The sequence below is a fragment of the Micrococcus sp. KRD128 genome (genome assembly GCF_017168395.1).
Classification (GTDB): Bacteria; Actinomycetota; Actinomycetes; order Actinomycetales; family Micrococcaceae; genus Micrococcus; species Micrococcus luteus.
The window spans coordinates 53,255-104,288 of sequence record NZ_JABFAX010000012.1; the positions used below are offsets into that span (position 1 = coordinate 53,255).

Annotated in this window: 54 protein-coding genes and 1 pseudogene; 38 read left to right on the forward strand and 17 right to left on the reverse strand. The window is 71.9% G+C overall.

Translation table 11 applies throughout. The features are described from left to right. The 5 genes and pseudogenes from J1M44_RS05185 to rplI form a co-directional block, all read left to right on the forward strand. Positions 1 to 127: pseudogene (locus tag J1M44_RS05185) on the forward strand (IS5/IS1182 family transposase); the annotation flags it as partial. Positions 128 to 280: 153 nt separating this feature from the next. Continuing rightward, complete coding sequence (gene rpsF / locus J1M44_RS05190; protein WP_002857790.1) at positions 281 to 586, forward strand: 30S ribosomal protein S6; 306 nt, start codon at positions 281 to 283, stop codon at positions 584 to 586. A gap of 132 nt (positions 587 to 718) precedes the next feature. Further along, positions 719 to 1,312, forward strand: coding sequence for a single-stranded DNA-binding protein (locus tag J1M44_RS05195; RefSeq protein ID WP_144824441.1), 594 nt, complete (start codon positions 719 to 721; stop codon positions 1,310 to 1,312). A 230-nt stretch (positions 1,313 to 1,542) separates the two neighbouring features. Next, positions 1,543 to 1,782 carry a 30S ribosomal protein S18 gene (rpsR, locus tag J1M44_RS05200; RefSeq protein ID WP_002857788.1) on the forward strand — a complete coding sequence of 80 codons (240 nt, stop codon included), beginning with the start codon at positions 1,543 to 1,545 and terminating at the stop codon, positions 1,780 to 1,782. A 28-nt stretch (positions 1,783 to 1,810) separates the two neighbouring features. Beyond that, on the forward strand, positions 1,811 to 2,272 hold the full coding sequence (rplI, locus tag J1M44_RS05205; protein WP_002857787.1) for a 50S ribosomal protein L9: 462 nt from the start codon (positions 1,811 to 1,813) through the stop codon (positions 2,270 to 2,272). Between the two features lie 208 nt (positions 2,273 to 2,480). Here the strand turns inward: rplI and J1M44_RS05210 are convergent, their stop codons facing one another. Continuing rightward, positions 2,481 to 3,356 carry a DUF3800 domain-containing protein gene (locus tag J1M44_RS05210; protein ID WP_144824442.1) on the reverse strand — a complete coding sequence of 292 codons (876 nt, stop codon included), beginning with the start codon at positions 3,354 to 3,356 and terminating at the stop codon, positions 2,481 to 2,483. Between the two features lie 135 nt (positions 3,357 to 3,491). Between J1M44_RS05210 and J1M44_RS05215 the strand changes: the two genes are divergently transcribed. Then, on the forward strand, positions 3,492 to 4,715 hold the full coding sequence (locus tag J1M44_RS05215) for an MFS transporter (protein ID WP_241252822.1): 1,224 nt from the start codon (positions 3,492 to 3,494) through the stop codon (positions 4,713 to 4,715). Between the two features lie 14 nt (positions 4,716 to 4,729). Here J1M44_RS05215 and J1M44_RS05220 read toward each other — a convergent pair whose 3' ends face one another. The 4 genes from J1M44_RS05220 to J1M44_RS05235 form a co-directional block, all read right to left on the reverse strand. Continuing rightward, positions 4,730 to 5,473: an MBL fold metallo-hydrolase gene (locus J1M44_RS05220; RefSeq protein ID WP_144824444.1), complete on the reverse strand. Its 744-nt coding sequence runs from the start codon at positions 5,471 to 5,473 to the stop codon at positions 4,730 to 4,732. Between the two features lie 175 nt (positions 5,474 to 5,648). Beyond that, a complete protein-coding gene (locus J1M44_RS05225) occupies positions 5,649 to 6,914 on the reverse strand; it encodes a DUF418 domain-containing protein (RefSeq protein ID WP_144824445.1) in 1,266 nt (421 codons plus the stop codon). Further along, entirely contained in the window at positions 6,911 to 8,026 is a 1,116-nt protein-coding gene (locus J1M44_RS05230) for a succinylglutamate desuccinylase/aspartoacylase domain-containing protein (RefSeq protein ID WP_144824446.1), read from the reverse strand. The genes J1M44_RS05225 and J1M44_RS05230 overlap by 4 nt, the downstream gene beginning before the upstream one ends. Beyond that, positions 8,023 to 8,553, reverse strand: a complete 531-nt coding sequence (locus tag J1M44_RS05235) for a putative ATP-dependent zinc protease (RefSeq protein ID WP_144824447.1) — start codon at positions 8,551 to 8,553, stop codon at positions 8,023 to 8,025. The genes J1M44_RS05230 and J1M44_RS05235 overlap by 4 nt, the downstream gene beginning before the upstream one ends. Positions 8,554 to 8,580: 27 nt before the next feature. Here J1M44_RS05235 and rimK point away from each other — a divergent pair, with 27 nt between their 5' ends. Continuing rightward, positions 8,581 to 9,816, forward strand: a complete 1,236-nt coding sequence (gene rimK, locus J1M44_RS05240) for a 30S ribosomal protein S6--L-glutamate ligase (RefSeq protein WP_206480716.1) — start codon at positions 8,581 to 8,583, stop codon at positions 9,814 to 9,816. Positions 9,817 to 9,831: 15 nt separating this feature from the next. Here rimK and J1M44_RS05245 read toward each other — a convergent pair whose 3' ends face one another. Together J1M44_RS05245 and J1M44_RS05250 are read right to left on the reverse strand one after the other, a co-directional pair. Next, positions 9,832 to 11,058 carry an acyl-CoA dehydrogenase family protein gene (locus J1M44_RS05245; RefSeq protein ID WP_144824449.1) on the reverse strand — a complete coding sequence of 409 codons (1,227 nt, stop codon included), beginning with the start codon at positions 11,056 to 11,058 and terminating at the stop codon, positions 9,832 to 9,834. A gap of 25 nt (positions 11,059 to 11,083) precedes the next feature. Continuing rightward, positions 11,084 to 12,160, reverse strand: a complete 1,077-nt coding sequence (locus J1M44_RS05250) for a CoA transferase (RefSeq protein WP_241252823.1) — start codon at positions 12,158 to 12,160, stop codon at positions 11,084 to 11,086. Positions 12,161 to 12,405: 245 nt separating this feature from the next. Here J1M44_RS05250 and J1M44_RS05255 point away from each other — a divergent pair, with 245 nt between their 5' ends. The 4 genes from J1M44_RS05255 (at position 12,406) to J1M44_RS05270 (ending at position 18,250) form a co-directional block, all read left to right on the forward strand. Continuing rightward, positions 12,406 to 13,332: a LysR substrate-binding domain-containing protein gene (locus J1M44_RS05255; protein WP_144824451.1), complete on the forward strand. Its 927-nt coding sequence runs from the start codon at positions 12,406 to 12,408 to the stop codon at positions 13,330 to 13,332. A 582-nt stretch (positions 13,333 to 13,914) separates the two neighbouring features. Then, positions 13,915 to 15,303, forward strand: coding sequence for a replicative DNA helicase (gene dnaB / locus J1M44_RS05260; RefSeq protein ID WP_390895754.1), 1,389 nt, complete (start codon positions 13,915 to 13,917; stop codon positions 15,301 to 15,303). Between the two features lie 150 nt (positions 15,304 to 15,453). Further along, complete coding sequence (locus J1M44_RS05265; RefSeq protein ID WP_144824452.1) at positions 15,454 to 17,148, forward strand: ATP-binding protein; 1,695 nt, start codon at positions 15,454 to 15,456, stop codon at positions 17,146 to 17,148. Positions 17,149 to 17,497: 349 nt separating this feature from the next. Then, complete coding sequence (locus J1M44_RS05270) at positions 17,498 to 18,250, forward strand: metal-dependent hydrolase (RefSeq protein ID WP_144824453.1); 753 nt, start codon at positions 17,498 to 17,500, stop codon at positions 18,248 to 18,250. Positions 18,251 to 18,313: 63 nt separating this feature from the next. On the opposite strand, the gene J1M44_RS05275 is transcribed toward J1M44_RS05270, so the two are convergent. Continuing rightward, positions 18,314 to 18,982: a DUF6308 family protein gene (locus tag J1M44_RS05275; RefSeq protein WP_144824454.1), complete on the reverse strand. Its 669-nt coding sequence runs from the start codon at positions 18,980 to 18,982 to the stop codon at positions 18,314 to 18,316. A 91-nt stretch (positions 18,983 to 19,073) separates the two neighbouring features. Here J1M44_RS05275 and J1M44_RS05280 point away from each other — a divergent pair, with 91 nt between their 5' ends. Together J1M44_RS05280 and J1M44_RS05285 are read left to right on the forward strand one after the other, a co-directional pair. After that, a complete protein-coding gene (locus J1M44_RS05280) occupies positions 19,074 to 19,916 on the forward strand; it encodes a sel1 repeat family protein (RefSeq protein ID WP_144824455.1) in 843 nt (280 codons plus the stop codon). Positions 19,917 to 19,994: 78 nt separating this feature from the next. After that, entirely contained in the window at positions 19,995 to 20,594 is a 600-nt protein-coding gene (locus J1M44_RS05285) for a DinB family protein (protein ID WP_144824456.1), read from the forward strand. 49 nt (positions 20,595 to 20,643) lie between these two features. Here J1M44_RS05285 and J1M44_RS05290 read toward each other — a convergent pair whose 3' ends face one another. The 5 genes from J1M44_RS05290 to J1M44_RS11670 are packed head-to-tail and all read right to left on the reverse strand — an operon-like array spanning position 20,644 to position 23,558. Then, on the reverse strand, positions 20,644 to 21,432 hold the full coding sequence (locus tag J1M44_RS05290) for an alpha/beta fold hydrolase (RefSeq protein ID WP_144824457.1): 789 nt from the start codon (positions 21,430 to 21,432) through the stop codon (positions 20,644 to 20,646). Then, positions 21,429 to 22,184, reverse strand: coding sequence for a class I SAM-dependent methyltransferase (locus tag J1M44_RS05295; protein ID WP_144824458.1), 756 nt, complete (start codon positions 22,182 to 22,184; stop codon positions 21,429 to 21,431). The genes J1M44_RS05290 and J1M44_RS05295 overlap by 4 nt, the downstream gene beginning before the upstream one ends. Positions 22,185 to 22,222: 38 nt before the next feature. Continuing rightward, the gene (locus tag J1M44_RS05300) at positions 22,223 to 22,366 is read right to left on the reverse strand and encodes a RidA family protein (RefSeq protein WP_144824459.1); all 144 of its coding nucleotides are present in this window, start codon (positions 22,364 to 22,366) and stop codon (positions 22,223 to 22,225) included. 49 nt (positions 22,367 to 22,415) lie between these two features. Next, positions 22,416 to 22,955, reverse strand: a complete 540-nt coding sequence (locus J1M44_RS05305; RefSeq protein WP_144824460.1) for a GNAT family N-acetyltransferase — start codon at positions 22,953 to 22,955, stop codon at positions 22,416 to 22,418. A 42-nt stretch (positions 22,956 to 22,997) separates the two neighbouring features. Further along, complete coding sequence (locus J1M44_RS11670) at positions 22,998 to 23,558, reverse strand: DUF6308 family protein (RefSeq protein WP_222120929.1); 561 nt, start codon at positions 23,556 to 23,558, stop codon at positions 22,998 to 23,000. A gap of 95 nt (positions 23,559 to 23,653) precedes the next feature. On the opposite strand from J1M44_RS11670, the gene J1M44_RS05315 reads away from it, so the two are divergent. The 9 genes from J1M44_RS05315 (at position 23,654) to J1M44_RS05355 (ending at position 32,678) form a co-directional block, all read left to right on the forward strand. Next, positions 23,654 to 24,505, forward strand: coding sequence for a GIY-YIG nuclease family protein (locus tag J1M44_RS05315; RefSeq protein ID WP_144824461.1), 852 nt, complete (start codon positions 23,654 to 23,656; stop codon positions 24,503 to 24,505). Positions 24,506 to 24,829: 324 nt separating this feature from the next. Further along, on the forward strand, positions 24,830 to 28,090 hold the full coding sequence (locus J1M44_RS05320) for a DEAD/DEAH box helicase (protein ID WP_144824463.1): 3,261 nt from the start codon (positions 24,830 to 24,832) through the stop codon (positions 28,088 to 28,090). 5 nt (positions 28,091 to 28,095) lie between these two features. Next, complete coding sequence (locus J1M44_RS05325) at positions 28,096 to 28,902, forward strand: alpha/beta fold hydrolase (RefSeq protein ID WP_144824464.1); 807 nt, start codon at positions 28,096 to 28,098, stop codon at positions 28,900 to 28,902. Between the two features lie 23 nt (positions 28,903 to 28,925). Continuing rightward, positions 28,926 to 29,522 carry a DinB family protein gene (locus J1M44_RS05330; RefSeq protein ID WP_144824465.1) on the forward strand — a complete coding sequence of 199 codons (597 nt, stop codon included), beginning with the start codon at positions 28,926 to 28,928 and terminating at the stop codon, positions 29,520 to 29,522. Positions 29,523 to 29,528: 6 nt separating this feature from the next. Continuing rightward, positions 29,529 to 29,825: an 8-oxoguanine DNA glycosylase OGG fold protein gene (locus J1M44_RS05335; RefSeq protein WP_206480718.1), complete on the forward strand. Its 297-nt coding sequence runs from the start codon at positions 29,529 to 29,531 to the stop codon at positions 29,823 to 29,825. Positions 29,826 to 29,997: 172 nt separating this feature from the next. Continuing rightward, positions 29,998 to 30,507: a hypothetical protein gene (locus tag J1M44_RS05340; protein WP_144824467.1), complete on the forward strand. Its 510-nt coding sequence runs from the start codon at positions 29,998 to 30,000 to the stop codon at positions 30,505 to 30,507. Between the two features lie 227 nt (positions 30,508 to 30,734). Further along, positions 30,735 to 31,655 (forward strand): Abi family protein, encoded by a 921-nt coding sequence (locus tag J1M44_RS05345; protein WP_241252824.1) that lies wholly within the window; start codon positions 30,735 to 30,737, stop codon positions 31,653 to 31,655. Positions 31,656 to 31,740: 85 nt separating this feature from the next. Then, positions 31,741 to 32,097: a DUF6176 family protein gene (locus J1M44_RS05350; protein ID WP_144824469.1), complete on the forward strand. Its 357-nt coding sequence runs from the start codon at positions 31,741 to 31,743 to the stop codon at positions 32,095 to 32,097. Between the two features lie 56 nt (positions 32,098 to 32,153). Continuing rightward, positions 32,154 to 32,678: an RES family NAD+ phosphorylase gene (locus J1M44_RS05355; protein ID WP_144824470.1), complete on the forward strand. Its 525-nt coding sequence runs from the start codon at positions 32,154 to 32,156 to the stop codon at positions 32,676 to 32,678. Here the strand turns inward: J1M44_RS05355 and J1M44_RS11675 are convergent. Next, on the reverse strand, positions 32,638 to 32,805 hold the full coding sequence (locus J1M44_RS11675) for a hypothetical protein (RefSeq protein WP_241252825.1): 168 nt from the start codon (positions 32,803 to 32,805) through the stop codon (positions 32,638 to 32,640). The two genes, J1M44_RS05355 and J1M44_RS11675, sit on opposite strands and share 41 nt — an antisense overlap. A gap of 322 nt (positions 32,806 to 33,127) precedes the next feature. Here J1M44_RS11675 and J1M44_RS05365 point away from each other — a divergent pair, with 322 nt between their 5' ends. Further along, on the forward strand, positions 33,128 to 33,499 hold the full coding sequence (locus J1M44_RS05365; RefSeq protein WP_241252826.1) for a hypothetical protein: 372 nt from the start codon (positions 33,128 to 33,130) through the stop codon (positions 33,497 to 33,499). A 64-nt stretch (positions 33,500 to 33,563) separates the two neighbouring features. Here the strand turns inward: J1M44_RS05365 and J1M44_RS05370 are convergent, their stop codons facing one another. Beyond that, entirely contained in the window at positions 33,564 to 34,706 is a 1,143-nt protein-coding gene (locus J1M44_RS05370) for a GNAT family N-acetyltransferase (RefSeq protein WP_144824471.1), read from the reverse strand. Positions 34,707 to 34,959: 253 nt separating this feature from the next. On the opposite strand from J1M44_RS05370, the gene J1M44_RS05375 reads away from it, so the two are divergent. The 6 genes from J1M44_RS05375 to J1M44_RS05400 all read left to right on the forward strand — a co-directional run bounded on the left by J1M44_RS05375 (position 34,960) and on the right by J1M44_RS05400 (position 39,649). Next, positions 34,960 to 35,289, forward strand: a complete 330-nt coding sequence (locus J1M44_RS05375; RefSeq protein WP_342356571.1) for a GNAT family N-acetyltransferase — start codon at positions 34,960 to 34,962, stop codon at positions 35,287 to 35,289. After that, complete coding sequence (locus J1M44_RS05380; protein WP_144824473.1) at positions 35,286 to 36,506, forward strand: Fic family protein; 1,221 nt, start codon at positions 35,286 to 35,288, stop codon at positions 36,504 to 36,506. The genes J1M44_RS05375 and J1M44_RS05380 overlap by 4 nt, the downstream gene beginning before the upstream one ends. A 459-nt stretch (positions 36,507 to 36,965) precedes the next feature. Continuing rightward, positions 36,966 to 37,673, forward strand: coding sequence for a GntR family transcriptional regulator (locus tag J1M44_RS05385; protein WP_098471010.1), 708 nt, complete (start codon positions 36,966 to 36,968; stop codon positions 37,671 to 37,673). Then, positions 37,670 to 38,035, forward strand: a complete 366-nt coding sequence (locus J1M44_RS05390; protein WP_115260324.1) for a CidA/LrgA family protein — start codon at positions 37,670 to 37,672, stop codon at positions 38,033 to 38,035. Before J1M44_RS05385 ends, J1M44_RS05390 begins: the two co-directional genes overlap by 4 nt. Then, the gene (locus J1M44_RS05395; RefSeq protein WP_144824474.1) at positions 38,032 to 38,766 is read left to right on the forward strand and encodes an LrgB family protein; all 735 of its coding nucleotides are present in this window, start codon (positions 38,032 to 38,034) and stop codon (positions 38,764 to 38,766) included. The genes J1M44_RS05390 and J1M44_RS05395 overlap by 4 nt, the downstream gene beginning before the upstream one ends. Positions 38,767 to 38,896: 130 nt before the next feature. Next, a complete protein-coding gene (locus J1M44_RS05400; RefSeq protein WP_144824475.1) occupies positions 38,897 to 39,649 on the forward strand; it encodes a metal-dependent hydrolase in 753 nt (250 codons plus the stop codon). Between the two features lie 27 nt (positions 39,650 to 39,676). On the opposite strand, the gene J1M44_RS05405 is transcribed toward J1M44_RS05400, so the two are convergent. After that, positions 39,677 to 40,399 (reverse strand): DUF6226 family protein, encoded by a 723-nt coding sequence (locus tag J1M44_RS05405; protein WP_144824476.1) that lies wholly within the window; start codon positions 40,397 to 40,399, stop codon positions 39,677 to 39,679. A 42-nt stretch (positions 40,400 to 40,441) separates the two neighbouring features. After that, a complete protein-coding gene (locus J1M44_RS05410) occupies positions 40,442 to 41,944 on the reverse strand; it encodes an AMP-binding protein (protein ID WP_144824477.1) in 1,503 nt (500 codons plus the stop codon). A 265-nt stretch (positions 41,945 to 42,209) separates the two neighbouring features. Between J1M44_RS05410 and J1M44_RS05415 the strand changes: the two genes are divergently transcribed. From J1M44_RS05415 to J1M44_RS05455, 9 genes are all read left to right on the forward strand, one after another. Further along, on the forward strand, positions 42,210 to 43,271 hold the full coding sequence (locus tag J1M44_RS05415) for a zinc-binding dehydrogenase (protein WP_144824478.1): 1,062 nt from the start codon (positions 42,210 to 42,212) through the stop codon (positions 43,269 to 43,271). 89 nt (positions 43,272 to 43,360) lie between these two features. Continuing rightward, positions 43,361 to 44,257 carry a MerR family transcriptional regulator gene (locus J1M44_RS05420; RefSeq protein ID WP_065572705.1) on the forward strand — a complete coding sequence of 299 codons (897 nt, stop codon included), beginning with the start codon at positions 43,361 to 43,363 and terminating at the stop codon, positions 44,255 to 44,257. A 410-nt stretch (positions 44,258 to 44,667) separates the two neighbouring features. After that, positions 44,668 to 45,477 carry an ABC transporter ATP-binding protein gene (locus J1M44_RS05425; RefSeq protein WP_144824479.1) on the forward strand — a complete coding sequence of 270 codons (810 nt, stop codon included), beginning with the start codon at positions 44,668 to 44,670 and terminating at the stop codon, positions 45,475 to 45,477. Then, positions 45,474 to 46,208, forward strand: coding sequence for an ABC transporter permease (locus tag J1M44_RS05430; RefSeq protein WP_049159722.1), 735 nt, complete (start codon positions 45,474 to 45,476; stop codon positions 46,206 to 46,208). Before J1M44_RS05425 ends, J1M44_RS05430 begins: the two co-directional genes overlap by 4 nt. Further along, positions 46,205 to 46,879 carry an ABC transporter permease gene (locus J1M44_RS05435; protein WP_049159725.1) on the forward strand — a complete coding sequence of 225 codons (675 nt, stop codon included), beginning with the start codon at positions 46,205 to 46,207 and terminating at the stop codon, positions 46,877 to 46,879. Before J1M44_RS05430 ends, J1M44_RS05435 begins: the two co-directional genes overlap by 4 nt. Before the next feature lie 20 nt (positions 46,880 to 46,899). Then, positions 46,900 to 47,916: an ABC transporter substrate-binding protein gene (locus J1M44_RS05440; RefSeq protein WP_049159728.1), complete on the forward strand. Its 1,017-nt coding sequence runs from the start codon at positions 46,900 to 46,902 to the stop codon at positions 47,914 to 47,916. Positions 47,917 to 48,138: 222 nt separating this feature from the next. Next, positions 48,139 to 49,683, forward strand: a complete 1,545-nt coding sequence (locus tag J1M44_RS05445) for an alanine/glycine:cation symporter family protein (RefSeq protein WP_144824480.1) — start codon at positions 48,139 to 48,141, stop codon at positions 49,681 to 49,683. A 98-nt stretch (positions 49,684 to 49,781) separates the two neighbouring features. Next, positions 49,782 to 50,372, forward strand: coding sequence for a DinB family protein (locus J1M44_RS05450; protein WP_010079843.1), 591 nt, complete (start codon positions 49,782 to 49,784; stop codon positions 50,370 to 50,372). 11 nt (positions 50,373 to 50,383) lie between these two features. Beyond that, positions 50,384 to 50,911: a hypothetical protein gene (locus tag J1M44_RS05455; RefSeq protein WP_036315583.1), complete on the forward strand. Its 528-nt coding sequence runs from the start codon at positions 50,384 to 50,386 to the stop codon at positions 50,909 to 50,911. Positions 50,912 to 51,034: the final 123 nt, after the last annotated feature.

Below are 51,034 nucleotides of genomic sequence, written 5' to 3' on the forward strand. Positions count from 1 at the left end.
GTACGCTCACCTGAAGCAGTGGCGGGGTCTGGCGACCCGGTATGACAAGTACGCGATCATCTACAGGGCCGCTGTGGTGCTGAATGCTGTGCTCGCATGGTCAAAACGATTGTCAGACATGCCCTAGGGGTGGCACCTCATCTGCGGAGGCGCAGTGCTGGTATTCTTGACGGGATCCCCTGCGTGCCGCCGAAGAGTGCGGATGCATGCGTAAGGGGAGAACGCAGAACCTCCTGCCGCGGAGAGACCGCGGCCGCAAGCCCAGAGGAGGTGGGTTCGCATGCGTGCTTATGAGCTGATGGTGCTGATCGACCCTGAGGTCGACGAGCGCACCGTGGAGCCGACCCTGAAGAAGTACCTCGAGGTCGTCACGAACGCCGGCGGCACCGTCGACAACATCGACGTGTGGGGTCGCCGCAAGACCGCCTACGAGATCCAGAAGAAGTCCGAGGCCATCTACGTGGTCGTCAACTTCCAGTCGGAGCCGGCCGCCACCCAGGAGCTGGACCGTCTGCTGAACCTCAACGAGACGATCCTGCGCACCAAGATCATCCGTCCGGAGGAGCAGAAGATCACCGCTGAGTGATCCTCGTACCGTGTCCGGAGGGTCTGAGAGCATCGGATCAGTCCCCGACGCCCCCACCGGAACCCCGCTGAGCAGTCCCGGATCCCCGGATCCGGTCACTGACCGGCAGAACCCCCGAAGACAGGAGTGACCATGGCAGGCGAGACCGTCATCACCGTGGTCGGCAACCTCACCGCCGACCCGGAGCTGCGCTTCACCCCGAACGGCGCGGCCGTCGCGAACTTCACCGTCGCGTCCACGCCCCGCACGTTCGACCGTCAGACCAACGAGTGGAAGGACGGCGAAGCGCTGTTCCTGCGCTGCTCGGTCTGGCGCGAGGCCGCGGAGAACGTGGCGGAGTCGCTGACCAAGGGCATGCGCGTGATCGTACAGGGTCGCCTCAGGGCGCGCTCCTACGACGACCGGGACGGCAACCGTCGCACCAGCTGGGAGCTGGACGTGGACGAGGTCGGCCCGGCGTTGCGGTTCGCCACGGCCAAGGTCACCCGCGCCCAGCGCGGCGGTGGCGGCGGTGGCGGCGGCCAGCAGGGAGGCGGCTTCGGCGGCGCCCCGGCCGGCGGCGGCTTCGGGGGGAACAGCGACGGCGGCTTCGGCGGCGCCCAGCAGGGCGGCGGCTGGGGCGGCCAGCAGCAGGGCGGCGGCCAGGCCGCACCGCAGGACCCCTGGTCCGGCGGCGGCGGTGGCGGTGGATGGGACACCCCGTCCTCCAACGAGCCCCCGTTCTGATCCTGCACTGACCGGGCGCGGCCCCCACGGCCGCGACGGACACGGAACACCACGGACCTCTCCGTCCGGGCGCATCTCGCCCGGAGGGCCGCCCCGGCGGCCCATCCCACCCGCGACCCGGCACCGCCGGGCCGCACCGCACACGGCCCCGTGCCCCGCACGGGACACCGCGTGATCCCATCCCGCAGAACCGTTCTGCGGGCTCCAGACAACTCTGAAGGAGCACCACGATGGCGAAGGCTGAACTCCGCAAGCCCAAACCGAAGTCCAACCCGCTCAAGGCCGCCAAGATCACCGAGATCGACTACAAGGACGTGGCCCTGCTGCGCAAGTTCATCTCCGACCGCGGGAAGATCCGTGCCCGTCGCGTGACCGGCGTGACCGTCCAGGAGCAGCGCAAGATCGCCCAGGCCGTCAAGAACGCCCGCGAGGTGGCCCTGCTGCCCTACGCCGGCGCCGGCCGCGGCTGATCGAGCGAGCGAAGGAAGGAACACCCAGATGGCAAAGCTCATCCTGACCCAGGAAGTGGCCGGTCTCGGCACCTCCGGTGACGTGGTCGAGGTCAAGAACGGGTACGCCCGCAACTACCTGCTCCCGCGCGGTTTCGCCACCGTGTGGACCAAGGGCGGGGAGAAGCAGGTCGAGTCCCTGCAGAAGGCCCGCGCGGCCCGCGCCGTGGCGAACCTGGAGGACGCGCAGGCCCAGGCCGCCCAGCTCCAGTCCGCCACCGTGAAGCTCGAGCGCACCGCCGGTGCGGAGGGCCGCCTGTTCGGCGCCGTCCAGACCGCCGACGTCGCCGAGGCGATCGAGGCCGCCGGCCTCGGCTCCGTGGACAAGCGCTCGATCACCCTGCCGGCGCACATCAAGTCCGTGGGCAACCACGAGGCCCAGGTCCGCCTGCACGAGGACGTCATCGCGACCGTCCAGCTGCAGGTCGTGGCCGCCAAGGCCAAGAAGTGATCATCCGCTTCTGAACGCGTCGAGTACGCGTCATCCGCCCGATGATGCCCCGCCCGTTCCACTCGAACGGCGGGGCATCATCGTGTGTAGGGCGCGATAGGGTGGTGCCAACTGTTCGGTGTCCTATACACTGAACTGACGACCGGGAGGGGTTCGCAACGCCCCGTGGCTCTCGATAGGGAGCCCCCGGTTTCTTTTTCGCGCAGATTCAGTCGAGACCGCTGTCCCAGTCGTGTCGCCAGACGAACGTTGGCACGCCGTCATTTCGCCACCCCAATGTCGCTCCGGGATACCGAGCAAACTCGATCTGATGGATCTCGCGGTCAACGCTGCCCCAAGGTGCAGATCGCCGGGCGGGCCCGGCGAAACGCCCGAAGGGATAAACCTTGACCCCATATCCATTGGGATCTCCGGACGGAGAGCAGGCCGTGCTGCGCAGGAACGTTCGGACATACCCGGGGTCGTTTGAGTTGAAGTAGCGGGAGATCGCGCCCGCCGCCAAGTCAGCGACCTGAATTCCGATGCTCTCTTCGGATGGGATGAAGGCGATGGTGTCTAGGATCCGGTCATATTTCAGGAACTCGGACCCATTCCGCATCACCTCCCGTAATGCCTTGTCATCGGCCTGTTCCTCGTCCATGAGGACCAACGCATGCGTCGCGTGCTTCTTTGCGTTCATTTGAATGCGCTCGAGGAGGGGGGTGAGGGCCTCCTTGAGTGGGTGAGCCTCCTCGCGCAATTGCCTCTGGTCTACGACAACGCACAGGAATTCGACGGAGGGCACTTGAGCTGCCTCACGCAGTGCCGAGTACACGAACGCGCGACGTTCATTCGGGTCCGTCAGCCCAGCGCGGATCATCCAATGCGGCTTGCGCGGCTTGTTGTCCTTGCTTCGCCCGACCTGATTGAACTTCAACTCGACGGGATGCCCCAGCGGCATGCCGTAACGCTCCGCCACGGCGCGGATCTTGCTGCCCAGCTCCGGGACCCGGGCAGCCTCGATGCCGAACCCTCCGAGCGCGAAGTAGGGCTTCGTGGGATCCCCACTGCGGTCGCCGGAGTCGTCGAAGTAATAGACTCGCACATACCCTCCTCATTCCGTCTGCACATCATCCCATCCGATCCGGAGCATGTGGCGATCAGTGATCTAGTAGTCCCCTGCGCGAACCTCAGGCCGGATTCTCTTCGGGGCCTCGTGCCGTGGGGGAACATGGAGGTCATGCCCTCCGCCCCACCGCCCTCCGACCCCGCCGGCTCGACGGCGGCCCCGCGCCCGCCGCTGTGGACGCGCCCGTTCATCCTCGTCAGCGCCACCTACCTGTTCGTGGCGATGATCTTCTACACGCTCATGACCGCGATGGCGCTCTACGCCGTCACGTCCTTCGGCGCGTCGGACGCAGAGGCCGGCGTCGTGGTGGGGGCGTTCGTGCTGGGCGCGGTCCTCACCCGCATGACGACGACGCCCGCCACCTTCGCGTGGGGGCGGCGGCGGGTCCTGCTCGTCGCCTTGGCCTGCTACGTCCTCACGACGGCGGCGTACCTCTGGGCGGACTCCCTGGCCGCACTGACCGCGGTACGCCTGCTCAACGGCATGTGCTTCGGCGCGGCCGGCACCGTGCTGGCCACGGCCGTGCAGCGGATCGTCCCGCCCGTGCGCCGCTCCGAGGGCACCGGCTGGTTCTCCACGTCCATGACGCTCGCGGGCGCCGTCGGGCCGATGGTGGCCCTGCAGCTGAGCACGGCCCTCGGCTACGACGCCCTGTTCCGGGCGTGCATCGGCTTCACGGGCATGGCCCTGCTGATCGCCCTGTTCCTGCGCGTGCCCGAGCCGCCGCTGACGGGCCGGTTCCGGCTGCACCGGGCGGACGTGTTCTCCGCGGAGGTGGCGCCGGCGGCGGGCGTGGCCCTGGCCTCCGGGTTCATGTACGGCGGCATCCTCGCGTTCATGGCCACGTTCGCGCAGCAGCAGGGCTACCCGGCGATGGTGCCGAGCCTGTTCTTCCTGCTCTTCGCCGCGGGCACCATCGTGGGCCGCGCCGTCCTGGGCGTGCTGCACGACCGGCACGGGGACAACGCCGTCGTCTACCCGATCCTCGCGGGCATGGCCGTCTCCTACGCGGTGCTGGCGCTGTGGCGGGAGCCGGCGGGCATGCTCGCGGCCGGCGCCCTGCTGGGGCTGACCTACGGGCCCGTGGTGAGCGTGTTCCAGACCATCGCGATCAAGGTGGTCCGGCCCACCGAGATCGGCGTCGCCACGGGCACGTTCTTCCTGCTCCTGGACCTCGGCACCGGCCTCGGCCCCATGGTGCTCGGCGCGGTGGCGGCCGCCGTCGGGATCCCGGTGATGTACCTGCTCTCCGGCGGCGTCGGGGTGGCGCTGCTGCTCTACTACCGGCTCGTGCACGGCGGCCGGGCCATCGCCCGGCGCCCGTCCCCGGCCTGAGCGGGGCGGCGCGCTCAGGCGGGCCCGTGCCGGCGCGCCTCCTCGACGGCGCTCGCGACGCCGCTGTGCCACGGCTCGCCGTGACCGGGCAGGACCGTGCCGGCTCCCGTCGCGGCGAGGGCGTCCAGCGAGCGCAGGGCGAGGCCGCTGTCGGCGGTCGCGGCCCCGGCGATGATGCGCGGGCCGCGGCGACCGGTGTAGGGGTCCAGGGTGACGAGGGCGTCGCCGGAGATGAGGACGTCCCGGTCCGGCAGGTACAGGGCGCAGTGGCCGTGCGTGTGGCCCGGGCTCGGCACCACCACGGGGCGCCCGGGGACGGGCACCGTCTCCCCCGGGGTGAGCTCGGCCGTCGCCCTGACGCCCTTCACCGCGAACACCCCGGCGGCCACCATCGAGCCCAGGATCGGCAGCGCGGCCGGGTGGCGGAGCGGGTAGAGCGCGCGCGGGTTCTCGTGCGCGTAGGAGTAGGGATGGGCGGCGAGGTCGTGCTCGGCGCGGTGGGCGTACACCGGAACCCCCAGCCGCTCCACGAGGCGACGCGCGGCGCCGACGTGGTCGAAGTGCGCGTGCGTGAGCACGAGGGCCTTGATGTCCTCCGGGCGACGCCCGAGCGCGCGCACGGCGTGCCCCAGCGGGCGCCACACGGCGGGCAGGCCCGCGTCCACGAGGGTCAGCCCGTCCGTGTCCTCGATGAGATAGCAGTTCACGTTCGCGTGCTGGACGAGGTGGATGCCGGGGGCGACGGGACGGGCGGTCATGACGGAACCTCCAGGACGGTGGGCGGGTCGCACCGCCGGCCCGGCGAGGGCCTCGGCGGGCGGTTCAGACCCCCAGTGGAGCATCGGCGCACGTGGCCGCGATAGGGCTCAGCGTCCCGCGCCGGCCGACGACGACGCCCCGCATCCCCGGCTCGCCCTGCGGCGCAGCCCGGGGTCAGAGCGCGGGCGTCGGGGCTCGCCGCGGCCCGTGCGTGATCCGGCGCAGCAGCAGCTCGGCGGGGCCGCGCCGGCCTGCCCGGTCCAGGACCACGGCGAGCGCCAGGGCCACGAGCCACGCCGCGGCGGCGACGCCGAGGGAGGCCGCTGTGCCCAGGTCCCGGCCGAGGCCGACGCCCCAGCCGGCCAGCAGCGGGGCCATGAGCGCGGTCAGAAGCAGGTAACCGCTCAGGGACATGCGTCCCAGCGCGGACAGCGCTCGCGCCGGGGCGGGCAGGGCACCCGCGCGCCCCTCCAGCCGTGCAGCCACCAGTCCGAGCAGGGCCGCATAGCCGAGGCCGCCGAGCACGCCGGTGGCGAGGTGCACGCCCGTCGTGAGGAGCGGCGAGACAGGGTCGGGCCACACCCCCAGCGGCGTGAGCGCCAGCGGGAGACCGCCGAGCCAAGCCGCGGGGATGCCGACGACGGCGATGCGGGTGAGCTCCCGCCGGTGCTCCGCTGGGCGGTCGAGGAGGCCGCGGCGGGCCCACAGCAGACCCGTCAGCATGGGGACGGTCACCGTGAGCACGAGCGGCATGGTGATCGAGGCGCCGAGCCACACGGCCAGCCGCTCCGGCAGGTCCACGAGCCAGGACGCGTCCGACGCCTGCCCGACCTCCTGGGCGGACTCCTGGATCAGCGCGTCCAGGTCCAGGCCCTCCCCGGGGAGCGTCTCGCGCCCCATCGCCAGGGCCCACATCACGAGCGGCGTGAACAGCGCGACGAGCCCGGCCACCACGGCCATCACCCACGCCAGCGCGTTGCGCCACAGCCGCACGGTGCGATCGGTCCGGCGGTAGAACGCGTAGGTCAGCACGAAGCCGAGCACGGCGTAGCCGCCCAGGATGTCCCCGGACCACAGGAGCACGGTGTGCGCCAGGCCGAGCAGCGCCAGACCGAGGTGCCGCCGGTCCAGCGTGGCGCGGAACGCCTCCCACGGCAGCCCCCGGGCCTGTTGGCTGCGGCCGAACTGGACCATCGAATACCCGAACAGCAGGGCGAACATCGGCAGAGCGCGTTGGTCCACGGCCATCAGCATGACGGCCTGGGCCACGGCGTCCACGGTGGTCTCCGGCTCCGAGTGGGTGCCGACGGGCATCCCGCGCAGCGGCAGCCAGTAGGCCACGTTCGCCAGCGCGATCAGCAGCAGCATGACGCCCCGGGCCAGGTCCGGGGCGAGGGCGCGGGCGCGGCCGGGGGCCGCCGTCGTCGTGGGGGTGCTCATGCGTCCCATCCACCGATGTGCACGAGGGCGTCGCCGCGGTGCACCAGGGGTGCCTCGGTGCGGCCGATGACCACGCCGGTCAGCTCGGCCTTCACGTGCGCGAGGCGACGGCCGAACGAGTTGTAGAGCGCGCCGATGCGGTCCCCGGCGCTCACGCGTTCGCCGAGCGCGACGTCCAGGTGCACGAGGCCGTCCGCGCGGGCGCGCACCCACGTGGACTGCCACACCAGGTACGGGGCGTCCTGCTCGCCGTCGACGACGTCGGGGTGCACGGCGGCGGTGTCCTCGCCGGTGGCGTCGGTCGCCTCGGGCACGTCCGTGGTCCGCTCCTCGGGGACCTCGCCGGGCAGCGGACCGGGGGCGTCGACGACGGCGTCCGGCCCGGGCTCGGTGAGCCCGACGTCGGCGGGATCCACCATGTCCAGGGCCGCGAGCACGCGCAGGACCCCGTCCACGCCGGGGGCGATCGCGTACTCGTCGAACCGCCAGGCCTCACCGGCCTCGTAGAGCAGCACGCGGGCGCCGGTCTCGCGGGCCGCAGCGCGCAGGGAGCCGTCCCGCAGGCGGGCGTGGAAGAGCACGGGGGCGCCGAACGCCTCGGCGAGCGCGCGGGTCTGGGGGTCCTCCAGGTCGCACCGGATCTGCGGCAGGTTGGAGCGGCGGTCCGCGCCGGTGTGCAGGTCGATGCCCACGGTGCAGCGGCCGATCACCTCGGTCATCATCAGGTGCGCGATGCGTGAGGCCAGGGAGCCCCGGGCGGAGCCGGGGAAGGAGCGGTTCAGGTCGCGGCGGTCCGGCAGATAGCGGTCCCCGGCCATGACGCCGAGCACGTTGACGATGGGCACGGCCAGCAGGGTGCCGCGCAGGTGCGTGGGCTGCAGGCGCTCCAGGACGCGGCGGATGATCTCGACGCCGGCCACCTCGTCCCCGTGGATCGCGGCGGAGACCCACACGGTGGGCCCGTCCTCGCGGCCGTGCAGCACGTGCACGGGCAGGGTGACGTCCGCGCCCGTGACGAGCTGGGAGATCGGCAGGGACAGCTCGTGGCGGCGGCCGGCCGGCACCTCGACCCCGCCGAACGCGAAGGGGGCGCGGGCGGGGCGACGGCTCACGCGCGTCCCCGGTTCCGGCGGCGCACGCCGCGTGGCGGCTGCCCGCCCACGTACGAGGCGGCGGGGTCCACGAGGAGGCCGCCGGCGGCCAGCGCGGTGCGCCCCACGAGCATGCGGAAGCCCATCTCGTCCCGGTGGGTCAGGGTCACCTCCGCCTCGGTCGTGCGGCCGGCCAGGGTCAGCGGCATCACGACGACGACGCGCTCCTGCGCCTCGCCGTTCGAGGAGCGGACCGTGCGCAGACCGGCCACCGGCAGCTCGGCCGTCCGCGCGTCCGCGGCCGAGGTCTGCCACGGGTGCACCTCGAACCGGACCCACGCGGCGCCGTCGCGGGCGAACCGCTCGATGCCGAAGGCGTGGAGCGCCGAGGTGCGGGCGCCGGTGTCGATCTTGGCCTTGATCCAGGGGGTGTGGGCGGCGGGCAGGCCGACCCATTCGCGCCAGCCCACCAGCCCCGGGCGAGCGGCGCCGTCGTCGGTGGGGGGCACGCCGTGGGGGGCCGGGGCCGTGTGCTTAGATTCAGACACGCCCCTCATCCTCCCAGGAAAGCGGTCATGAAGCTCGCCATCCTCTCCCGTTCCCTGCGCGCCTACTCGACGCAGCGCCTCAAGACCGCGGCGCTCGAGCGCGGCCACCAGGTGAAGGTCCTGGACACCCTGCGCTTCGGCATCGACCTCAGCTCGGACGAGCCCGATCTGATGTTCCGCGGCCGCCCCCTCTCCGGCTACGACGCCGTGCTGCCGCGCATCGGCAACTCGGTGACCTACTTCGGCACCGCCGTGGTGCGCCAGTTCGAGCAGATGGACGTCTACACGCCCAACACGGCCGCCGGGATCATGAACTCGCGGGACAAGCTGCGGGCCACGCAGATCCTCTCCCGCCACGAGATCGACATGCCCGCCACCGTGTTCGTGCGCAACCGCGGCGAGGTCTCCACGGCGATCGACATGGTGGGCGGGGCGCCCGTGGTGATCAAGCTGCTCGAGGGCACCCAGGGCATCGGCGTGATCCTGGCGCCGACCAAGAAGGTGGCCGAGGCGATCATCGAGACGCTGCACGGCACCAACCAGCAGGTGCTCATCCAGCGGTTCGTGGAGGAGTCCAAGGGCACGGACATCCGCGCGCTCGTGGTGGGGGACCGCGTGGTGGCCGCGATGCGCCGCCGGGCCCAGGGGGACGAGTTCCGCTCCAACGTGCACCGCGGCGGCACCGTGGAGCGCGTCGAGCTCTCGCCCGAATACGCGGAGACCGCCGTGCGGGCGGCCCACATCATGGGCCTGCGCGTGGCCGGGGTGGACATGCTCGAGGGCGAGCACGGCCCGCTGGTCATGGAGGTGAACTCCTCCCCGGGGCTGCAGGGCATCGAGGCCGCCACGGACCTGGACGTGGCCGGCGCGATCATCGACTACGTGGCGGACCAGGCCGGCTTCCCGGACATCGACGTGCGCCAGCGCCTGGCCGTGTCCACCGGGTACGGGGTCGGTGAGATCACCGTGCACGCCGGCTCCGGCTGGGTGGGCCAGTCCATCGAGGACTCCGGGCTGCTCGCGAAGGACCTGCAGGTGCTCACCCTGCACCGCGGCACCTCCGTGTTCCCCAACCCCGCGGACAGCAAGGTCCTCGAGGAGGGCGACCGGCTGCTCTGCTTCGGCAAGACCGAGAACATGCGCGCCCTCATCCCCGCCCGCGCCCGCCGCCCCAAGCGCGTGCGGAGGCTGCCGGCCACCCCGATCCTCGCGTCCGTCGCCGAGGAGGCCCCGGCGCCCGAGGCGCCCGCCGACGACGCCTGAGACCGGGCGCGGGACTCAGGGGGCCGGGGCGAACGCGCCGATGCCCGTGAGGTGCCTACCGAGCGTGAGCTGGTGGACCTCGTCCGTGCCCTCGTAGGTGCGCACGGACTCGAGGTTGTTCGCGTGCCGCAGCGGCGAGTGCTCCAGGGTGATGCCGTTGCCGCCGAGCATCTCGCGGGCCTCCCGCGCGATGCCGATGGCCACGCGGCAGTTGTCCAGCTTGCCGGCGGAGATCATGGCGGGGGTGAGCGGGCCGGCGTCCTTGGCGCGGCCGATCTGGTGCGCCAGCAGGTAGCCCTTGCCGATGGCCACGGCCATGTCCGCGAGCTTGGCCTGCGTCAGCTGGTGGGAGGCCAGCGGCACCCCGAATTGCTGCCGCTGCATCGCGTAGTCGAGGACGGCGTCGAAGGAGTCGCGGGCGGCGCCCATCGCGCCCCAGATGATCCCGTAGCGGGCCTCGTTGAGGCACTGGAAGGGGCCCCTGAGCCCGACGGCGGAGTCGGCCGGCAGCATCGCGGAGGCGGGCAGACGCACGCCGTCGAGGTGGATCTCGCACTGCACCGAGGCCCGCATGGACAGCTTCTGGGTGATCGCCTCGGCGCGGAAGCCGGGGGTGTCCGTGGGGACCACGAAGCCGCGCACCCCGCGCCCGTCGCCGGGCTCGCCGGTCTGCGCCCAGATGATCGCGACGTCGGCCAGCGTGGCCAGCCCGATCCACCGCTTGACCCCGTCGAGCACCCAGTCGCCGCCGGGCTCCTGGCGGGCCGTCGTCGTCATGGAGGCCGGGTCCGAGCCGGCGCCCGGCTCGGTGAGGCCGAAGCAGCCGACCGCCTCGCCGGCGGTCATGCGCGGCAGCCACTGCGCCTTCTGCTCCTCGGAGCCGTGCTTGTGGATCGCGCCCATCGCGAGCGAGCCCTGCACGGAGACGAAGGTGCGCAGGCCGGAGTCACCGGCCTCGAGCTCCTGCGCGGCGAGGCCGTACTCCACCGCCGAACGGCCGGGCATGCCGTGGCCCTCGTAGGGCATGCCGAGCACGCCGAGACGGCCCAGCTCGGGGACGATCTCGCGGGGGAACACCGCGTCGTCGTACCAGCGGGCGATGTGCGGGCGGATGTGCTCGTCCACGAAACCGCGCACCTTGAGCGCGACGGCCTTCTCCTCGGCGGAGAACAGGGAGTCCAGGCCGACGACGTCGGCGCGGCCGAGGAACGAGTCGGCTTCGGCGTGGAACGGGGTGGTCATGGCGGGGGTCCTCTCTGCGGGGTGGTCAGCGGGCGTCGAGCCAGGTGTTGACGGCCGCCGTGTCCGCGCCGAGCGCGGGCGGCGCGTGGCGCGGGTGCGCGACGGGCGGGTCCCACTGCACCGGGTGGCGGAACTGCCGGCCGGCCGGGGCGCCGGAGCGGTCCTGGACCTCGACGGTCGGCTCGAGGCCGAGGGACTCGGCCAGCTCGACGCCCTCGGCGACGGTGGACACGAGGCTGGCCGGGAGTCGCTCGGCCTGCAGCACGTCCCGCCAGTGGGCGGCCGTCTCGGCGGAGAGCGCGTCCTCCAGGGCGGTGCGCAGCTCCTCGCGGTGCTCGACCCGGTCCGTGTTCGTGGTGAAGCGCGGGTCCTCGGCGAGCTCGGGGACGCCGAGGGCCGCGGCGAAGGTGCGGAACTGCGCGTCGTTGCCGATGGCGACGGCGAGCGGCGCGTCCCGGCACGCCAGCAGCTGATAGGGGGCGATCGAGGGGTGGTCGTTGCCCATCCGCCGCGGGACGACGCCGGCGCCGAGCCATGCCTGGCCCTGGTTGGCGAGCGCCCCCTGCAGCGAGGAGAGCAGGTTCAGCCGCAGGTGCGCGCCCTCCCCGGTGCGCTCGCGGCGCAGCAGGGCGGCGAGCACGCCGGCGGTGAGGTCCTTGGCCGTGAGCACGTCCACGAGGGCGACGCCCGCCTTCATCGGGGTGTCCGGCTCGCCGGTGATGCTCATGAGCCCGCCCGCGGCCTGGACGATGAAGTCGTAGCCGGGCAGGTCCCGGCCCTCGCGGTCGCCGAAGCCGGAGACGGCGGCGTAGACCACGGACGGGTTCTCCCGCGCGACGTCGTCGTAGCCCAGGCCGAGGCGCTCCATGGTGCCGGGCTTGAGGTTGTGGACCACGACGTCGGCCCGGGCGGCCAGGGCGGCGGCCCGCCGCTGGTCCTCGGGGTCCTTCAGGTTCCAGCCGACCGACTGCTTGTTGCGGTTCACGGACTCGAAGTAGGTGGCGCCCGTCGCCGAGCGGGGCGGGGCCCAGCCGCGGGTGTCGTCGCCGCGCTCGGGGTGCTCCACCTTGATGACGCGCGCCCCGAGGTCCGCCAGGGTCATGGTGGCGAGCGGGCCGGCGAGGACGCGGGAGAAGTCGGCGACGAGGACGCCGTCGAGGGGGAGCGAGGCCGGGGAGGGGGGTGGTGGCCGGGGGCACGGCGGACTCCTCACTGTGGCGGACGACACGATGATGCCTTCCACCCAAGCACCGTGCTTTCATTCCGTCCAATGACTCTTGCGGGGGTCACTGATGTGCCGGAAACATCGGTGCGGAGCGGCCCGGGGCGGCCGGGAGAGGAGCACACGTGGAGGTCCACCACGCGCGGGCGTTCCTGGCCGTCGCCGAAGAGCTGCACTTCGGGCGGGCGGCCCACCGGGTGAACCTGACGCAGCCCGCGCTGAGCCGGCTCGTGCAAGGGCTCGAGCGAACCCTCGGCGCGGCCCTGTTCGACCGGACGACGCGGAAGGTGGCGCTGACGCCCGCCGGGGAGGCGCTCGTGCCCGTGGCCGAGGACCTGGTGCACGCCGTCGAGCGGGCGGGGGAGGCCGTGCGCGGTGCGCTCGCGGGGGAGACGGGGCGGGTGCGTCTCGGTTTCGCGAGCGCGTCGGCCATCCGGCCCGTGGCGCGACTCGCCCGTGAGGTGCAGTCGCGGGCGCCCGGGCTGCGGCTCGAGTTGGAGAGCGCCCACTTCTCGCCGCAGGGGCTCGAACGGGTGCTGGAGGGGGAGCTCGATCTCTGCCTCGGCCGGTGGGACTACGTGCCGCCCGCCGTCGACGCGCTGGTGCTCGCCCAGGAGCGCCTCGTGGTCGCCCTGCCTCCGGGACACCGGCTGTGGGGCGACGCGACGGTGGCGCTCGCGGACCTCGCCGAGGACCGCTGGATCACCATCCCCGGCGGGCCCGCCTCCGCGCTGGGTGCCCGGCTGCCCACGCTCGCCCAGGCGGCCGGCTTCGTGCCGCGCATCGTGCAGCAGGCCCCCGACTCCTGGTCCCAGGTGGTGCTCGTCGACGCCGGCGTCGGGCTGGCCCTGACCGTGGACTCGGTGCGGGAGAACATCCGAGGCGAGGCCGTCGGCTGGGCTGAACTGGAGGATGCCGGGCCGCCGTTGGACGTGCAGCTGATCTGGCGGGCCGGCCGCGGAGACCCCGCCGTCGCGCGCGTGGTGGCCATCGCGGCGGCCTTGTTCGGTGGCGACGACGACGGCCAGGACAGCCCGGAGAGGCCGCGCTGACCTGCGACGCGGGCCGCGCGTGGACGCTGTCAACTCCGCCGTCCCCAGATCCGGGCACCTTGTCCACAGGAGTTGTCCACAGATGTGGAGGGTGTGGACGACGGTGTGGATAGGCGTGTACCAGGCGGTGTGATGAGGGCGCAAACGAGGGTGCTGTCAAGTTGGATCGACGGGGCCGAAAGGGGAGTGGAGAATCTTCCTCCACAGCCCTGGGGATTGCATCGTCCCAGGTCAGAGCCGGATTCTGGGAGTGGCTGAACGGTTGTCCCCAGAGCGGTCCCCAGGCGATCCACACGACACGCCGCCGAATCCACACGTTGTCCACAAGGCCTGTGGGAAACGCGGTTGCCCAGCCTCCACGGCGCGCGTAGTGTCGCGTGGTATCCCCAACGCGAGGGCGGGTATTGGCCGCAGGTGACCACTGACAGGCGCGCATCCGCTCAGACCGTCGCCCCGGGGACCGTCGCACCGTCCGCCTGCAGGAGGGTGCGGCGGCACGGGCGGTGACAACAGAGGAATCAGGGCCGGGAAGACCGGCGAGGGCCGCCGTCGTGCGGGCTGTGGGAAGGGAGTCTCCGGACGTTGACTGAGAACTACGGAGACTCGGGCTCCTACGACGGCGGCCGTTCCTCTGAACGCTTCCTGCCGCCCCAGGACCTGGAGGCGGAGCGCTCGGTGCTGGGCGGCATGATGCTCTCCAAGGACGCGATCGCGGACGTGGTGGAGCTGCTGCGCGGCCACGACTTCTACCGGCCGAGCCACGAGATGATCTACGAGGCGATCATCGACCTCTACGGCCGCGGCGAGCCCGCGGACGCCGTCACCGTGGCGGACCTGCTGAACAAGCGCCAGGAGCTCAGCCGCGTGGGCGGCCCCGCCGTGCTGCACGAGCTCATCCAGTCCGTGCCCACCGCCGCCAATGCGAGCTTCTACGCGGAGATCGTGGCGGAGAAGGCCGTCCTGCGGCGCCTCGTGACCGCCGGCACCAAGATCACCCAGCTGGGGTATCAGGGCGACGGCGAGGTCGAGGAGATCGTCAACGAGGCGCAGTCCGAGATCTACAAGGTGGCGGAGAACCGCCAGTCCGAGGACTACGTGCGCCTCGCGGAGATCATGGAGCACGCCGTCGACGAGATCGAGGCGGCCGGCAACCAGGGGGAGGGCCTGACGGGCGTCCCCACCGACTTCTACGACTTCGACGAGCTGACGCAGGGCCTGCACGGCGGGCAGATGATCGTGATCGCGGCGCGCCCCGCTGTTGGAAAGTCCACGCTCGCGCTGGACTTCGCGCGGGCCGCGGCCATCCACCACAACATGGCCACCGTGTTCTTCAGCCTCGAGATGGGCAAGAACGAGATCGCCATGAGGCTCTTGAGCGCCGAGGCGACGATTGCGCTGCAGGACCTGCGCAAGGGCACCATCCGGGACGACCAGTGGTCCAAGATCGCCGCGACCGTGGGGCGGCTGAACGAGGCGCCGTTCTTCATCGACGACTCCCCGAACATGACCATGATGGAGATCCGCGCCAAGTGCCGGCGCCTCAAGCAGAAGAACAACCTCAAGATGGTGGTGCTGGACTACCTGCAGCTCATGAGCTCGGGCAAGAAGGTCGAGTCCCGTCAGCAGGAGGTGGCCGAGTTCTCCCGTGCCCTCAAGCTGCTGGCCAAGGAGCTCGACGTGCCGGTGATCGCGCTGAGCCAGTTGAACCGTGGGTCAGAGCAGCGCACGGACAAGCGGCCGCAGGTGTCCGACCTGCGCGAGTCTGGTTCGATCGAGCAGGACGCGGACATGGTGATCCTGCTCCACCGCGAGGACGTGTACGACAAGGAGTCCCCGCGCGCCGGTGAGGCCGACCTGATCGTGGCCAAGCACAGGAACGGGCCCACGAAGACCATTGTGGTGGGGTTCCAGGGGCACTACTCGCGGTTCTCGAACCTGGCGGCCGACGGCGGCGGGCCCGGCGGGTTCTGAGCGGGTGCGTAACGAGGCGTTGACGCGCCCGCGGAGCAAGCGTCACTGAGTTCCACCCTCCCATCAGTGAGCAAAGTGACGCCGTCACTCGGCAAAGTGAACCCTCACTGTGTAGAGTGATCGTATTCTGACGGATGGAACGAGGTGCCCGTGTCGATCGACGAGAGCGTGATGCGCGACGTCCTCCGCCTCCGGCGGCAAGGCTCCGACGATGCTCTGTGCGAAGCGAAGGCCGCGGCCGGGGGCCTGCCCAAGGACGTGTGGGAGACCGTCAGTGCGTTCGCGAACACCCGGGGCGGACGGATCCTCCTCGGCCTGGCTGAGGCCGGCGGATTCGTGCCGGCAGATGGGTTCGACCCCCAGCGCGTCATCGACCAGTTCGTCTCAGGCATGGGCGAGGGCGAGCAGGGCTCACGGCTCGCCAACCCACCGCTGTTCACCGTCAACAGGGCCGAAGTAGAAGGCCGACCGGTGGTGGTCATCGACGTCGCCGAGAATGAACTCTCGCGAAAGCCGTGCTGGCTGAGCGCGGCCGGAATCGAGCGGGGCAGCTACAAGCGGGTGGACGACAAGGACCGTCGCCTGTCCAGCACGGAGATCTACGAGTTGCGCCATGCTTTGACGCAGTCCTCGGTGGACCTCTCTCCGGTCCCGGGGGCGTCACTGTCAGATCTTGATGAGGCCCAGATCGAAGCCCTCCTGGACCGCCGTGCGGGTTCAGTCGCACTCCGGGGCGCGGAGGATCGGCACGCTCGGCTGCGACGGTTGAACGTGCTCACGAGCGACGGCGAGGTCACGCTCGCGGGACTGCTCAGTCTGGGAATGTACCCGCAGCAGTTCTTCCCTCGTCTGCTGGTGGATGTGACCGTCCATCCTGGCGTGACGAAAGCGGCCGGCGGCGGGCGGATCCGCTTCACAGATCGCCACCAGTGCGAGGGGGCACTGCCGGAGGTGGTCCAGAGCGCCGTCGCCACGACGGCCCGGCATCTTCAGCGCTATGCCACGGTGGAGGGCGGTGGTCGGATCGAGCATCTGGAGATCCCGGAGGAGGTGCTCCGTGAGGCTGTCGCGAACGCCGTGGTGCACCGCGAGTACGCGGACCTCTTCCAGGGTGAGCCGGTAGCGGTGGACATCTATCCAGACCGAGTGGAGATCGCGAGCCCGGGTGGCCTGTGGGGCGGCAAGACCGTGGACAACCTGGACGACGGCAGATCCATGTGCCGCAACAAGGCCCTCATGCAGATGCTGCAGCACGTGCCCCACCACGAGGCCGCGGGTTTCACCGTGGAGGGCCAGGGCGGTGGGGTGCGCATGATGGTCAACCAGATGACGGCCCACGCTCTGGAGCGGCCGTCCTTCGTGGCACGGCCTGACCAGCTCCTGATCACGCTGCGCCGCCACGGCGTGGAGATCCCGGCGCTGCGTCAATGGCTGCAGGATCTGAGCAGTGAGGAGCTCAGCGAGCAGGAGGAAGCCGTTCTCCTGATCGCCCGGCGGGAGGGAGGGGTGAGCGTCCCTGACCTTCGGCAGTTGTTGGGTGTGGATTCGGACGAGATCCGCGCGCTCCTTCACGGCCTGGCGTCCAAGGGCCTGATGCGGGAAACCAGCGTCGACGCCTTCGCCCTGTGGGCCGACGAACCAGGTCTCACGGAGGCGGAGCGGGATGTCGTGGAGGCCCTGGCCAGGACTGCTCAGGAGAGCGTGAGCGTGCATGACCTCGCCGCGGCCACCGGACGGGCAGTCACCTCCCTGCGGCCTGTGCTGCGGGGGCTGATCGACAGGGGCGTTGTCTTGGCGACGGCACCGCCGACGAGTCGGAATCGGCGCTATGCGTTGCCGCAGTAGCAAGACTCAGCGCCCGTTCTCGATGGGGAGGCGTCTGCGCGTGGGCGCCCCTTGATATAGGCCAGTCACGTGGTCTTCACGTGCTCACCAATGGTCCACATGGTGGATTCTCAGCCGTCGATCCAGTCCCTTGGAGCGGACTTCGTTGAGGCTGCTCTCCGATGGGGCTGGAGAAGAAGGCGAAGAAACGGCTCCTCTCCGAACAGATCCATTCGGTTCCATTCGGTGGACGACGACTGAGCCGAGCGGCTCCTCGCAGTTAACGTGTCCGCCCCGCCTGGGAGGGTGACGGCTTCGCGCGGCGGCGTGTGCCACCGCCTCAAGCTCTTCCCCCAGGAGGCCGTTCACCATGATGGGTCCGTCCCACGCCGCCACCGGCGCGGCCGCGTGGCTGGCGCTGACCGGCTGGCACTCGTCGGTGGAGGCGCTGCACCTGCCCGCCGAACTGCAGCTGCTCGGTGCACTCACCACCGCCGGGGCGGCCCTGATCAGCGACTGGGACCACCCCCGAGCCTCCGTCGCCCACGCCGTGCCCCCCGTGACGGGGTGGATCTCCCGCGGGGTCAGCGCCGCCTCGGGCGGCCACCGGCAGGGAACCCACTCGCTCCTGGGGATCGCGGCGTTCACTGCCCTGGCCGTCGTCGCCGCCATCCCCCAGGTGAGCCTGGCCGGCCACACCTACGCGCCGGGGCAGGGGATCATCGCAGCGTTCCTCGTGGCCACGGCCGCGAAGGCCCTGCGCCTCCTGCCCCGGCGCGGCGTGGTGTCCGCGTGGGCGCTGGGTGCCGTCGTCGCAGTGCTGGGCACGGTGCTCGGCGACGGGCTCTGGTGGATCCCGGCGTCCGTGGCGATCGGCGTGAGCGCGCACATCCTCGGGGACGCGCTCACCGCCGTCGGCGTGCCGCTGCTGTGGCCGCTGCGCCCCGCGCCGCCGGTCCGCACCCCGCTCTGGAGCTCGTCCGGGCGGTTCAGCCTCCCCCTGCTCGGCGCCACCGGGTCCTGGCGCGAATGGCTGTTCGTCTCCGTCCTCACCGCGTTCACCGTGGTGCGCGCCGTGCATCTGGTGCCGCCCGCGTCGCGCTCCGTGGCGGCGTTGCTGTGAGGGAATAGGTGCCCACAGCCATCGGCCACGACCGATCAGCCCGCGTGACTCTTCCGGAGCCGCTCAGGCCGCGGTGTAGCCCTTGGCGTCCATCCACGCGACCACGTCGAAGACGCGGAGGATGCTGACGTCGGCGGGGAGCTTCGCCATTTCATGCCAGGACTTCAGCCTGTCCCAGAGGAGTCGGTCATCCGCTGCGAAGGCCTTGAGCAGGGCGTGCCGAGCGGCGTGGCCGTCCCTGCGGTACTCCCGGAAGACCGTGTCTCGGAGCACCTTGTCCACCACGGGGAACGCGTGCGGACGCTTGCGGGCCAGCAGCTTGGACGCGCGCGTGCGCCCCACCCCGGAGACTGTCTTGAGCTCCTCGTAGATCCCCAGCAGCAGGTCCATCTCCTCGGGACGGTCCACCAGGTCGATGAACGCCCTCCCTTGATCGATCTGCTTGAGCTGGGCGGAGAATCGGCCGCCGCCGTCGGACAGCAGTTCGACGACGGCGCGGCCCTGCAAAGGAGTGCTCAGGAGGGCGGCAGATGCGATGTCGTCCGCGGTGAAGTGGTCGGGGTGGGAGTCGCGCGTTCCGCTCGGATCGAACCCGTCCCACTGCGCGCCGATGAACGTCCCCGGTACGCCCTGAGTGGTCCTACCCTCGAAATACGTGCTCAGGAGGCGGACAGCGGTCTTGTCGTCGCCGTGTCGAAGGCAGGCCGGGAGGTGAAGGGTGGGGGCGGGCATGAGGAACTCCTTCGAGGCGATATTCGATAGGCGGCCGTGAGGCAGGCCTGGCCCGATAATCGTGTCCGTCGCCAGCCCTACTCTGCACTCTATGAGCTGCACCACTGATCCGCAGGAGGCGGGGAGGGCCGAGGTGGAACGATCCAGGCCCTTCTCGGTGGGCTTCGCACTCGATGAGGCGGAGGTCTTCCGCCAAGCCCGTCAGGGCGAGCCGACGCACATGGCCAACCTCGCCCTTCTCCACCACGAGGAGGGGCATCACGACGTCGAACGCGTGTGGCTGGAGAAGGCCGCGGCAGTGGGCGGCGTCGTCGCCATGGCGCGTCTCGGGAGGCTGTTGATCTCCGAGGGCGACGAGGAGCAGGGGCGCGCACTGGTGGCCGCTGCCCTCGTCGATGGAGCAGCGGCCGCCGGTCAGGACTTCCTCGACGTGGGCATCGACCTCGCCTGTTTCGGCGACAGCGAGGGGGCCCGTGCCTGGTGGTACCGAGCCGCCAAGCGGGGTGAGAACAACGCCATGCGATTGCTGTACACCCTGGCGCTGTTCGAAGAGGACTGGATCAGCCATGAGCACTGGCTCCACCGCGCTGCCCTGGCGGGTGACGTTGACGCCATGGTCCTGGTCGCTGACCGGCTGGACGCGAACGGATTCCAGGAGGATGCCTGGCTGTGGCGGTTGGCCGGGGGCGGCTCGGGCAGGCCCCGCGTCGTCGTCGACGACCTGGGTCTCCCTCGCGGATATCGGTTCCCGCCGGCCCCACAGCCACCCCGGCCGTTGCATGACCCCGTCGACGTCCACTGCTCACATCAGGTGCGGTGGGGCTGCACCCGCGTCAAGCGCCACGAATACACCCTCCAGCTCACCATGAGCGAGATGCGCGAGCACACCCACCATCCCTTCCCCCAGGAAGGTGAGGCCACGTCCTCGCGGTGAAGGCCTGCTGCCCACGGCGTCCTCCCCGCCGGGATCCGGGGGCGTGCGCGCCCGGACAAGACCGCGCAGACTCGGCCCATGGACCACAAGACGCTCCTCCACGAGGGCCTGCGCCGCCAGCGCGCGGCCCTGTTCGCCAAGCTCGACGGGCTGCCGGAGCAGGAGCTGCGGCGGCCACGCACCCCCACCGGGACCAATCTCCTGGGGCTGCTCAAGCACGCCGCGGCGACCGAGCTCGGCTACTTCGGCGAGGTGTTCGACCGGCCCTCGGAGCTGCCGCCGGGGGTGAGCGACGAGGACCCGAACGCCGACCTCTATGCCGCCGCGGAGGAGTCCCTGGACGAGGTGCTGGAGTACGCGCGGGCCTGCTTCGCCTACGCCGACGCGACCATCGAGGCGCTCGACGCCGACGCCGAGGGGCGCGTGCCGTGGTGGCCGCCCGAGGTGGCGACGGTGACCCTGCTGCAGATCATCGCTCACGTCGCCCTCGACGAGGCGCGGCATGCCGGCCACGCCGACATCCTGCGCGAGCAGATCGACGGCCAGGCCGGACTGCGCGGCCCCGGCAACAACCTGCCCGCCTGGGACGACGCCCGGTGGGCGGCGCATGTGGAGAAGCTGGAGTGGATCGCCACCCACGCGACGACTCGCCGCCTCGGTGAGGGAACAGCGGTGTGACACAAGCCCGTGTTGTCGGGGTGCCTTCGAGCACCTCGCGGGGCGCGCCTCATCCGAGGATCGCCGCGGCCACCGCCTCCGGGCAGGCGAGGTGCACGTCGTGGCCAGCTCCCGCCACCTCCACGATCCGCGCCTCCGGGCGAACGGCAGTCATGCGCTCCAGCTCCTGCTGAGGCATGGATCCTCTCGAACCCCGGACGAGGGTCACGGGGCAGGTGATGGACTGCCATTCCTGCCACCGTGCCTGTGCATGCACCGCGGCCAGGGCCTCCTGCAGCACGTCCACATCGAACCGAGGACGGAAGCCGTCGGCGTCGTCCTCCAGGCCGGCTGACCACGCCAAACCGGCCGCACCGCCACCGAAGTACGCGGCCGCGTCCCGCCGGGAGGGGAACGGGGTCGGCCACTGCGTGAACCAGTCGATCACTTCCGCGGTCGCAGACGCGCCCTCCCCGCCGACCCCACCCTCGATGAGGACGAGGCGCTCCACGAGGTCCGGGTGCTGCGCAGCAGTGAGCAGGGCGGTGTGTGCACCCATCGACTGCCCGACGAGCACCAGGCGCTGGACACCGCGCGCATGAGCCACCCCGACGACGTCGTCCACGTGCGCCTGCCGGCTGAGGTCCGCCGGCCGGCGGGTGCTCCTGCCCTGGCCGCGCTGGTCGAAGGCGATGACCCGATGCCGGGCCGTCAGGCACCGGGCCACCTCGTCCCACTCTTCCGCGTGACCGGCCAGCCCGTGGAGGAGCATCACCGTGGGGAGATCCCCGCCGCTGTCGATGACCTGAAGGTCCACGCCGTTCAGCGTCACCGTGGCGTCTGCATCGGCGTTCCTCATTTCTTCCGCGCCTCCACCACCATCAGCCGGTCCGTGGCGGCGTCGAACGGGGTGCGGTGCCAGTCGCGGGAGAGGCGCTCCACGCGCAGCCCCGCCGCCGCCAGGTCGGCGCGCACCCGCTCCTCGGAGCGGAACTGCAGGTGCTGGTCGAGGTCCACCGCCGCGCCGTCCTCCGCGAACACGGTGCGGCACCGCATGAGCACCACCCCGTCCGCGTCCGGCGGCGTCGTCGACTCGGTCTCGACCACCGGCCCGACCGGCGTCGTGCGCTCCGTGGGCCCCTGGTTCCATCCCTCCCATGCCCGCAGGACGGGGTTGCGGGTCTCGAAAACGAGGCGCCCGCCCGGCACCAGGCCGGCGGCGATGCGGCGTGGGGCGCAGTGCCAGTCCTGGCCAATCAGGTGCATCGCCACGTTCCCGCTCATCACCACGACGTCCGCGGACGCCGGAGCGATCAGCTCGGCGGTGCCGTGCCGCCACTCGACGGCGTCCCCGCCGGGCCGGGTGAGCGCCACCCGCAGCATGGCCTCGGCCGGGTCGATCCCGACGACGGTGCGCCCCTCGCCCGCGAGCGTGACGGTCAGCGATCCGGTGCCGCAGCCGAGGTCCACGATGCGCGTCGCGCTGGCCTCGTCCGCGACCTGCCGGAAGAAGGCGTGGTCCTCCCCGGGCGGGTTGTCGTGGTCGTAGAGGGCGGCGAGCCGGGTGTCGTCATAGGTGGCGAGGTTCGTCTCGGCGGGGGAGGGGGTCATGGGCTGATCCTGGGCGGGGTCCGTGACGTGCCGGGCGGTCATGCGGCCTCGGCCACGGCGTCGATCTGGAAGCGGGCGCCCAGGGGCAGGCCCGGCACCTGGAGGGTGACGCGCGCCGGGAACGGGGCGTCCGAGGCGAACAGGCGGTCGCTGAAGTGGTGACGGGGCGAGTCGATGCTCATGGAGCGAACCTAGTCCCACTGCAGGCTGAGGGGGAGCGGCTCCCGGGTCTCAGTCCTCCCACGGCACCGGCGTCACCGTGCCGTCCTCCCAGTCCTGCCGCAGGATCGCGTAGGCCACGGAGGCCAGGGGCTCCCCGCCCTCGACCGGCCAGCCGCGCCGGTAGTGGGCCTCCTTCACCCAGCCGGCGCGGCGGAACGTGCGGAGCATGGGGAGGTTGTCCTCGCGGGTCTGGCCCTCGAACCGGTCCACGGCCGGCATGGTCTCGAACACGAGCCGTGTGAGGGAGGTGAGGATCTCCGCGCCCAGGCCCAGGCCCCGGAAGGGTTCGGCCACGCGCAGGTCGAACAGCGGCGTCGGGTCGGTGAGGTCCTCGAGCCGCACGACGCCGACCCGGCCGTGGGCGTCGTCGTCGATCCAGTAGGCGGCGTGGTCCTCGTCGCCCCAGGCGCCGGCGTCGACGGCCTCCTCCGCCTGCCGCCGCGTGGGGCGCGGGTCCAGGTGGAACGGCCACGCGTTCTCGCTGAGGAGGGCGACGAGCGCCTCGCGGTCCGGGCCGGCGAGGTCGAGGCGGACGAGGGTGACGGTCATGGACTGAGCGTAGAGGGGCGGGCGGCGGGGCGCGTCCCGGCGTCAGCGCTCCCCGAACCAGAGCCGGTGCGCGGTCGACTCGGTGTCAGCGATGACGCGGGTGATCGCGTCGTCGAGCTCGTCGAGCAGGCGGTCCGAGCCGTCGTCGCACGCATCGCACCCGCAGAACGGGAACCGGGCGCGCAGGTCCTCCACCCGCCCCGCCGAGAGGTGGAGCACGGGCAGGGTCTCGGGGCCTGCAGGGGTGAGCGACTCCACCAGCCACAGCGGCGCCATGTCCTTGCCGGACGGGTCCGGGTCGACGTCAATGAAGTCGCGGTCAGGCCCGACGGCCCTGAGCAGCTCCGAGAAGCGCTCGCTCTGGGTGATGAGTAGATGCACGACGGCACGACCTGGCACTGGCGTGTTCAGCCGCGCGGCGGAGGCGACGTCGTCGGAGGTGAACACGTTCGCAGATGCTGCGCGCGTCCCGCTCGGGTCGAACCCGTCCCACTGGCTGCCGATGAACGTGCGGGATGTGAAGTAGTGGCCGAGGAGGTCGACGGCACGCTCAGTCTGATCGGAGAAGACAGTGCGGGGCAGGTGCAGCTGAGGTGCGGTCATGGTTTCCTCACCCAATAGAAGGCGTCACGGTGATTGTGGCTGTCGGCTCATCGCAGCGGAAGGGTGATCAGGGATCCTCGGCAGAATGGCGTCCCATGGAGTCCACCCAGCCCGTCCCCGAGCCCTTCGTCCTGACCCTCGGGGCCGTCCTAGCGGCCGCCAGCCTCGACCCGCACGACGTCCTGGCCATCCGCCACACCTATAAGGCATCGGGGCTGCCATCGCGGGCGGCAGCCACGCCGGAGCGCGTGCTCGCCTACACGCGGGAGCAGCACCACGTGGGGAAGTTCCCGAAGGAGCCCGCCCGCCACTGGCTGATCTTCATGGGGGAGGGCGGGCGTCGTTCTCGCCTCACCGCCGTGTACGAGAACCGCGGGGAAGCCGTGGCTGAGCGCACGGAGCGGTACCGGTACTACGACGTTGCGCCGGTGCCGCTGCTGGCCTCCCTCGAGGAGCGCCTGGTGGTGGAGTGGTCCGCAGACCCCGTGAACTGGGCCAAGCGCGGCCCCCTGGCGGCGCGGTTCCCCGTCCTGGAGATCGCCGACCCCACCACCGAGGCGTTCCCCGGCTTCGACCACGTGCTGCTCAGCTACGGGGACCTGCAGTCAATGGTGACCGAGACCCGCTATGCCGGCTGGCGCACTGCCCTGGAGGCCGTACGCGGGATCTACCTGATCGCCGACGAGACCGCGGGCCAGTGCTATGTCGGCAAGGCCGACGGTGAGCGTGGTGTGCTCGGCCGGTGGGAGGCCTACGCCCGTGACGGGCATGGCGGGAACGTCGCCCTCCGGGATGCCCTGGAGCTCGATCCCACCCAGCCGGAGCGGTACACGTTCAGCTTGTTGCGCGTGTTCGGCTCCAATACCCCGCAGGCCCAGATCGACGCCGCGGAGAAGCACTACAAGGAGGCTCTGATGACGCGCCGGTTCGGACTGAACCGGAACTGAACGGACTTCGGCGTCCTGGGGGAGTGGGCGAAGGGCAGACGGGGGATGGACTGCCCGCGCCGAGCCTCGGAGAGGAGGACAAGTGCGCCATCCAGGCACTGCAGCCACCGCTGAGTTCCTCGAATGTGACCACCCACGAGCACACGGGGCATCTGCAAACCGCCCGAGCGGCCATGCTCGCGAAGACGCACCACGGGGCCGGTCACTGACCCCAGAGGTGGCCTTCGTCTTCCCGGATAGCTGGCCATCGGGCGCGCACTCGGGAGGGCGCGCGGGGGTGTGCATCCACGGGCGCCATGGAGCCTGAGATGTGAGGATGTGGGCATGGGAGACACTCGGGGGAGAACTCAACAGGACGTCGTGCGCTTCTGGCAGCTGCAGGAGCTCTTCGATCCCCAGCCGCTGCCCAAGCCGACTCCGCGGACAACGCCTCCCCTTGGCCGGCGGGTGACGGCCTGGCGGCCTGAGGACGGCGACGCCGCGCTGCCCTGGAAGCGGCTCACCCCGCCGCCCCCCACGAAGAGGGGTGCGGCCCGTGAATGGCGCCACACGCTCTATCTCGGGGTCTACGCACTGGAGGACGCATACGAGACCCTGCATGCGATGTTCCCCGCTGACGACGACGCCTACGACGAACGGCCCGGACGGAAGAGCGCGGCTGCAGGAGCGCTCGTCGATCAGGACGGGCGCTTGATCGGGGGCTCAGGCATCCTCTCCTCCGCGCTGTGGGGGATCGGTCAGATCCGCCAGGCGAGGCCACTCGCCAGCATGCAGATCAAAGGTTTCGAGGCGGCTGGGGAGGCCTTCACGGCCGACGTGGACCGGGCGGCGGGCGTGCCGGACGATGACGCCTTCGGGGTGCAGCCCGTGCTGGACGCGGCGCTTCTCATGGCGCTCCTGCAGCTGGCCCATCGCGTGGCCGGCGTGCAGGACGTCCACGCGCTCGCGAAACACGAGCTCCTCATATCCAGTCAGGTCGTGGCCGCGACGGCAGGCGAGACCACTCCTGAGATCGACTTCCTCAACAGCTTCTTCGTCTCCGACCTCCGCCGCGTGGGCGACGCGATCGCGCAGGGTGACGTGGGGCCTGCCCTTGACGCCTACCTCGCTCCAGACGGGGACATCGACGTCCAGCAGCGCATTGATATCGTCGCGCGGCCCGAGGTCGTCGAGGCGGGCGTGGGGCCCGCCCGTGTCCCACTCGGACGATGGCCCGCGAATCCTCGTCACGCGCTCGCCCGCAGCCAGCAGTTTGCGGTCAACCATGCGCTGAACGAGTTGGCGGGCGGTCCAGGTCTGATGGGTGTGAACGGCCCACCCGGAACCGGCAAGACGACGATGCTCAGGGACATCCTGGCGTCCAACGTCGTCGAGCGAGCACGCCGACTCTCGGCGTTTGAGAACCCACTCGACGCCTTCACCGAACGCACCCATGAGTGGACCGGCGAGGGCAGGATGCGACGACGGGTGCGCGAGCTCCGGCCTGAAGTGGTCGGCTTCGAAATGGTGGTGGCCTCGGCGAACAACGCGGCCGTGGAGAACATCTCCGAGGAGATTCCACATCGGAGCGCCATCAAGGACGGCCGACACGTGGATGCGGACTACTTCGCCGAACTGGCCACCGCCGCCTTGGGCGGGAGCCGCGGGGAAGAGGACGCCCTGGGTGAGGACAGGTCCACGTCGGAGCAGCCGGGCACCTCGCGCCTGGAGGGCTGGGGACTGGTCGCCGCACGACTCGGCAACAAGGGCAATCGTGCGCGTTTCCGCGATGCCGTGTTCTTCGACAGGCCCGCCGGCCCTCAGGGCGAGCAGGTTCGGGGCCTTGACACCATGCTGCGCGAGTGGGCCGCCTCCCCGGAGCCGCAGGCCCAGTGGAGTGCCGCCCGTATGGCGTTCCAACACGCATTGGACAAGGTGGACCACGGTCTCGCGTCGCGACACGCGGCCTCGCGCAGGGCCACGAGACGGGAAGTGGAACAGCGCAAGATCCGTGAGGGCGAACAGCGCCTCGCCCTCCTGCGCCAGGATCAGGAGCATTGTCATGCCGACGCCGAGAGGCGGCGTCGTGAGGCAGCCGAGGCAGAGGCGGACACCCGGAAAGCGCGAGACGCGCTCGACCTCCACCGGGACGCCAAGCCGGGGATCTGGCAGAACGTCGCCACCTTCGGCGCCGCGGGCCACGAGTGGCGTGAGACCTATCAGCCCTTGTTGGAGGGGTGGAGAGCAGCAGACGCCGCTGGCTCGGCGCTGGCTGACGGCATGCGGGCGGTGGAACATCGCCTCGGCGAGCTGGATAGGGAGGTGGCCAGGGCCGAAGATACGCTCGCCCAGGCGCGCGCTGATCTCTCCCACCTAGAGGCCGCTGTCCAGGATGACAAGGAGCGATTCTGCGCTCGGCATCCCGACGAGATCGTCGGATCGGAGAAGCGGGAGACGACCACGCCATGGCTGGATGAGGAGATTGAGGAGGCCAGGACCGATCTCTTCCTGTCCGCGCTCGACCTGCATCGATTGTTCATCGCTGGCGCGGCCAGTGAGCTCCGCCCCGCCTTTCAGGCGGCCATGGAAGTCATGGCCGGTGGAGCACCGCGGGATCTTGAACCGGAGAAGCGTCGGGCGGCATGGCAGGTGTTCTTCCTGCTGGTCCCGCTGGTCTCGACCACGTTCGCGTCCTTCGAGCGGATGTTCACCGGCATGGGGCGGGAGTCGATTGGCTGGCTGTTCATCGACGAGGCGGGGCAGGCCCCACCCCAGTGCGCGGCGGGTGCGATCTGGCGGGCAAGCCGCGCCGTCGTGGTGGGCGATCCGCTTCAGCTCGAACCCGTCGTGACCATCCCGGTGACCGTCTCGCTGAGTCTGGCGAAGGCGCACGGCGTCTCGGGGACGTGGATCGCGCCGCAGTCCTCCGTGCAGCGACTCGCCGATCGTGTCTCCCCGTACGGCACCACCCTTCCGCAAGGCGAAGAGGACGTCTGGGTGAGCTCGCCGCTTCGGGTGCACCGGCGATGCGACGATCCCATGTTCACCTTGAGCAACGACCTCGGCTACGGCGGACTCATGGTCTCCGGGGTGACACGCGATGGCCCGGACAAGGACATGTACCAGAGGACAGGGGACGCGGCAGTCTTCGTGAGTGCGTGGATGGACACCCCGGCGCGGGTTCCAGGCACCCACCTCCAGCCCAACCAGATAGAGCGTGTCAGGAGAGGCATCGAGGTGTGTGCCGCCAAGGGGATCCCGTATGGCGAGATCATTGCGATCTCCCCGTTCCGTGAGGTCGCAGATGCGCTTCGAGGGCTTGCTGATGACTACCCCGGCCTGACCGCGGGCACCATCCACACGGCCCAGGGCCGGGAGGCCGACGTGGTGTTCTTCGTCCTGGGTGGGGCCCCCGATAAGCCCGGCGCGCGCAGTTGGGCCTCGAGTCGCGTCAACCTGGTCAACGTGGCCGTGAGCAGGGCCAAACGACGTCTCTACGTGATCGGTGACCGGGAGGCGTGGTCTCAGCACAATTTCTTCCGACAGATGGCCGAAGCGCTGCCGACAGCACCGGAGCGGCGTGCCGCGTTTGAGGCGGAGGGGTGAATCGCATGTCAGGTCCGGGCCGTGGGTCCGCGGGCCCCGTCACCAGGGAGGACGGCACCCGTCTGCATGTCCTCGATTCCGGCGGCACCGGGCCCGCGCTCCTCCTCCTGCATGGCCTGGCCGGGTACGCGGGGGAGTGGGCGCAGGTCGCCGAGCGGCTGGCCGGGGCCTGCCGGGTCGTCGCGTTCGACCAGCGCGCTCACGGCTCCAGCACGCGGCGCCCCGCGGACCTGAGCCGCACGGCCCACGTGGGCGACGTCGTCGCCGTAGCCGATGCGTTGGGCCTGGAGCGGTTCACCCTGGTGGGCCAGTCCATGGGCGCGCACACCGCCCTGCTCGCCGCGGCCGCCCATCCGGCGCGTGTGGGGCGACTCGTGCTGATCGAGGGCGGCGTCGGCGGGGAGGGGCCCGAGGCCACCGCCGACGTCATCGACTGGTTTCGCGCCTGGCCCATCCCCTTCGCCACGGTGGACGACGCCGTCGCCCACCTCGGCGGCGGACCTGCCGCCCGGGTGTGGGCCGAGGGGCTCGAGGAAACGGACGCCGGCTGGGTGCCACGCTTCGACGTCGACGTGCTGGAGGCCGCCCTGCGGCCCGTCCACGAGCGGCCCCGGTGGGAGGAATGGGGGCAGATCGCCGCGCCAACCCTGCTGATCACCGGGGAGAACGGGTACGTGCCCGCCGGAGAGCTGGACGATATGCGGCGGCGGCGCCCGGATGTGCGGCACGTGCAGGTGCCCGGCGCGGGGCACGACGTGCACCTGGACGCGCCGGAGCGGGTGGCTGAGCTCGTGCGGGGGTTTGCGGCCTGATTGCTCTGGGGCAGGATCACCTCATGGACCACAAGCAGATCCTCCACGACGGGCTGCGCCGCCAGCGTGCGGCCCTCCTGCAGAAGCTCGAGGGCCTCAGCGAGCGTGACGCCCGCCTGCCGCGCACTCCCACCGGCACCAACCTGCTGGGACTGGTCAAGCACGCCGCCGTCGTCGAGCTGGAGTACTTCGGCGAGACGTTCGGCCGCCCCGCGGAGGTGCAGCTGCCCTGGGTGGCGGCGGGGCAGCCGGAGGAGGACAACGTGGACATGTTCGCCGCCGAGGGTGAGTCCCTCGAGGACGTCCTCGAGTTCGCCCGCCGCTGCTTCGCCCACGCGGACGCGACCATCACGGCCCTCGGCGCCGACGCCCCCGGGCGGGTGGCGTGGTGGCCCGACGACAAGGCGGAGGTCACGCTCGCGCAGATCATTGCGCACGTCGCCCTGGACGAGGCCCGGCACGCCGGCCACGCGGACATCCTGCGGGAGCAGATCGACGGGCAGGCCGGCCTGCGCGCCCCGGGGAACAACCTGCCCCCGTGGGACGCCGACCGCTGGGCCGCCCACGTGGACCGTCTGACCGCCATCGCGGAGGGGAGTGGCGGGCCGGGCCGGAACTGAAGGCACATGCCTCCCGTGCCCGACCTGCCCGCCTGCCTCGAGTGCGAGCCGCTGACCCGCGCCGTCGTCACCGGCTACGCCGCGAAGGTGACCGCCGAGGACCGCGCCGTGCAGCGGGACGCCTTCATCGCCGCGATGGTGTGGGGGTACGGACGGGTCGGCTGCGGCCCCTCCCGGGTGGAGCGCATCATGGCGCAGCACGGGTTCGAGGAGCAGCTCGCCGACGTCACCCGCATCACCCTCGAGCAGGGCGGGCCCGCGTCCTCGACGCCGTGGTGCGCGCCTGGTTCGCCGAGCATGTGAGACGTGGTGGGCTCGGACTTCCCGTGGGACTGCCGCTCGGGCGACACGATGCTGCAGGCTGCGCTGACCGACGCCCTGGAGCAGCTCCTCTCTCCGTTTGCGGGGGAATCCCGCACCTGACCCGTACAGAACCCGACTGACAGCCGGTTCCCCCTCCAGGCAGGATGGCCCCATGACGCGCCTGCTTTCGGGGGACTCCCTCACGCTCGACCTCGCACCGGAGGACCCCGCCGACCTCCTCGCCCGCCTGCGCGTGGCCGGCGTCGAGATGAACGCGTCCGCCGAGCAGTTGATCGCCGACGCCTGGGTGCGCGTCGACGCGCCGTTCCGGGTGACCGTCGTCGAGCGCACGCTCGCCGAGCTCGGCTTGCCCGACGGCGGCACCCTCCCCGAGCTGCGGCGAGCGGCTGCGGCGGCGGGACTGCGGGAGTGCCCGCCCACCGTCGCCCCGCTGTTGCGCATGGCCACCCTGGACCAGGCGAACGCGCCGGACTCGGTGCTCCGTCACGGCCGCGCGCCCGACGGCTCCGCACATGTGCTCAGCCCGTCCCTGGCCGACGCGCCCGGCCTGCACCGTGGCCTGTACCTGCGTGTCGTGGACGGTGTTCCGTGGCTACGCGGCTTCGTCTGCGACGACCTCCACAATTTCGGCCCAGAGGACCGGTGGATCCTGGCGTTGTGAGGGGCGCGGCCGGGTGCCCAGACCGCTCCGCCGGACCGGCAGTGGCACGGAGTTCTCAGGTGCTACGCTGAACCCACTACATCCCCCACGCCTCTCCACGATGCGCACTTGGGGGATTTTTCTTTGCCTGGCGCTGCTTCGTGCCGGAACGGGAGGGTGAAGTGGGACGGACCATGCGGGCACGGGGGTCGGAGACCTTCGCAAAGCCTCCGCTCTCCCACGAGCGGATGCTCGAGCAGCTTGAGAGCCGGGGGCTCGTGGTTCCGGACCGGGACCGCGCTCTCCGATACCTGCGGCACCTCGGGTACTACCGGCTCTCCCCCTACACGATCCCCTTCCAGGCGGAGCGATCCACTCACACCTTCGCCCCCGGTGCCGAGTTCGACGACGTCCTGGACCTGTACGTCTTCGATCGCAAGCTGCGGCTTCATTGCCTCGACGCCCTCGAGCGTGTGGAAGTCGCGGTCCGCGCAGCCCTGACCGACCACATGTCCACGACCTATGACGACGCCCACTGGTACATCGACGCCGCGCACTTCCGCGACCGACAGCGGCACGCGGACCTCCTCGACATCGTCCGCCGTCTGGTACGGAGCCGGCTGCTGGGGTTGGCCGAGTCCGGTCATGACCGGATCCACCACCCCTCGGCGCTGGAGCACTACCTGATGACCTATCGGAAGCCGGAGCTGCCCCCGTCCTGGCTCATGGTGGAGTCCCTGACCATCGGGCAGCTGGCGGGCCTGTACCGCAACCTCGCGCGTCGCTCAGATCGTGTGGCGGTGGCGGCCAGCGTGGGGTCGACCGACACGGTGCTCACCTCGTGGCTGCAGGTCTATGTGCGCGTGCGGGACATCTGCGCCCACCACGGCCGCCTCTGGAATGTGGGCCTCGGTGTGACCCCCATGATCCCCAAGTCGCCCGCCATCTCGTGGCTCGCCGGTGCCGAGGCTGTTCCCGAAGCGTCCCGCCAGCGTCTGTACCCAGTGCTCGCCTCGCTCCAGTCCCTTCTGGACACGGTCTCGCCGCGCAGCCGCTGGGCCGACCGCCTGTACGAGCTCCTGCATGACAGGCCCGAGATGAACCTCCACGGGATGGGCGTTCCGGTGGGCTGGTCCTCGGATCCGTTCTGGTCTCGTCACCTCCGATGAGCGCGGCCAGTGCGGGAGTCCTTCATCCCGGGGAGACGGCTGCGGCCCGCCGCCGTCGTCGGGAGGAGCCGTAGGCTGGCGGCCCATGAGGATCGAAATGGAGAGGTTCCGCGTCCGCGCCGGCAAGGAGGAGCGCGCCCGCGAGTGGATCGCGTTCCTGCGGGAGAACCCCGAGGCGTTCCGCGAGACCCTGGAGCCCGAGCGGATGTACGTGGAGACGATCTTCTTCGAGACCGTCGGGGACGCACTGTACCTGTGGTGGTACACCCTCCAGGGCGAGGACGGCGCCGAGCTCAGCGACTCCACCCACTGGCTCGACGAGCGCCACGCCGCCTACTGGCGCGAGTGCATCGACCCCGACGAGCCCAGTCTGCTGCTCACCCCCGAGGTGCACATGAGCCCCGAGCGCGTCGAGGAGGCCATGCGGCCGCTGGGGGAGTGAGGCGGGCGCGCAGAACCCGGCTTACAGCCGGTTTATCTCCCCGGCATCATGACCCCATGACCCTCTCGCCCTTCACCGCGGTCGCTGGCACGTTCTACCGCGCCGTGGACGCCCGGTTCGTCGATAGCGCCCTTCGCGGCTCCCGCTCCGCCGGTCGGTACTCGCCACCGGACGCACCCACGCTCTACCTCAGCTCCTCACCGGAAGGAGTGGACGCGGCCATGGTTGCTCACACGGACGCGACCACCCCGCCGCGCGAGCTGCTGACCTTCGACGTTCATGCAGAACGGATCGTGGATCTGCGCGACGCCGAGGCGCTCGCGGCCCTCGGCGTCGACCTCGCCGACGCCATGGCCCCGTGGAAGCCGGCCGTGGAAGTGGGGGAGGAGCCGTCGTCGTGGGCGGTCCGCCGCCGCCTGGAGGAGGCCGGCGCGCACGGGCTGATCGACCCGTCCCGCACGGCCCCCGGGCTGTGGCACCTCACCCTGTTCCGCTGGAACGAGGGCGGAGCGCCCCGGGTGACGCGCGCCCCGGGCGGTGTCACTGCTGGCTCTGGAGCATCTCCACAACGTACCCGATGAACAGGGCGAGCGGGAAGCTGACGACAGCCAGCGCGCCGGACAGCAGCGCCAGCAGAACGCGTTTCGCCGCAGCGATGCAGAGCGCGGGCAGTGCGTAGCAGCCGATGATCAGGGCGAAGAAGGCCATCGTCTCCCGAGGCGTCTCCGAGCCCGTGATCAACAGGAGAACGAGGGTGCCGGTGGAGATAGCGAAGGCGGCCAGCCCGCGATGGTGAAGGCTCCCGTTCGCGTCATGGCGTCGAACCTATGTACGCGGTGAGGGTGAGTTGTCCGGGCCTTCACTCGTCTGGTCTCAAGTCCAATCCCCAGCATCACCGGTGAAGACGCCCCGCGCGCCCTCGGGTGAGGCCCCGCCCCTACACTCCGACCATGGACATCACCGTCGGCGCCGTCGGCCGCGCCTCGCTCTCGGACTGGGAACAGGAATGCTGCGGTGACCCGATCGCGCCGTGGGGGAAGTCCACGAGCTGATCCTGCTGCCCTCCCGGGGAGTGAGTCAGGCTGGGCCCCTGGTCTCTGCAGGCTGGATCGTCACCCATCACGACGACGGCAGCCCCGCCGGGTCGATCCCGTTGCGTCGTGTGCGGGCCGTGGTGAGGGCGGCACACGAGGTGTGGCCCTCGGGGCGGCTCGCCGAGATCGATCGCGTCCCCGGCCACGCTGACCTGACGGTCCTTGAGCCGGAGGAAGCCACCGGCCTCGGCATGGGGGAGGTCGTCTACGTCGGCGCCTACGAGCCGGTGCTCCCCGAGACTCCCCGCCCTGACGAGTGGCTTCTCGACCTGGAGATCCTCGAGGATCTCGGTCCGCACACCTGGTGAGCCTCACGAGTCCACCCCTCACGGTCTCGAGCTGCATGGGGTGAGCGTCGAAGTCCGTTCGTCGTCATAGATGGCCCCTCACCCCCCGGTCGCTCGCGAGCATCGCGTAGACGAGGGTGTCCGTCCACTCGCCCTTGCTCCACAGGTCCTGCCGGTGGTGTGCCTCTCGACGCATCCCGAGCATCTCGGCCAGTCGGGCGGACGCCGTGTTGCGGGCATCCATCTGTGCCACCACCCGGTGCAGGCCAGACGTCTCGAACCCCAGGTCCAGCAGCGCAGCTGCGGCCTCCCGGGCGAAGCCTTGACCGGCATGCCGCGGATCCAGTGCCCAGCCGATCTCCGCGACACCGCGCTCGCGGTCCGTCAGCCACAGGATCACGTCACCCACGGGGACGCCCGCGTGCTCCACCACCAGGGGCACCGCCCCGGACGGGCCGCCGAGGTCGACCCACGTGATCCGCTTGGCCAGCTTCGCCCGCGCGGTTGCCTCGTCCCAGGGCTCATCCAGCAGGTGGCGCACCACCTCGGGCTGCGTGTACATCTCCTGCAACCAGCCGAAGTCGTCCTCCCGGTGCGGCCGCAGCGTCAGCCGCGCGGTGGGCAACGGCCAGTCAGGGGCGCGTCCGCCCGCAGCCGCGCCCTCCTTGCGCTCCGCCGGAGGCGGGGCGTCGACGTCGGCGGGGACCGGCGTCGTCGTGCCGGACGCCCAGTCCTGGCGCAACATTGCGTAGGCCACGGACGCGAGCGGCTCGCCGCCGTCCACGGGCCAGCCGCGCCGGTAGTGCGCCTCCTTGACCCAGCCGGCCCGGCGGAAGGTGCGCAGCATGGGGACGTTGTCCTCGCGGGTCTGGCCCTCGAAGCGGTCCACCGCGGGCATCGTCTCGAAGACGTGCCGGGTGAGCGCGGTGAGGATCTGCGCGCCGAGCCCGCGCCCGCGGAACCGCTCCGCCACGCGCAGGTCGAACAAGGGGGTGGGGTCCGTGAGGTCTTCCAGGCGCACCACGCCGACGCGGCCGTGCTCGGGATGCTCGATCCAGAAGGTGCGGTGGTCCTCATCCTCCCAGGCGCCGCCATCGACGGCCTTCTCCGCCTCCGGCCGGGTGACGCGCGGGCGCGTGTGGAACGGCCACGCGTTCTCGGTGAGCAGGGCGACGAGCGCGTCCCGGTCGGCGCCTGCCGGGTCGAGCGGAGTGAAGGTGACGTCCATGGGGCCGAGAGTAGGGGAGGGGGCGTCACCGCCGCCCGCTGCCGTGACCCCATGGCCGCGCCCCTCCTCGACCTCGTGGCGCGCCGCGGCGTCATCTTCCCGCGGCGCACCGAGCGGCTGACGCTCACCCCGTTCGCCGCCGACGACGCCCCCGCCGTCTTCGACTTCTGCCGCCTCCAGGAGGTCTGGACGTGGACCTCTGGGCGGGCCGCGCGAGGAAGCCCGGGACGCGCAAGCCGAGATCGGCTGGATCATCGCCCCGGTCCACGCCGGCCGTGGCCACGCCACCGAGCTGGCCTGCGCCCTGCTGGACCTCGCCTTCACGGGCCTCAGCGTCAGACCCGTGGAGGCTCACGCCTTCACGGACAACGCGCCCATCCTGCGCGTGATGGAGAAGGTCGGCCTGCGCCACGAGGGCACCTTCAAGGAGGAGTCACTGCACCGCACCCGCGGCTGGGTGGACGGCGTCACTGACGCGATGCTCGCCTCGGAGCACCGGGCCCGGGGCCGACGGCTTTCCACCTCACGACGCCCAGAAGTACGCAACGCTCTAGACATAACGTTGCGTAAGGTTGTGGTATGAGCAACGATCCGCGCCCGACCCCGTGGGCCGTCAGCTGGGAAGAGCGCCCCTGGACCGCGGACCCCGACGACGCTGGCGTCCTCACCCGCCGCGCTCGCGTGCGCGCGTCGGGCCCGTATCGAGCCGCGCTCCCAGCCCGTATCGCCCGACTCGGGTTCGACCTGCCCTCCGATCTGGCGACCGAGGTCGAGGAGGCGACGGCCGCCGTCGTGCGCTTCGACGCCGAGATCAGCCACGCCCTCCCGGGGCTCACTGGAGAGATCGCGCCGATCGATGCGGCGCTCCTGCGCACTGAGTCCGCGTCCTCCTCGCAGATCGAGCACATCACCGCGGGCGCGCGAGCCCTCGCCCTGGCGACTCTCGGCGAACGCACCCGCCCGAACGCAGCGCTCGTGGCGGCGAACGTGAGGGCCATGGGGGCTGCTTCCCGGCTGGCCGCCGACCTCGACGAGCCCGCCCTGCTGGCCGCCCATCGTGCCCTCATGGACGGCCAGGAGTATGCCCGGCCGGGCGCCTACCGCGATGCGCAGGGGTGGATCGGGGGCGGGGCGCCCACGCCGCACACGGCACAGTTCGTCCCGCCCCACCCGGAGCGCCTGCGTGCCGGGATGGACGATCTCTTCGCCTACCTGCGACGCACGGACGTGCCCGCCCTCGTGCAGGCCGCCATCGCGCACGCCCAGTTCGAGACCATCCACCCGTTCGCGGACGGCAATGGCCGCACCGGGCGCGTCCTCGTGCACGCCGTATTGCATCGGGCCGGCGCGATCACCCGTATGGGGGTGCCCCTCTCCGCGGGACTCCTCACGGACACGGCCGGATACTTCGACGCCCTCACCGCCTACCGCGACGGCGACCCCGCGCCCATCGTGCGCCGCTTCGCACAGGCCGCCCTGGCCGCCGTCGGCAACGGCCGAGAGCTCGTCGCGGACCTGGACGAGGCTCTAACCGGCTGGCGCGAGCGGCTCACCGCCCGGCGGGACGCGGCGGTCTGGCGGGCGCTCGCGGTGATCATCGCTCAGCCTGCCGTGACGGTGGACCACCTGGCCCAGGTGCTGGGGGTCTCGCGCCCGGCGGCCCAGCGCGCCGTGGACCAGCTCGTCGAGGTCGGTGCGCTGCAGCCGGTCTCCAGCCAGCGGCGGAACCGGGTGTGGCTGGCCACCGAGGTGCTCGCCTGTCTGGACGAGTTCGCCGCGCGTGCGGGCCGGCGGGGTTGACCGGGTGTGGACTACCGGGCCGACCAGCCTCAGTGCCGTGTGCAGTGCCCCGGCCATCCGGGCGGGCGTCGGGTTGCGGGCGTCCACCTGCGCCACCACCCGGTGCAGGCCGTACGTCTTGAACCCCAGGTCCAGCAGGGGCACCGATCCGGCAGGGCCGGCGAGGTCACCCTCCCCGCGCTCCACCCGGGACGTCGACGTCGGCGGGGGCCGGCGTCATCGTTCTGGACGCCCGGTCTTGCCGCAGGGCCGCGTACGCCACGGACGCGAGCGGCTCGCCGTGCCTACGGCGAGCGCGCAGGAGCTGCTGGAGCGCCTCGGGACTCAGGTCGCGGCTGACAGCCGCGCCGCATGCCCGCGTTGACGGGCGCCGGCATCATGGGCCCCTCCCCACCCGGGCGCCTTCCCAGTCCGACACAATGCATACATCCATGCATGCATCTGATTATTCTGGCCCGCATGACTCCACTCTCCGACCCCTTATGGGGCAGTCGTGCCACAGCTGCCGGCCGCCTGGCCCACGACGTCGCCTGGCGCATCGTCCGCGGTGAGATCGCCGCGGGGGAGATGCTCACCGAGGTCCAGCTCTCCACGGAGGCCGGCATCTCCCGGACGCCGGCCCGGGAGGCCCTCCTCCAGCTCGAGCGCTGGGGCCTGGTGCGGCTCCTCCCCAAGAAGGGCGCGGCCGTGCAGGCCCTCACGCCGCAGAGCGTGGCCGACCTCACCGCCCTGCGCGGCCTCCTCGAGTCCACCGCCCTCGCCACGGTCGCCGCACGACCCGACGCCGTCGGGCCCCTCGTCGCCACGCTCACCGCCAACCTGGAGCAGCAGCGCGCCGCCCTGGACGCCGGCGACCTCGCGGCGTTCTCCGCGCTGGACGTGCGCTTCCACCGGGACGTGATCGCCACGTGCGGCAACGCCGCCTTCGACGAGGTCGTGCGCACCTTCGCCCCCCGCCTGGCCCGCCTCATCCACGCCGCCACCGGCGGATCCGTCGACGCCGCCCGCCGTCTCCTCGATGGGCACGCCGAGATCTGCGCTCAGCTGGCCGCTGGGCGCGCCGCAGACGCCCAGCGCGCCCTGCAGGAGCACCTCGACGCCGCGGGGACCGGCGTCGTCCCCGGCCTGCCGCCCGTGGGCCCGTCCGAGGCAGGTGAACCCCGATGATCGAGGGCCTGCTGATCCTGCTGCTCTGCCAGCTGGCGGGCACGCTCGTGGCCGACACGCTGCACCTGCCGATCCCTGGGGCCGTGCTGGGCATGCTCCTGCTGCTCGGCCTGCTCGCGTGGCGCCGGCCGGCCGAGGACGCGCCGGTGATGACGGCGAGCCATCACCTGCTCCAGCACCTGCCGCTGCTGTTCGTCCCGGCGGGCGTCGGCGTCGTCGCGGTGCTGGGCCTCATCGGGGAACACCGGGCGCTGATGCTGGTCGGCTTCGTGGTGCCCTGGCTGCTGGGGCTGGTGGTCACCGCCGGCGTCGCCGCCCCGCTCGCCCGCCGCCTCACGAACAAGAAGGAGGACGCACAGTGAACGCCGCCGATCTCACCGACTCCCTCGCGGAGGCCTGGGACGCGCTCCTGCACACACCGCTGTTCGGCATCGCGCTGACCCTCGCCGTCGCCGTGCTCTCCCGCCGTCTGTGGCTCGCCGCCCGGCAGACCGCCCTGCTCACGCCCGTGCTCGTGACGATCGTGCTGGTGGCCGCGTTCCTGGCCCTGACCGGCATCGACTACGAGACCTACATGATCGGCGGCAGCTACCTCACCTTCCTGCTGGGCCCCGCCACCGTGGCCCTCGCCGTCCCCCTGTACCGGGCCGGCCCTGACATCCGGAAGCTGCTGCTGCCGATCGCCGTCGGGGTCACCGTCGGCTCGCTGACCGCCATGGTGAGCGCCGTGCTGATCGTGCGGGCGATGGGCGGGGACGCCGCGCTGGCCGCCACGTTCGCCCCCAAGTCCGCGACGACGCCGATCGCCATGGCGGTGGCCGACGCCGGCGGCGGGATCGTCTCCCTCGCCGCCGTGCTCCCCGTGCTCACCGGCGTGCTCGGCGCCGTCTTCGCCCCCTGGCTGCTCGACCGGCTGCGCGTGCGCGACCCCCGCGTGCGCGGCCTGGCCATCGGCGTGAGCTCCCACGGCATCGGCACCGCCCGCGCCCTCGCCGAGGGGCCGAAGACCGGTGCGTTCTCCGCCCTCGCCATGGCCTGCTCCGGCCTGCTCACCGCCCTGCTGGCCCCGCTGGTGCTGGCGATGACGGGGTGAGGGCCGGGCGGCCTCCTTACCGTGTCCGCCCCGCCTGCCACCCTGGTCCTCTTCCTTCCCCGCGGGCCGCCCGCCGGCCCGCGCAGGCGCGGTGACGCGGCCCGGTCCTGCGAACGAGAGGACCCCACCCATGATGGGCCCGTCCCACGCGGCCACCGGCGCTGCGGCCTGGCTGGCGCTCACGCACTGGCAGTCGCCGATCGCCGTGCTGCACCTGCCCGCCGAACTCCAGCTGCTCGGCGCCGTGACCACCGCCGGCGCGGCCATGATCAGCGACTGGGACCACCCCCGCGCCACCGTCGTCCACGCCCTGCCGCCCCTGACCGAGTGGATGAGCTGCGGTATCCGCCACGTGGCCGGTGGGCATCGGCGCGGCACACACTCGCTGGTGGGGATCGCGGCGTTCACCGCCATCGCGACGGCGGCCGCCTCCATCCAGGTGCCGATCGCGGGGCACGTCTACACGCCGGGGCAGGGGGTCATCGCCGCGTTCCTGGCGGCCGTGGCCGCCAAGGCCCTCCGACTGCTCCCGAACCGGGGATGGAGGGCCGCGTGGGCACTCGGCATCCTGGTCGCGGTGTCGGCGACCGTCCTCAGCGACGGGCTGTGGTGGATCCCCGCCTCCGTGGCCGTCGGCGTGAGCGTGCACATCCTCGGCGACGCCCTCACCAACAACGGGGTGGCCCTGCTCTGGCCGCTCAGCCCGGAGCCTCCCGCGCGCCTGTGGTGGTGGCAGTCCTCCGGACGGTTCCGGCTTCCCCTGCTCGGCCGGACCGGGTCCTGGCGGGAGTGGGCGTTCGTCTCGGTGGTCACCGCGTTCACCGTGGTGCGGGCCGTGCGGCTCGTCCCGCTCGCCGCTCGGGGGGTGGCGGCACTGTTCTGAGCGGCCGCATCCGGCCACCGCCGCCCCTCACGCCTCCGGGAACCACCCCGCCCGCACGGTCGCCTCGGTCCCGCGCGGCAGTCTCGGGCGGCCGCCGGCGGCCAGGTCCCGGCAGGCGTCCGCGAGCGCCTCGAACGGCCATCCCGGGACCCGGGCCTGCCCCTCGGCCGTGCCGTCCGCGCGCCAGTGCACGTGCCAGCCCCGGCGCCGCAGCCCATGACGGCCCCGCAGGCTCACCCCCGCCCCGACCGCGCGCACGACCGCCTGGTCCACGGCCTCGAGCAGCTCGTCCGACCCGGGGTCGCAGGCGTCGCATCCGCAGTCCGGGAGCACCGCGTGCACCTGCCCCGGGGCGCCGACCGCCACCCGGATCACCGGCAGGACGCCGCCGTCGTCGTCCTGGGGCACGTCCGTCTCCAGCAGCCACCAGGGGGAGGCGCCGTCGACGCCGGCCGGCGGCGCCACCCGCAGCGCCCGGCCCACGGGGACCGTCAGGTCGGCGCGCCCGGCCTCGTCGAGCGGGATGCCACGCACCGGGTCCGGCGCGACGGCGGCGCCCGCCTCCGCGAGCACCTCGGCCCACACGCGGGCCCGGACGCCCGCGATCCAATACCGCTGCGGGTCGGTCACCCGGGAGTACTCCTCCTCCCGAGGCGGGGCGCCGTCCGGGTGCGGGGCAGGCCAGGTGGGCAGGTCGAGGGCGGCGTACCGCCGGGCCACCCCCGTGCGCAGACGCGGCAGGGTCGTCATGGGAGGCTCACCATGTGTCCGGCCCGGGCGGTCATCCCGGGCTCACTCCGCCGGCGCAAGTTCCCGCTTGAGGATCTTGCCGGTGGCGGTCTTGGGCAGCCCGTCCCGCACGCTCACGGTGCGCGGGTACTTGTAGGGGGCCACCTGGGACTTCACGTGCTGGATCAGCTCCTCCTCCGTGGCGTGCGCGCCGGGGGCGAGCACCACGTGCGCGGCGACCTCCTGGCCGAGCTCCGGGTGGGGCACCCCCACCACGGCGGCCTCCGCGACGGCCGGGTGCTCGTAGAGCACCTCCTCGATCTCGCGCGGGTACACGTTGAGCCCGCCGCGCAGGATCATGTCCTTCGTGCGGTCCACGATGTAGTAGTTGCCCGCGGCATCGCGCCGGGCGAGGTCACCGGAGCGGAACCAGCCGTCCTCGGTGATGGCCTGGGCGGTGGCCTCCGGCTTGCCCCAGTAGCCCTTCATCACGTTCTCCCCGCGGATCCACACCTCGCCCAGGGTCTCCTCGTCGCCCTCGGGCACGACGGCCCCGTCCGGCGTCACCAGCTGCAGTTCGCACCCGCGGACGGCGCGTCCGATCGAGCCCGGCTGATGCTCCTCGCCCGGATGGTTGAAGCATGCCACCGGGGAGGTCTCGGACAGGCCGTAGCCCTCGAGGATCTCGCAGTCGAAGGTGGCCTCGAAGCGGCGCAGCAGCTCCACGGGCAGGGCGGATCCGCCGGAGACGCCCAGGCGCAGGCTGGCCAGGTCCTCCGGACGGTCCTTGGCCGCGGCCAGCACGGCCCCGTACATGGTGGGCACGCCGATGAACACGTCCACCGCGCACTCCCGGACGGTCTGCGCGGCCACGGCGGGATCGAAGCGGGGGATCAACGCCAGGCTGGCGCCCGTGGTGACGGGCGCCATGAGCGCGCACGTGAGGCCGAAGACGTGGAACAGCGGCAGGCAGCCGAGCACGGTCTCCCCGTGCTGGAGCTGGATCAGCGTCTCCGCCGCGGTGTCCGCGTTGGTGCCCATGTTCCGGTGGGTCAGCTGGGCCCCCTTGGGGCGGCCGGTGGTGCCGGAGGTGTAGAGGATGACGGCGTCGTCCTCGAGGTCCCGCTCGACGGTCTCGGTCACCGGGCCGGGGCTCTCCGCGAGGTGCGGGGCGAGGCCGTCCTCGCCGAGGGTGCGCAGCGGCACACCGCGCTCGCGGGCGCCCTCCACTGCCTCCTCGGACGGCACGGACCACAGCATCGACGCACCCGAGTCCTCCAGGTAGTACTCGATCTCGCGGCGCTTGAACAGCGGGTTCATCGGGACGACGACGGCGCCCAGCTGCAGGGCCGCGAAGAACACCACCGGGAACGCCGGGATGTTCGGCACCATGAGCGCCACGCGGTCCCCGGGGCCGATGCCCTCCTGCCGCATGAGCCCGGCCAGGCGCTGGGACTGGTCCTGCAGCTCGGCGTATGTCATGCGGTTCTCGCCGAGGATCAGGGCGGTGGAGTGCGGATGCTCGGCGGCGGTGCGCTCGAGGCGGGCGGGCAGGGTGAGGGTCACGACGGGCCTCCGGGGGGAGTCGGATGTGATGGGAACCACAGCGTAACGCCCGGCGGTGCTCGTTCGCTGTGAGCCGAGTGGGGTGTGGCGGCCGACCTCACGCCAGCGACATCACCGCGGGTCTGCCCGGCGGTGACGTCGCTGGCGCGCGGTCATCCACCGGCCCCGCCTGCGACGTCGATGTGTCGTCTCCACGGCCCAGGGGCGCAAGACTGGTCCCCGCACACCGCCGCCCGGACCGCCGGGCCAGACCGGAGGACAGACCATGACCGCACAGACCCCCGCCACCCCTGCCATCCCCAAGACGATGAAGGCGGTCGTCATGCGCGCGCCGGGCGACGTCGTCGTGGAGGAGGTGGACACTCCGCGCGTCGCCCAGCCCACGGACGTGGTCCTGAAGCTGGCCGCCGCGTGCGTGTGCGGCTCGGACCTGTGGCCCTACCGCGGCCACAACGACGTCGACCACCGGCGCATGGGCCACGAGTACGTCGGCACGATCGTGGAGAAGGGCGAGGACGTCGCCACCCTCGAGGTCGGCGACTTCGTGATCGGCTCGTTCATGCTCTCGGACAACACGTGCGAGATCTGCCAGGCCGGCTACCAGTCCCGCTGCGTCAACGCCGGCGAGTACACGGGCAGCCAGGCGCAGTACATGCGCGTCGAGCTCGCCGACGGCTCCCTCGTGAAGGTGCCCGGGGGTGAGCCCTCGGACCCGGACCGCCTGGCCGACTACCTCGCCGCCTCGGATGTGCTCGGCACCGGCTGGTACGCCGCCGTCGCCGCGCAGGCCGGCCCCGGCAAGACCATCGCCGTGGTCGGCGACGGCGCCGTCGGCCTGTGCGCCGTCCTGGCCGCCAAGACCCTCGGCGCGGAGCAGGTCATCGTGTTCTCCCGCCATGAGGATCGGGCCGCGCTCGCCCGGGAGTTCGGCGCCGACGTCGTGATCGCCGAGCGTGGCGAGGAGGGTGCCGCCCAGGTGCGTGAGCTCACCGGCGGCTACGGAGCGCACGGGGTGTGCGAGGCCGTCGGCACGCAGGGCTCCATGGACCAGGCCCTGGCCTCGGTGCGCCCCGGCGGGTACGTCGGGTTCGTGGGCGTCTCCCACGACCAGACCCTCGACGGCTCCGACCTCTTCGCCCGGGAGATCCACCTCGAGGGCGGGCCCGCGCCCGTCCGCCGCTTCCTGCCCGAGCTGATCGAGCGCATCCAGTCCGGGGAGATCCAGCCCGGCCGTGTGTTCACCGCGCGCATGCCGCTCGATGACGCCGCCGAGGCGTACCGGGCCATGGACGAGCGCCGCGAGATCAAGGTGCTGCTGGAGGTCTGAGGCCGTCGGTCTCGAGCGGGCTGGGCGACGCTTGACCCTCCCCTTGGGGGAACGCCCACGCTGGGATCACCTGAGAGAGAGGTCACCCCATGAGCCCCCTGATGACCGTCGGCGAGTTCGCCCTCGCCACCGGACTGAGCGCGAAGGCGCTGCGCTTCTACGACGAGCGCGGCCTCCTCGCCCCCGCCGACGTCGACGCCCACTCCGGCTACCGCCGCTACGAGCCCGGCCAGATCCGCACGGCCGCGCAGATCCGCGTCCTGCGGGCGGCCGGCCTCACCGTCGACGACGTCCGGTCCGTCCTCGCGGACCCCGCCTCCCTGCCGGCGCGGCTCGAGGCGCACGCGGCCGAGCTGCGACGCCGCCGCGACCTCGAGGACCGCGCGCTCGCGCTCGCGGCCGCCGGTGTCTACGCGGCCCCGGATCCCGACGACGACGGCGGCCCTGCCTGTCCCGGCCCCGTGGTGGAGCGCACGGTCGGGCCGACGCCGTGGGCCGGCGTCGTGCAGCGGGTGGCCCTGGACGAAACCGGTGAGGAGGCGACCGCCGAGCGCGCGAACGCCGCCTTCGCGGCGCTGTTCCAGGCACTCGCGGAGGCGGGGTCGGCACCGGCCGGGCCGCTGTGGACGGCCCTGCGTCCGGTGCCGGGCGCCGCCGACGTCGTGGAGACCGTCCTGGCCGTCCCGCTGAGCGGCCCGGCTCCCGCGGGTCTCGGAGCCGAAGGGCACGAGGTGGTGACTGGGACGCTGCCACGCCGCGTGGAGCGGTACGTGGACGTGCGGGGCGACGCGGGCGACGTCGACCTCCTCGACGACGCCCCCGGCGGCGCGCTGCCCCATCCGGGCCTGCTGGGGCTCATGGACGCGTTCGAGGCGGAGGACGCCAGCACCGCGGCGGAGATGCGTCAGATCCTCGTGGACCCGGAGGCCGGGCACGTCGAGCTGGCGGTGACGGTGCGGGAGGAGGCGGGAGCGGGGCAGGGGTGAGCCGGCGCGGGGACGGCACGGCGTGTCTGGCCGGCCGACCCTGCCGGTCCCGCGCCGACCCCCCCGGGGGCCCAGGGGTGCCCGGGGGTGGCCCGGCGGCTCGCGCTCGGTGCATACGTCGAAGTGGGAGTGCCGTCGCCGAAACCGTTGTCCAGGTGTGAGTGCGGATGAGTTCTTGTTGACATCTCCGTCCTCGACCCGACGGCCTGACATGCGGAGGCGAGTGCCGTCGTCGGGAAACCCCGATGCCGACGACCCTCCGCACCGGCTCCATGACCTTTTCCGCACCTCTGCGGCCCCGGCCCCTCGACCCGGCCTGACCTGGGGTCTACGCTGGCCGATCAGGCCTCGCACCCGAAGAGCGCGGCGTCTGCGTCCACGCCTGTCGAGTCCTCAGGGAGCACCACCGCATGATCCGCTTCGAGCATGTGGAGAAGACCTTCCCGGACGGTACCCGTGCCGTGGAGGACTTCTCCCTCGAGGTCCCCCCGCACACCACCACCGTGCTGCTGGGCTCCTCCGGCTGCGGCAAGACCACGCTCCTGCAGATGGTGAACCGGATGGTAGACCCCACCGGTGGCCGCGTGCTCATCGAGGGCCGTGACGTCGCCTCCCTGGACCCCGTGAAGCTGCGCCGCGGCATCGGCTACGTCATGCAGAACGCCGGCCTGCTGCCGCACCGCACCGTGCTGGACAACGTGCTCACCGTGCCGCGCCTGACCGGCCGGATCTCCCGCCAGGACCGGGACCACGCGCACGAGCTGCTCGAGCTCGTCGGCCTGCCCGCGGCCGTCGCCTCCCGATACCCCTCCCAGCTCTCCGGCGGCCAGCGCCAGCGTGTGGGCGTGGCCCGCGCCCTCGCCCCGGACCCGGACGTCCTGCTCATGGACGAGCCGTTCTCCGCCGTGGACCCGGTGGTCCGCGCGGACCTGCAGGCCGAGATGCTGCGCATCCAGCGCGAGCTGTCCAAGACCGTCCTGTTCGTCACCCACGATGTGGACGAGGCCGTCCTCCTTGGAGACGAGGTCCTGGTCCTCCGCGAGGGCGCCCGCGTGGCCCAGCACGGCACCGGCGAGGACATCCTGCTGCGCCCCGCCGACGACTTCGTCCGCTCCTTCGTGGGCGGCGCCCGCCGCGAGCTCCACGTGGAGGACCGCACCGGCACCGCCATCGTGGTGGACGCCTCCGGCCGCGTCGCCGGGACGCTGGTGCAGCCGTGACCTGGATCAGCGCCAACCTGGACTTCATCCTGTCCCTGACCTGGCGGCACATCGCCCTCGCCTCCCCGGTGGTCCTGCTCAGCCTCCTGATCTCCGTGCCCCTGGGCCGCCTGGCCAACGCCACCGGCTGGGGTCGGAGGCTGATCGTGGGCGGCTCCAGCCTGCTCTACGCCATCCCCTCGCTCGCCGTGTTCGTGATCCTCCCGGGCCTGGTGGGCACCAAGATCCTAGACCCGCTCAACGTGGTCATCGCCCTCACCCTCTACGGGGTGGCCCTGCTGACCCGAAGCGCCTCCGAGGCCTTCGACGCCGTGGACGACGAACTCCTCACCGCCGCCACCGCCCAGGGCCACAGCGCCTGGCAGCGGTTCTGGCGGGTGGAGCTGCCGCTGGCCGGCGAGTCCCTCCTGGCCGGCACCCGCGTGGTCAGCGCCTCCACCCTGTCCCTCGTCTCTGTCGGTGCGCTGATCGGCGTGCAGTCCCTCGGCACCCTCTTCACCGAGGGGTACGCCCGCAGCTTCGTCACCGAGATCGTCGTCGGCATCGTCGGCACGGTGATCCTCGCCGTCGTCTTCGACCTCGTCCTGGTAGCCCTCGCCGCTCTCCTCATGCCGTGGACGAGGCGCGCGAAGGTCCGGAAGGCGAGCGGCCGTCGTCGTTCCTCACAGGACACCACGACGACGGCACTCGCCACCGTGCCCGACCTCGCGGTGCAGGAGGGTCGCCGATGATCAGCTCCCTCTTCTCCTGGTTCGCCGACCCCGCCCACTGGGCGGGCCCGAACGGCGTGCCCGCCCGCGTGCTCGAGCATCTCGGCTACTCGGTGCTCGCCCTGGCGATCGCCGCGGCCATCGCGTTCCCGGTGGGCGTGTGGATCGGCCACACCGGACGGGGCCGGCGCGTGGTGGTGGCGCTGTCCTCCGCCCTGCGCGCCCTGCCGACCCTCGGCCTGCTGACCTTCCTCGCGATCGTCCTGGACATCAGGCTGCGGGAGGCGCTGATCCCCACCGTGATGGTGCTGGTGATCCTCGCGATCCCGCCCCTGCTGGCCGGCACCTACGCCGGACTGCAGGCCGTGCCCCGCGAGGTGGTCCACGCTGCCCGCGCCAACGGCCACTCCACCGGCCAGCTCATCGGCCAGGTGGAGCTGCCGATCGCCCTGCCCATGGCCGTCGGCGGACTGCGGTCCGCCACCCTGCAGGTGATCGCCACGACCTCCGTGGCCTCCTACCTCGGCCTCGGCGGGCTCGGCCGCTACCTCTTCGACGCGCTCGCCGTGCAGGACTACGTGACCATGCTCGCCGGCGCCGTGCTGATCGCCGTGCTCGCCCTGCTGTGCGACGGCCTCCTGCTGCTGGTGCAGCGCATCCTGACCCCCGCTGGGCTGAGGGCCCGCGGCTGACCCACGAAAGGACGGCTGCCATGGCTGCCACCGACCACACCTTGAATCCCCGGGCGGGAGCGAACCCGTCCGCCGCCCCGAACCGGCTGGTGCGGCGCCGCGCCGTGATCGGCCTGCTCGCCGGCGCGCCCCTGCTGGCCGCCTGCGGCGGGGACCCGCTCTCCTCCGACGGCGGCGGGCAGGGCTCGGGAGGCTCCGGCTCCGGCGGGGGCGGCGGCGGGACCGTCCGCGTGGGCTCGGCGAACTTCCCGGAGTCCGAGATCATCGGCGAGCTCTACGCCCAGGTCCTCGAGGCCAAGGGCCTCACCGTGGAGCGGAAGATGCAGATCGGCTCCCGCGAGGTCTACCTCGGTGCCCTCAAGGACGGGTCCATCGACCTGATCGGCGAGTACACCGGCAACCTCCTGGCCTTCTATGACAAGCAGGCGAAGGCGAAGACGTCCGAAGAGGTGTTCGCCGCCCTGCAGAAGGCCCTCCCGGACGACCTCGAGGTCCTGGCCGAGGCGAAGGCGGAGAACAAGGACGCCTGGTGCGCGGCCGGCGACTGGGCCAAGCAGCACGGTATCTCCTCCTACGCGGACCTGAAGGACTACGACGGCACCCTCCGCGTGGGCGGCCCGCCGGAGATGAGCCAGCGCGACTACGGCGCCGGCCTCGCCCGCGTGGAGTCCGTCTATGGCGTGCCCGCGGACAGGATGGAGTTCACCCCCATCAGCGACGGCGGCGGCCCGCTGACCGTCAAGGCCCTCAAGGACGGGGACGTGGACCTGGCGAACATCTTCTCCACCACCCCGGCCATCGAGGAGAACGGCTTCGTGATGCTCGAGGACCCCGAGGGCATGGTGACCCCGCAGAACATCGTCCCGCTCATGGCCAAGGACAGGGTCACGGACCAGATCCGCGAGGCCGTGGAGTCCGTGCAGAAGGTCCTCACCACCGAGGACCTCATGGCCATGAACGCCGAGAACTCGGGCGAGCAGAAGAAGCAGCCGCGAGAGGTCGCGGGGGAGTGGCTGAAGGAGAAGGGCCTGGTCTGAGGACTGCCCTCGACGCCGAATCAGAGGAAGTGGTCGCCTCACGCCTCGTGAGGCGACCACTTTCTCCTGGTTCGAGGGAGGCGGGGGTGCAGGGACGGCGCGGCGTGTCTGGCCGGCCGACCCTGCCGGTCCCGCGCCGACCCCCCCGGGGGCTCAGGGGTGCCCGGGGTGGCCCGAATGTGATGGAGTGCACGGATCCTGTCCACGACCTGGGAAGTGACCATGGAGCAGTTCGTCACCGCCGCCAACTCGATCATGTGGAGCCTGCCCATGGTCGTCGGGCTCCTCGCCCTGGGCCTGTACTTCACGATCCGCATGGCGGCCCCCCAGGTGCGGCTGCTCAAGGACATGGTGGGTCAGCTGGCCAGGGGAGGATCGTCGTCCGCGGGGATCAGCTCGTTCCAGGCGTTCGCCATGGCCCTGGGTGGCCGCATCGGCGTCGGCAACATCGCGGGCGTCGCGGCCGCGATCTACCTGGGCGGCCCGGGCGCGCTGTTCTGGATGTGGGTGACGGCGATCCTCGGCGCCCCCGTGGCGCTCGTGGAGAGCTCGCTCGCACAGCTCTACAAGCACAAGGTCCGCGGCGAGTACCGCGGCGGGCCCGCGTACTACATCCTCGAGGGGCTCGGCCGGAACTGGCGGTGGCTGGCGGTCGCGTACGCCGCGGCCACCGTGTTCGCCACCGTCTTCACCGGCCCACAGATCCAGGCCAACGCCGTCACCGCCGCCACGACCGAGGCGTGGGGCTGGGACCCGCTGTGGGTGGGTCTCGGGATGGCCGTGCTGTTCTGCGCGATCGTGTTCGGCGGCATGCACCGCCTGGGCCGCACGGTGGGCCTCGTGGTCCCGTTCATGGCCGGCGCGTACATCCTGGTGGGGCTGCTCGTCGTCGGGCTGATGTGGCAGCAGGTCCCCGCGATGTTCGGGCTGATCTTCTCCAGCGCGCTGGGCCTGGACTCGGTCTACAACGGCATCCTCGGCGCCGCCGTCGCGTGGGGCGTGCGCCGTGCCGTGTACTCCACCGAGATCGGCACCGGTTCGGGCGCCCAGGCCTCGGCGGCCGCCCACGTCTCCCACCCCGTGAAGCAGGGCCTGGCCCAGGCGTTCTCCGCCTACGTGGACACCCTGTTCGTCTGCACCATGACCGGCCTGATGATCCTCGCCACGAACAGCTTCAACGTGCTGGGCCCGGACGGGGAGAGTCTGCTCGCGGAGCACGTGCCCGGCGTCGAGGAGGGACCGGCGTGGGTCCAGATCGCCATCGACGAGGCACTGCCCGCCTTCGGCCCGTCCTTCGTGGCGATCGCCGTCTTCCTCTTCTCCTTCACCACCCTGCTCTCCTTCGCGTTCTACGCGGAGACGAATGTCGCCTACCTCATCCCGAACAAGACGGCGCAGCGCGCGGTCATCGCGGTCGCCCGGCTGCTGCTGGCCGGCTCCATGGTGTTCGGGTCCGTGCAGAGCTCGGCCCTCGTGTGGGCGTTCGCCGACTTCGGCGTCGGCCTCTACACGTGGGTGAACATCGTGGCGCTCATCCTGCTGAGCCCCGTGGCCATCCGACTGCTCAAGGACTACGACCGCCAGCGCCGCGCCGGCCAGGAACCCGTGCTGGATCCGCACGCGATCGGCGTCCGCAACGCCCACCTGTGGGAACAGATCCACGCCGCCTACGAGCGCACCGGGGACGTGGACGAGGCCATGGACCACGTCGCGGACACCGCCCCGGACACCCGGGCCATCACCGTGGTCCCGCGCCGGGAGGGCTGAGGACCGACGACGGCGGCCCGGGGCGCCGGACGTCCGCGACGACGTCGGGCCACGGGCCAGGGCCGTCCGCGCGGCCTGAATCCCGGCAGGCTCACCCCATGGACCACAAGGAGATCCTCCATCAGGGGCTGCGCCGGCAGCGCGACGCCCTCTTCGCGAAGCTGGACGGCCTGCCCGAGCGGGAGGTCCGCCTGCCCCGCACCCCCACCGGCACCAACCTGCTGGGCCTGCTCAAGCACGCGGCCACGTGCGAGCTCGAGTACTTCGGCGAGGTCTTCGGCCGCCCCGCCGGCATCCCCCTGCCCTGGGACGCGCCGGGGGTGGGCGAGGAGGACGGCGCGGACCTGTTCGCCGCCGAGGACGAGACCCTCGAGGACGTCCTCGACTACGCGCGGCGATGCTTCGCGCACGCGGACGCGACCATCGAGGCCCTCGTCCTCGACGCGCGGGGGCGGGTCCCCTGGTGGCCCGCGCACCTGGCCGAGGTGACTCTGGCGCAGATCCTCTCCCACGTGGCCCTCGACGCGGCCCGCCATGCCGGCCACGCCGACATCCTGCGCGAGGGGATCGACGGGCAGGCCGGCCTGCGCGGCCCCGGGGACAACCTGCCCGGCTGGGACGCCGAGCGGTGGGCCGCGCACGTGCGGCGGCTCGAGGGGATCGCCCGGGGTGCGGGCCCGGTGCGCTAGCGTCCGCGGTGATGACTCCCCGCTCGCTCGCCGGTCTGGCCCTCACCGTCGCCGCCCTGATGTCCGCCTTCGTGCTGATGGCGCCGACGGCGCCGGGGCTGTTCGTCGGCGTGCTCACGGTGGGGACCTTCGGGTTCGGCCCGTTCTACGGGGAGCCCTCGCGGCAGCTCGTGGACCGGCCGTGGAGGCGGGACACGCGCTGGCGCGATCTCGCCCGCCGGGTCCGCACCGACTGGCTCTCCCGGCAGCTGGGCGCCGTCGGCTGGAACGCGGCCATCAGCCGCCGCATCACCGGCCGGGCCGACCTGCGGCGCATCCGCACCGCCGCCGTGGGCTCCCTCGTCAGCCACGCCGCCTCCGCGGGTCTGCACGCGGTGGCGGGCGTGGCGCTGGCGGCCGTCGGGCATCCGGTCTGGGGCGTGGTCGCGGTGGCCCTGGGGCTCGTGGTGCACGCCTGGCCGGCCCTGCTGCAGGTCTCCGTGCTCGGGCGCATCGACGGACTCCAGACGCAGATCCGCGGGGACCAGCTGCTCTGGTGACCGGCCGGCACCGGGCGGCCCGGCCGAGCACTTTGTGGGCCGAATCCGACGGATGAGCCCCTGAATCGGGCACGGGAGCGTCGCATTCGGCCCGCAAAGCGGTGGGGAGGGGGCAGCGGGGAG

Coding starts and splice junctions, on each gene's coding strand:
- rpsF (WP_002857790.1), top strand. CDS start 281: ATGCGTGCTTATGAGCTGATGGTGCTGATCGACCCTGAGGTCGACGAG.
- J1M44_RS05195 (WP_144824441.1), top strand. CDS start 719: ATGGCAGGCGAGACCGTCATCACCGTGGTCGGCAACCTCACCGCCGAC.
- rpsR (WP_002857788.1), top strand. CDS start 1,543: ATGGCGAAGGCTGAACTCCGCAAGCCCAAACCGAAGTCCAACCCGCTC.
- rplI (WP_002857787.1), top strand. CDS start 1,811: ATGGCAAAGCTCATCCTGACCCAGGAAGTGGCCGGTCTCGGCACCTCC.
- J1M44_RS05215 (WP_241252822.1), top strand. CDS start 3,492: ATGCCCTCCGCCCCACCGCCCTCCGACCCCGCCGGCTCGACGGCGGCC.
- J1M44_RS05220 (WP_144824444.1), bottom strand. CDS start 5,473: ATGACCGCCCGTCCCGTCGCCCCCGGCATCCACCTCGTCCAGCACGCG.
- J1M44_RS05225 (WP_144824445.1), bottom strand. CDS start 6,914: ATGAGCACCCCCACGACGACGGCGGCCCCCGGCCGCGCCCGCGCCCTC.
- rimK (WP_206480716.1), top strand. CDS start 8,581: ATGAAGCTCGCCATCCTCTCCCGTTCCCTGCGCGCCTACTCGACGCAG.
- J1M44_RS05245 (WP_144824449.1), bottom strand. CDS start 11,058: ATGACCACCCCGTTCCACGCCGAAGCCGACTCGTTCCTCGGCCGCGCC.
- J1M44_RS05250 (WP_241252823.1), bottom strand. CDS start 12,160: ATGACCCTGGCGGACCTCGGGGCGCGCGTCATCAAGGTGGAGCACCCC.
- J1M44_RS05270 (WP_144824453.1), top strand. CDS start 17,498: ATGATGGGTCCGTCCCACGCCGCCACCGGCGCGGCCGCGTGGCTGGCG.
- J1M44_RS05275 (WP_144824454.1), bottom strand. CDS start 18,982: ATGCCCGCCCCCACCCTTCACCTCCCGGCCTGCCTTCGACACGGCGAC.
- J1M44_RS05280 (WP_144824455.1), top strand. CDS start 19,074: ATGAGCTGCACCACTGATCCGCAGGAGGCGGGGAGGGCCGAGGTGGAA.
- J1M44_RS05285 (WP_144824456.1), top strand. CDS start 19,995: ATGGACCACAAGACGCTCCTCCACGAGGGCCTGCGCCGCCAGCGCGCG.
- J1M44_RS05290 (WP_144824457.1), bottom strand. CDS start 21,432: ATGAGGAACGCCGATGCAGACGCCACGGTGACGCTGAACGGCGTGGAC.
- J1M44_RS05295 (WP_144824458.1), bottom strand. CDS start 22,184: ATGACCCCCTCCCCCGCCGAGACGAACCTCGCCACCTATGACGACACC.
- J1M44_RS05300 (WP_144824459.1), bottom strand. CDS start 22,366: ATGAGCATCGACTCGCCCCGTCACCACTTCAGCGACCGCCTGTTCGCC.
- J1M44_RS05305 (WP_144824460.1), bottom strand. CDS start 22,955: ATGACCGTCACCCTCGTCCGCCTCGACCTCGCCGGCCCGGACCGCGAG.
- J1M44_RS11670 (WP_222120929.1), bottom strand. CDS start 23,558: ATGACCGCACCTCAGCTGCACCTGCCCCGCACTGTCTTCTCCGATCAG.
- J1M44_RS05315 (WP_144824461.1), top strand. CDS start 23,654: ATGGAGTCCACCCAGCCCGTCCCCGAGCCCTTCGTCCTGACCCTCGGG.
- J1M44_RS05320 (WP_144824463.1), top strand. CDS start 24,830: ATGGGAGACACTCGGGGGAGAACTCAACAGGACGTCGTGCGCTTCTGG.
- J1M44_RS05325 (WP_144824464.1), top strand. CDS start 28,096: ATGTCAGGTCCGGGCCGTGGGTCCGCGGGCCCCGTCACCAGGGAGGAC.
- J1M44_RS05330 (WP_144824465.1), top strand. CDS start 28,926: ATGGACCACAAGCAGATCCTCCACGACGGGCTGCGCCGCCAGCGTGCG.
- J1M44_RS05335 (WP_206480718.1), top strand. CDS start 29,529: ATGCCTCCCGTGCCCGACCTGCCCGCCTGCCTCGAGTGCGAGCCGCTG.
- J1M44_RS05340 (WP_144824467.1), top strand. CDS start 29,998: ATGACGCGCCTGCTTTCGGGGGACTCCCTCACGCTCGACCTCGCACCG.
- J1M44_RS05345 (WP_241252824.1), top strand. CDS start 30,735: ATGCTCGAGCAGCTTGAGAGCCGGGGGCTCGTGGTTCCGGACCGGGAC.
- J1M44_RS05350 (WP_144824469.1), top strand. CDS start 31,741: ATGAGGATCGAAATGGAGAGGTTCCGCGTCCGCGCCGGCAAGGAGGAG.
- J1M44_RS05355 (WP_144824470.1), top strand. CDS start 32,154: ATGACCCTCTCGCCCTTCACCGCGGTCGCTGGCACGTTCTACCGCGCC.
- J1M44_RS11675 (WP_241252825.1), bottom strand. CDS start 32,805: ATGGCCTTCTTCGCCCTGATCATCGGCTGCTACGCACTGCCCGCGCTC.
- J1M44_RS05370 (WP_144824471.1), bottom strand. CDS start 34,706: ATGGACGTCACCTTCACTCCGCTCGACCCGGCAGGCGCCGACCGGGAC.
- J1M44_RS05380 (WP_144824473.1), top strand. CDS start 35,286: ATGAGCAACGATCCGCGCCCGACCCCGTGGGCCGTCAGCTGGGAAGAG.
- J1M44_RS05385 (WP_098471010.1), top strand. CDS start 36,966: ATGACTCCACTCTCCGACCCCTTATGGGGCAGTCGTGCCACAGCTGCC.
- J1M44_RS05390 (WP_115260324.1), top strand. CDS start 37,670: ATGATCGAGGGCCTGCTGATCCTGCTGCTCTGCCAGCTGGCGGGCACG.
- J1M44_RS05400 (WP_144824475.1), top strand. CDS start 38,897: ATGATGGGCCCGTCCCACGCGGCCACCGGCGCTGCGGCCTGGCTGGCG.
- J1M44_RS05405 (WP_144824476.1), bottom strand. CDS start 40,399: ATGACGACCCTGCCGCGTCTGCGCACGGGGGTGGCCCGGCGGTACGCC.
- J1M44_RS05415 (WP_144824478.1), top strand. CDS start 42,210: ATGACCGCACAGACCCCCGCCACCCCTGCCATCCCCAAGACGATGAAG.
- J1M44_RS05420 (WP_065572705.1), top strand. CDS start 43,361: ATGAGCCCCCTGATGACCGTCGGCGAGTTCGCCCTCGCCACCGGACTG.
- J1M44_RS05425 (WP_144824479.1), top strand. CDS start 44,668: ATGATCCGCTTCGAGCATGTGGAGAAGACCTTCCCGGACGGTACCCGT.
- J1M44_RS05435 (WP_049159725.1), top strand. CDS start 46,205: ATGATCAGCTCCCTCTTCTCCTGGTTCGCCGACCCCGCCCACTGGGCG.
- J1M44_RS05440 (WP_049159728.1), top strand. CDS start 46,900: ATGGCTGCCACCGACCACACCTTGAATCCCCGGGCGGGAGCGAACCCG.
- J1M44_RS05445 (WP_144824480.1), top strand. CDS start 48,139: ATGGAGCAGTTCGTCACCGCCGCCAACTCGATCATGTGGAGCCTGCCC.
- J1M44_RS05450 (WP_010079843.1), top strand. CDS start 49,782: ATGGACCACAAGGAGATCCTCCATCAGGGGCTGCGCCGGCAGCGCGAC.
- J1M44_RS05455 (WP_036315583.1), top strand. CDS start 50,384: ATGACTCCCCGCTCGCTCGCCGGTCTGGCCCTCACCGTCGCCGCCCTG.